At 64.9% G+C, this 52,950-nt stretch carries 49 protein-coding genes; 31 read left to right on the top strand and 18 right to left on the bottom strand.

The window, feature by feature from the left end; all coding sequences use genetic code 11:
- Positions 1–38 precede the first annotated feature (38 nt).
- A complete protein-coding gene (locus HMPREF3114_RS09215) occupies positions 39–1,166 on the bottom strand; it encodes a PilT/PilU family type 4a pilus ATPase (protein WP_049416904.1) in 1,128 nt (375 codons plus the stop codon).
- A gap of 121 nt (positions 1,167–1,287) precedes the next feature.
- Between HMPREF3114_RS09215 and HMPREF3114_RS09210 the strand changes: the two genes are divergently transcribed.
- The 23 genes from HMPREF3114_RS09210 (at position 1,288) to HMPREF3114_RS09100 (ending at position 25,581) form a co-directional block, all read left to right on the top strand.
- Entirely contained in the window at positions 1,288–1,653 is a 366-nt protein-coding gene (locus HMPREF3114_RS09210) for a DUF4398 domain-containing protein (RefSeq protein ID WP_053497944.1), read from the top strand.
- The gene (locus HMPREF3114_RS09205; RefSeq protein ID WP_080375071.1) at positions 1,650–2,534 is read left to right on the top strand and encodes an OmpA family protein; all 885 of its coding nucleotides are present in this window, start codon (positions 1,650–1,652) and stop codon (positions 2,532–2,534) included. Before HMPREF3114_RS09210 ends, HMPREF3114_RS09205 begins: the two co-directional genes overlap by 4 nt.
- Positions 2,535–2,858: 324 nt before the next feature.
- Positions 2,859–3,095: an HP1242/YdcH family protein gene (locus tag HMPREF3114_RS09200; RefSeq protein ID WP_005407964.1), complete on the top strand. Its 237-nt coding sequence runs from the start codon at positions 2,859–2,861 to the stop codon at positions 3,093–3,095.
- A 300-nt stretch (positions 3,096–3,395) separates the two neighbouring features.
- Positions 3,396–4,766 carry a pyridoxal-phosphate dependent enzyme gene (locus tag HMPREF3114_RS09195; RefSeq protein WP_053497943.1) on the top strand — a complete coding sequence of 457 codons (1,371 nt, stop codon included), beginning with the start codon at positions 3,396–3,398 and terminating at the stop codon, positions 4,764–4,766.
- Between the two features lie 123 nt (positions 4,767–4,889).
- Positions 4,890–6,071 carry a cystathionine gamma-synthase gene (locus HMPREF3114_RS09190; RefSeq protein ID WP_070489639.1) on the top strand — a complete coding sequence of 394 codons (1,182 nt, stop codon included), beginning with the start codon at positions 4,890–4,892 and terminating at the stop codon, positions 6,069–6,071.
- Between the two features lie 2 nt (positions 6,072–6,073).
- The gene (locus HMPREF3114_RS09185) at positions 6,074–6,868 is read left to right on the top strand and encodes an ABC transporter permease (RefSeq protein ID WP_053497939.1); all 795 of its coding nucleotides are present in this window, start codon (positions 6,074–6,076) and stop codon (positions 6,866–6,868) included.
- On the top strand, positions 6,858–8,216 hold the full coding sequence (locus HMPREF3114_RS09180; protein ID WP_070489636.1) for an ABC transporter ATP-binding protein: 1,359 nt from the start codon (positions 6,858–6,860) through the stop codon (positions 8,214–8,216). Before HMPREF3114_RS09185 ends, HMPREF3114_RS09180 begins: the two co-directional genes overlap by 11 nt.
- Positions 8,213–11,626: a methyltransferase domain-containing protein gene (locus HMPREF3114_RS09175; RefSeq protein ID WP_083297589.1), complete on the top strand. Its 3,414-nt coding sequence runs from the start codon at positions 8,213–8,215 to the stop codon at positions 11,624–11,626. The genes HMPREF3114_RS09180 and HMPREF3114_RS09175 overlap by 4 nt, the downstream gene beginning before the upstream one ends.
- Entirely contained in the window at positions 11,623–12,651 is a 1,029-nt protein-coding gene (locus HMPREF3114_RS09170; protein ID WP_053497933.1) for a GHMP family kinase ATP-binding protein, read from the top strand. The genes HMPREF3114_RS09175 and HMPREF3114_RS09170 overlap by 4 nt, the downstream gene beginning before the upstream one ends.
- The gene (locus HMPREF3114_RS09165) at positions 12,648–13,226 is read left to right on the top strand and encodes a D-sedoheptulose-7-phosphate isomerase (RefSeq protein WP_070489634.1); all 579 of its coding nucleotides are present in this window, start codon (positions 12,648–12,650) and stop codon (positions 13,224–13,226) included. The genes HMPREF3114_RS09170 and HMPREF3114_RS09165 overlap by 4 nt, the downstream gene beginning before the upstream one ends.
- A 1-nt stretch (position 13,227) precedes the next feature.
- Positions 13,228–13,920 carry a sugar phosphate nucleotidyltransferase gene (locus tag HMPREF3114_RS09160; RefSeq protein WP_053497929.1) on the top strand — a complete coding sequence of 231 codons (693 nt, stop codon included), beginning with the start codon at positions 13,228–13,230 and terminating at the stop codon, positions 13,918–13,920.
- A gap of 17 nt (positions 13,921–13,937) precedes the next feature.
- Positions 13,938–14,513 carry a D-glycero-alpha-D-manno-heptose-1,7-bisphosphate 7-phosphatase gene (locus tag HMPREF3114_RS09155; RefSeq protein ID WP_176746376.1) on the top strand — a complete coding sequence of 192 codons (576 nt, stop codon included), beginning with the start codon at positions 13,938–13,940 and terminating at the stop codon, positions 14,511–14,513.
- Positions 14,514–14,678: 165 nt separating this feature from the next.
- Positions 14,679–15,476 carry a methyltransferase domain-containing protein gene (locus HMPREF3114_RS09150; RefSeq protein WP_176746375.1) on the top strand — a complete coding sequence of 266 codons (798 nt, stop codon included), beginning with the start codon at positions 14,679–14,681 and terminating at the stop codon, positions 15,474–15,476.
- Positions 15,477–15,703: 227 nt separating this feature from the next.
- Complete coding sequence (locus HMPREF3114_RS09145) at positions 15,704–17,596, top strand: hypothetical protein (RefSeq protein ID WP_053497923.1); 1,893 nt, start codon at positions 15,704–15,706, stop codon at positions 17,594–17,596.
- Positions 17,597–17,686: 90 nt separating this feature from the next.
- Complete coding sequence (locus tag HMPREF3114_RS09140; RefSeq protein WP_080375070.1) at positions 17,687–18,103, top strand: GtrA family protein; 417 nt, start codon at positions 17,687–17,689, stop codon at positions 18,101–18,103.
- 4 nt (positions 18,104–18,107) lie between these two features.
- Entirely contained in the window at positions 18,108–19,238 is a 1,131-nt protein-coding gene (locus tag HMPREF3114_RS09135) for a DegT/DnrJ/EryC1/StrS family aminotransferase (protein ID WP_070489632.1), read from the top strand.
- Positions 19,235–20,191: a glycosyltransferase family 2 protein gene (locus HMPREF3114_RS09130; RefSeq protein WP_053497917.1), complete on the top strand. Its 957-nt coding sequence runs from the start codon at positions 19,235–19,237 to the stop codon at positions 20,189–20,191. Before HMPREF3114_RS09135 ends, HMPREF3114_RS09130 begins: the two co-directional genes overlap by 4 nt.
- A gap of 5 nt (positions 20,192–20,196) precedes the next feature.
- The gene (locus HMPREF3114_RS09125; protein WP_043398768.1) at positions 20,197–20,439 is read left to right on the top strand and encodes an acyl carrier protein; all 243 of its coding nucleotides are present in this window, start codon (positions 20,197–20,199) and stop codon (positions 20,437–20,439) included.
- A 1-nt stretch (position 20,440) separates the two neighbouring features.
- Positions 20,441–21,193 carry an SDR family NAD(P)-dependent oxidoreductase gene (locus HMPREF3114_RS09120; RefSeq protein WP_053497915.1) on the top strand — a complete coding sequence of 251 codons (753 nt, stop codon included), beginning with the start codon at positions 20,441–20,443 and terminating at the stop codon, positions 21,191–21,193.
- On the top strand, positions 21,193–22,584 hold the full coding sequence (locus HMPREF3114_RS09115; RefSeq protein ID WP_053497913.1) for an AMP-binding protein: 1,392 nt from the start codon (positions 21,193–21,195) through the stop codon (positions 22,582–22,584). The genes HMPREF3114_RS09120 and HMPREF3114_RS09115 overlap by 1 nt, the downstream gene beginning before the upstream one ends.
- Complete coding sequence (locus tag HMPREF3114_RS09110) at positions 22,529–23,665, top strand: LuxE/PaaK family acyltransferase (protein WP_080375069.1); 1,137 nt, start codon at positions 22,529–22,531, stop codon at positions 23,663–23,665. Before HMPREF3114_RS09115 ends, HMPREF3114_RS09110 begins: the two co-directional genes overlap by 56 nt.
- A gap of 9 nt (positions 23,666–23,674) precedes the next feature.
- Positions 23,675–24,883, top strand: coding sequence for an acyl-CoA reductase (locus tag HMPREF3114_RS09105; RefSeq protein WP_070489630.1), 1,209 nt, complete (start codon positions 23,675–23,677; stop codon positions 24,881–24,883).
- 32 nt (positions 24,884–24,915) lie between these two features.
- Positions 24,916–25,581: a PglD-related sugar-binding protein gene (locus HMPREF3114_RS09100; protein ID WP_053497909.1), complete on the top strand. Its 666-nt coding sequence runs from the start codon at positions 24,916–24,918 to the stop codon at positions 25,579–25,581.
- A gap of 25 nt (positions 25,582–25,606) precedes the next feature.
- Here the strand turns inward: HMPREF3114_RS09100 and HMPREF3114_RS09095 are convergent, their stop codons facing one another.
- Positions 25,607–26,548, bottom strand: coding sequence for an electron transfer flavoprotein subunit alpha/FixB family protein (locus HMPREF3114_RS09095; RefSeq protein WP_053497907.1), 942 nt, complete (start codon positions 26,546–26,548; stop codon positions 25,607–25,609).
- On the bottom strand, positions 26,548–27,294 hold the full coding sequence (locus HMPREF3114_RS09090) for an electron transfer flavoprotein subunit beta/FixA family protein (RefSeq protein WP_053497905.1): 747 nt from the start codon (positions 27,292–27,294) through the stop codon (positions 26,548–26,550). Before HMPREF3114_RS09090 ends, HMPREF3114_RS09095 begins: the two co-directional genes overlap by 1 nt.
- 263 nt (positions 27,295–27,557) lie before the next feature.
- Between HMPREF3114_RS09090 and rfbB the strand changes: the two genes are divergently transcribed.
- Genes rfbB through rfbD form a run of 4 tightly spaced genes read left to right on the top strand, consistent with a single transcriptional unit; the run spans position 27,558 to position 30,959 of the window.
- A complete protein-coding gene (gene rfbB, locus HMPREF3114_RS09085) occupies positions 27,558–28,613 on the top strand; it encodes a dTDP-glucose 4,6-dehydratase (RefSeq protein ID WP_053497903.1) in 1,056 nt (351 codons plus the stop codon).
- A 14-nt stretch (positions 28,614–28,627) separates the two neighbouring features.
- Complete coding sequence (gene rfbA / locus HMPREF3114_RS09080; protein ID WP_053497901.1) at positions 28,628–29,515, top strand: glucose-1-phosphate thymidylyltransferase RfbA; 888 nt, start codon at positions 28,628–28,630, stop codon at positions 29,513–29,515.
- On the top strand, positions 29,512–30,069 hold the full coding sequence (gene rfbC, locus HMPREF3114_RS09075) for a dTDP-4-dehydrorhamnose 3,5-epimerase (protein WP_053497899.1): 558 nt from the start codon (positions 29,512–29,514) through the stop codon (positions 30,067–30,069). Before rfbA ends, rfbC begins: the two co-directional genes overlap by 4 nt.
- Entirely contained in the window at positions 30,066–30,959 is an 894-nt protein-coding gene (gene rfbD / locus HMPREF3114_RS09070; protein WP_053497897.1) for a dTDP-4-dehydrorhamnose reductase, read from the top strand. Before rfbC ends, rfbD begins: the two co-directional genes overlap by 4 nt.
- Before the next feature lie 103 nt (positions 30,960–31,062).
- On the opposite strand, the gene HMPREF3114_RS09065 is transcribed toward rfbD, so the two are convergent.
- The 9 genes from HMPREF3114_RS09065 to HMPREF3114_RS09025 all read right to left on the bottom strand — a co-directional run bounded on the left by HMPREF3114_RS09065 (position 31,063) and on the right by HMPREF3114_RS09025 (position 43,426).
- Complete coding sequence (locus HMPREF3114_RS09065) at positions 31,063–32,466, bottom strand: mannose-1-phosphate guanylyltransferase/mannose-6-phosphate isomerase (protein WP_070489628.1); 1,404 nt, start codon at positions 32,464–32,466, stop codon at positions 31,063–31,065.
- Between the two features lie 11 nt (positions 32,467–32,477).
- Positions 32,478–33,824 carry a phosphohexomutase domain-containing protein gene (locus HMPREF3114_RS09060; protein WP_053497893.1) on the bottom strand — a complete coding sequence of 449 codons (1,347 nt, stop codon included), beginning with the start codon at positions 33,822–33,824 and terminating at the stop codon, positions 32,478–32,480.
- Positions 33,825–33,911: 87 nt separating this feature from the next.
- On the bottom strand, positions 33,912–34,304 hold the full coding sequence (locus tag HMPREF3114_RS09055) for a GtrA family protein (RefSeq protein ID WP_053497892.1): 393 nt from the start codon (positions 34,302–34,304) through the stop codon (positions 33,912–33,914).
- On the bottom strand, positions 34,301–35,587 hold the full coding sequence (locus HMPREF3114_RS09050; RefSeq protein WP_053497890.1) for an NAD(P)/FAD-dependent oxidoreductase: 1,287 nt from the start codon (positions 35,585–35,587) through the stop codon (positions 34,301–34,303). The genes HMPREF3114_RS09055 and HMPREF3114_RS09050 overlap by 4 nt, the downstream gene beginning before the upstream one ends.
- A 2-nt stretch (positions 35,588–35,589) precedes the next feature.
- Positions 35,590–36,537 (bottom strand): NAD-dependent epimerase/dehydratase family protein, encoded by a 948-nt coding sequence (locus HMPREF3114_RS09045; RefSeq protein WP_176746377.1) that lies wholly within the window; start codon positions 36,535–36,537, stop codon positions 35,590–35,592.
- Between the two features lie 8 nt (positions 36,538–36,545).
- Positions 36,546–37,283, bottom strand: coding sequence for an SDR family oxidoreductase (locus tag HMPREF3114_RS09040; RefSeq protein WP_053497888.1), 738 nt, complete (start codon positions 37,281–37,283; stop codon positions 36,546–36,548).
- Between the two features lie 2 nt (positions 37,284–37,285).
- Positions 37,286–38,590, bottom strand: a complete 1,305-nt coding sequence (locus HMPREF3114_RS09035) for an FAD-binding oxidoreductase (protein WP_053497887.1) — start codon at positions 38,588–38,590, stop codon at positions 37,286–37,288.
- Positions 38,590–40,032 (bottom strand): UbiA family prenyltransferase, encoded by a 1,443-nt coding sequence (locus HMPREF3114_RS09030; RefSeq protein ID WP_080375068.1) that lies wholly within the window; start codon positions 40,030–40,032, stop codon positions 38,590–38,592. The genes HMPREF3114_RS09035 and HMPREF3114_RS09030 overlap by 1 nt, the downstream gene beginning before the upstream one ends.
- Before the next feature lie 79 nt (positions 40,033–40,111).
- Entirely contained in the window at positions 40,112–43,426 is a 3,315-nt protein-coding gene (locus HMPREF3114_RS09025) for a DEAD/DEAH box helicase (RefSeq protein ID WP_070489626.1), read from the bottom strand.
- Positions 43,427–43,570: 144 nt separating this feature from the next.
- Here HMPREF3114_RS09025 and HMPREF3114_RS09020 point away from each other — a divergent pair, with 144 nt between their 5' ends.
- From HMPREF3114_RS09020 to HMPREF3114_RS09010, 3 genes are read left to right on the top strand one after another with little or no spacing between them, the layout of a single operon-like run.
- Complete coding sequence (locus tag HMPREF3114_RS09020; RefSeq protein ID WP_053497881.1) at positions 43,571–44,302, top strand: CoA transferase subunit A; 732 nt, start codon at positions 43,571–43,573, stop codon at positions 44,300–44,302.
- A 1-nt stretch (position 44,303) separates the two neighbouring features.
- Positions 44,304–44,936 (top strand): CoA transferase subunit B, encoded by a 633-nt coding sequence (locus tag HMPREF3114_RS09015; protein ID WP_053497879.1) that lies wholly within the window; start codon positions 44,304–44,306, stop codon positions 44,934–44,936.
- 46 nt (positions 44,937–44,982) lie between these two features.
- Positions 44,983–45,570, top strand: coding sequence for an alpha-ketoglutarate-dependent dioxygenase AlkB family protein (locus HMPREF3114_RS09010; protein ID WP_053497877.1), 588 nt, complete (start codon positions 44,983–44,985; stop codon positions 45,568–45,570).
- Between the two features lie 4 nt (positions 45,571–45,574).
- Here the strand turns inward: HMPREF3114_RS09010 and HMPREF3114_RS09005 are convergent, their stop codons facing one another.
- The 4 genes from HMPREF3114_RS09005 to HMPREF3114_RS08990 are packed head-to-tail and all read right to left on the bottom strand — an operon-like array spanning position 45,575 to position 49,093.
- Positions 45,575–46,216 (bottom strand): ABC-type transport auxiliary lipoprotein family protein, encoded by a 642-nt coding sequence (locus HMPREF3114_RS09005; protein ID WP_049440685.1) that lies wholly within the window; start codon positions 46,214–46,216, stop codon positions 45,575–45,577.
- On the bottom strand, positions 46,213–47,139 hold the full coding sequence (locus tag HMPREF3114_RS09000; RefSeq protein ID WP_005415199.1) for an MlaD family protein: 927 nt from the start codon (positions 47,137–47,139) through the stop codon (positions 46,213–46,215). The genes HMPREF3114_RS09005 and HMPREF3114_RS09000 overlap by 4 nt, the downstream gene beginning before the upstream one ends.
- Positions 47,140–47,142: 3 nt before the next feature.
- The gene (locus tag HMPREF3114_RS08995; protein ID WP_049440683.1) at positions 47,143–47,970 is read right to left on the bottom strand and encodes an ABC transporter ATP-binding protein; all 828 of its coding nucleotides are present in this window, start codon (positions 47,968–47,970) and stop codon (positions 47,143–47,145) included.
- A 1-nt stretch (position 47,971) separates the two neighbouring features.
- Positions 47,972–49,093 carry an MlaE family ABC transporter permease gene (locus HMPREF3114_RS08990; protein WP_065179137.1) on the bottom strand — a complete coding sequence of 374 codons (1,122 nt, stop codon included), beginning with the start codon at positions 49,091–49,093 and terminating at the stop codon, positions 47,972–47,974.
- Between the two features lie 92 nt (positions 49,094–49,185).
- Here HMPREF3114_RS08990 and HMPREF3114_RS08985 point away from each other — a divergent pair, with 92 nt between their 5' ends.
- Positions 49,186–50,445 (top strand): threonine/serine exporter family protein, encoded by a 1,260-nt coding sequence (locus HMPREF3114_RS08985; RefSeq protein ID WP_046428410.1) that lies wholly within the window; start codon positions 49,186–49,188, stop codon positions 50,443–50,445.
- Positions 50,446–50,554: 109 nt separating this feature from the next.
- Here the strand turns inward: HMPREF3114_RS08985 and HMPREF3114_RS08980 are convergent, their stop codons facing one another.
- Together HMPREF3114_RS08980 and HMPREF3114_RS08975 are read right to left on the bottom strand one after the other, a co-directional pair.
- On the bottom strand, positions 50,555–50,938 hold the full coding sequence (locus HMPREF3114_RS08980) for an H-NS histone family protein (RefSeq protein ID WP_005415203.1): 384 nt from the start codon (positions 50,936–50,938) through the stop codon (positions 50,555–50,557).
- A 220-nt stretch (positions 50,939–51,158) separates the two neighbouring features.
- Positions 51,159–52,862 (bottom strand): proline--tRNA ligase, encoded by a 1,704-nt coding sequence (locus tag HMPREF3114_RS08975; RefSeq protein ID WP_005415204.1) that lies wholly within the window; start codon positions 52,860–52,862, stop codon positions 51,159–51,161.
- Between the last annotated feature and the right edge of the window lie 88 nt (positions 52,863–52,950).

Genomic DNA, 52,950 nt, shown 5'->3' with positions numbered 1-52,950 from the left:
CAAACGACTTAATCCCCTCCGTCCCCTTTTTCGTGGGATCAGAAGCCGTGGGTGATGCTGGGTGCGCCTGCCGAGAAATCGGCGTACGGGTCGTGCTCGCCGCTACTGCCTTCGGACAGGCGGAACTTCAGGGCCAGGCCATCGCGCGAGTCGGCCGCGCGCAGCGCTTCCTCCTGCTCGATGGTACCGGCCTTGGCCAGCCGGAACAGGCACTGGTCGAAGCTCTCCATGCCTTCTTCCAGCGAGGCTTCCATCGCCGCCTTGATCTCGTGCACCTGGCCGCGGCGCAGCAGGTCGCGGATCATCGGCGTGTTGATCAGTACCTCGGTGGCTGGCAGGCGACGGCCCTCCTTGTTCTTCACCAGGCGCTGGCTGATCACCGCACGCAGGTTCAGCGCCAGGTTCATCAGCACGTTCTTGTGCGCGCTTTCCGGGAAGAAGTTGAGGATGCGCTCGATGGTCTGGTCGGCGTTGTTGGAGTGCAGGGTGGCCAGGCACAGGTGGCCGGTCTCGGCGAAGGCGATCGCCGCCTCCATCGTTTCCGCATCCAGGATCTCGCCGATCAGGATCACGTCCGGCGCTTCACGCATCGCGTTCTTCAGCGCGTTGTGGAAGGCGTGGGTGTCCAGGCCGACCTCGCGCTGGTTGACGATCGACATCTTGTGCTTGTGCAGGTACTCGATCGGATCCTCGATGGTGAGGATGTGACCGGTGGTGGTGCTGTTGCGGTGGTCGATCATCGACGCCAGCGAGGTGGACTTGCCGGAACCGGTGGACCCCACCACCAGCACCAGCCCGCGCGGGGTCATGATGACGTCCTTCAGCACCTGCGGCAGGTTCAGCTCCTCGATGCTCGGGATGCGGCTGCGGATGGCGCGGATGACCATGCCGACCTCGCCCCGCTGCTTGAACACGTTGACGCGGAAGCGCCCGGCATCGGGCAGGGCGATGGCCATGTTGAGCTCCAGCTCGCGCTCGAACTGCGGCACCTGGCCCTCGTCCATCAGCGAGTAGGCGATCTTCTTGACCATGCCCGGCGGCAGGCCGGTGTTGCCCAGCGGATAGAGCTTCCCTTCGATCTTGATGTAGACCGGTGCCCCGGTGGTCAGAAACATGTCCGAAGCGTTCTTTTCGGTCATCAGCTTCAGGAAGTAGCCGATATCCATTGCGAATTTTCCCCAACGAAACGGCCGACGCCCGTTGCCAGCACGGTGTCGGCTTGACGACAATGGCCGTGAACCGACAACCGGTACGGCCTCCCCAATGAAACGACTTAGCTTCGCACGAATGCGCCATGGCCTGTATGTGATGGCGTTTGCATTCGCACTGTCTGCCCCCGCCTGGGCGCAGGACGCTGCCCTGGAACTGGCGCAGGCCCGGCAGGCGGTCGACAAGGCCACCCAGGCCGATGCCGACCAGTACGCCCCGGACCTGATCGGGCTGGCCCGGCAGGGGCTGGAGCAGGCCCAGCGCGCCGCCGGCGACCGCCGCGAGCGCAAGAACGCCCCGGCGATAGCCCTGCGCGCCGCCGCCGATGCCGACCTGGCCCGCGTCCGCAGTGAGGAAGCCACCGTCACCGCGCAGCTGCAGCTGCGCCGCAACGAGGTCAACCAGCTGCAGCGCCAGCTGTCGACCGGGGAGGACCGCCGGTGAAGCCGATGACCGCCGCAACCCTGGCCGCGCTGCTGGCGCTGCCGACCTTGGCCACGGCCGCCGACAACCCGATGGTGGCGCAGCTGAGCCAGCGCCTGATGGCCATCCAGGCCAACCCCGATACCGCTGAGCTGGGCGCCTTCGAGCGCATGCAGGCGCAGCAGGCCATCGCCACCCTGGACAAGGCCAAGCGTCGCGACCAGGAGCTGGCCACGTACCTGGCCGAGCGCCGGGTGGAGATTGCCGAGACCGCCGTGCGCACCGCGCTGGCCGCGCGCGAGGTCGACCGCCTGGAGCGTACCCGCAGCGACCTGCTGATCGAGGCCAGCCGCCGCGATGCCGCCCGCGCCCGCCAGGAAGCCGAGCAGCTGCGCATGCAGGCGCAGATGCAGGCCGAGGAGGCCGAACGCCTGCGCCAGGCGGCCGAGGCCGAGACCCTGGCCCGCCAGGACGCCGAGAATGCCCTGACCAGCGTGGCCGGCAAGCAGCAGCAGCGTCTGAGCGCTGCCCAGCAGAACGCTGCCAGGCTGGCCCGGGAGGAAGCCGAGCTGGTGTCCGGGCAGAAGCTGCCCGGTTCGAAGTTCGACGCTCGCGGTGAGGTCTTCACCTTCGGTGGTGACGCGTTCGCCGCAGGCGCCTCCAGCCTGTCGGGGGGCGCCCGCAACCAGGCCAAGGCCCTGGCCGAGTACCTGAACATCGGCAAGAAGGGGCGCCTGCGCATCGAGGCCTACGACAGCGCCAACGGCGTGGGCCAGAAGCGTGCCGAAGCGCTGCGCGACGCCCTGGTCGCGGGTGGTGTCGCCAGCAACCGGATCCAGGTCAGCGGCAAGAAGGCTGCGTCCACCCGGGCGCGCTCGGCCGAGGTCATCATCGCGCCGTAATGCATTGATATTGTTTGTTTTTCGTTGCGATGAGCATTCAGCCTGAACCCCGCCCCGGCGGGGTTCGGTCTTTTTGACGCAGGGGCCTTGTACCCCGCCTTGAGCAGGCGTAGGGTCAATCGTCCGGGACGCAATGCCGCGGACCGGACGATGGGAGGGCCGGGCCGATGCAAGCAGGGCGCGAACCGCAGCAGATCGACGTGCGCAGGCCAGTGCCGCAGGTCGTTGCAGGCGTCCAGGTGGCCATCGGCCGGCACTCCTCCATGAACAACGCCCCGTGCCTTGCGGCCGGGGCGTTCGTGTATCTGTCGAAGGAGGTCCATCATGTTTGAAGATCAGCCCCAGAGCGAGATCGACGCACGTCGCGCGCGTGATCCGGAGTTCAGGGCACTCCATGACCAGCACCGCAAGTTGAACAAGAAGTGCATGGACGCGGAGCTGGGTGTACTCCCGATCGATGATGTCACCCTGGGTCGCATGAAGCGCGAGAAGCTGCTGGCCAAGCAACGACTTCTGCGAATGTACGAAACACCGCTCCCAACGACGTCCCCCACGCTTTGACGCACCCCGTCACGCCCGGAACGGCGTGACCCGGCCATCGATGGCCCGGCCGGGCGCTCCTGCCCCGGCATCGCGGCACCGCCGATGAGGCGGCCGCGCCAAGGCACCACAGGCGGTGGTGCCTTGGCCTGCAGGCACAACTCACCGATGCGGGCGGTACCGGTCTCCTCGTCGACCCGGGGCCGTCCGCATCCCTCTACGGGACGGCGGGCGGCATGCCCGCGCCGACCTGACATTCAGCGCCATCCGTCGGATAATCATCGGTCCGGCCCTGCGTGGCGCGAATCGAAAGTCCTCCGAATGCCCATCCATTCTTCCGTCCTCGAACTCATCGGCCAGACCCCGATCGTCAAGGCCCAGCGCCTGGACACCGGCGTCTGCGAGCTTTACCTGAAGCTCGAGAGCGCCAACCCGGGCGGTTCGATCAAGGATCGCATCGGCCTGTCGATGATCGAGGCAGCGGAGCAGCGGGGTGACCTGAAGCCGGGGGCGACCCTGGTCGAGGGTACCGCTGGCAATACCGGCCTGGGCCTGGCACTGGTGGCCCAGCAGAAGGGCTACAAGCTGATCCTGGTCGTTCCCGACAAGATGAGCCGCGAAAAGATCTTCAACCTGAAGGCGATGGGCGCCGAAGTGCGCCTGACCCGTTCGGACGTCGCCAAGGGCCACCCGGAGTACTACCAGGACCTGGCCAAGACCATCGCCGAGCAGACCCCGGGCGCCTACTTCATCAACCAGTTCGGCAACCCGGACAACCCGGCCGCGCATGAGTTCGGCACCGGCCCGGAGATCCTCGAGCAGATGGGCGGTGACCTTGACGCCATCGTGTTCGGCTGCGGCAGCTCCGGCACCATGACCGGCCTGTCGCGTGCGTTCGCCAGGCTGTCGCCCAAGACCGAGCTGGTGCTGGCCGATCCGGTCGGCTCGATCCTGGCCGAGTACATCAACGACGGCGTGCTCAACGACAAGTCGGGCAGCTGGCTGGTGGAGGGCATCGGCGAGGACTTCCTGCCCTCGATCTCCGACTTCAGCCGCGTCAAGAAGGCCTATGCCATCAGCGACGCCGAGAGCTTCCACACCGCGCGCGAGCTGCTGGGCAAGGAAGGCATCCTCGGCGGTTCGTCCACCGGCACCCTGCTGGCCGCGGCACTGAAGTATTGCAAGGAGCAGACCACGCCGAAGAAGGTGCTGGTGCTGGTCTGCGATACCGGCAACAAGTACCTGTCGAAGATGTACAACGACTACTGGATGCTGGACAACGGCTTCCTGGAGCGCCCGCAGCACGGTGACCTGCGCGACCTGATCCTGCGTCCGTACGGCCAGCGCGACACGGTGGTGATCGGTCCGAACGACCTGTTGACCACCGCCTACCAGCGCATGAAGCTGTATGACGTGTCGCAGCTGCCGGTGATGGACGGTGAGCAGCTGGTCGGCATCGTCGATGAAAGCGACGTGCTGCTGCATGTCTATGGTGACGAAGCGCGCTTCCGCGACACCGTGTCCACCGCGATGGTCAGCAAGCTGGACCGGCTGGACGTGAAGTCGCCGATCGAGGCCCTGCTGCCGGTGTTCGACCGCGGGCAGGTGGCGATCGTGATGGACGGTGACGCCTTCCTCGGCCTGATCACCCGCATCGACCTGCTGAACTATCTGCGCCGTCGCGTGCAGTAAACCGCTGATCGCTGCCGTTCACCGCTGAATTCCGGTTTATTCGCGTCAAAGCTCGTTAAGGCTGCGCTGATAGACTCCCGATCCTTTGACGGCGCCGCACGTCGGCGCCATTCAGGAAACGACATGTCCAACTCCTCTTCGCCCGACCGCGCGCTGGCCCTGGCCACGCTGGCCATCCACGGCGGCCAGTCGCCCGATCCCAGCACCGGCGCGGTGATGCCGCCGATCTACGCCACCTCGACCTATGCCCAGTCCAGCCCGGGCGAGCATCAGGGCTTTGAGTACTCGCGTACCCACAACCCGACGCGCTTTGCCTATGAGCGCTGCGTGGCCTCGCTGGAAGGCGGCACCCGTGGCTTCGCCTTCGCCTCGGGCATGGCGGCCAGCTCGACGGTGGTCGAGCTGCTGGACGCCGGCAGCCACGTGGTGGCGATGGACGACATCTACGGCGGCAGCTTCCGCCTGTTCGAGCGCGTGCGCCGCCGTACCGCCGGGCTGGACTTCAGCTTCGTCGACCTGACCGATCTGGCGGCCTTTGAAGCCTCGATCACGCCGAAGACGAAGATGGTCTGGATTGAAACCCCGACCAACCCGATGCTGAAGATCGTGGACATCGCCGCGGTCGCTGCCATCGCCAAGCGCCATGGCCTGATCGTGGTGGTGGACAACACCTTCGCCTCGCCGATGCTGCAGCGCCCGCTGGAACTGGGCGCGGACCTGGTCCTGCATTCGGCCACCAAGTACCTCAACGGCCATTCGGACATGGTCGGTGGCATGGTCGTGGTCGGTGACAACGCCGAACTGGCCGAACAGATGGCGTTCCTGCAGAACTCGGTGGGTGGCGTGCAGGGCCCGTTCGACAGCTTCCTGGCCCTGCGTGGCCTGAAGACCCTGCCGCTGCGCATGAAGGCACACTGCGCCAACGCGCTGGCGCTGGCCCAATGGCTGGAAAAGCATCCGGCGGTGGAGAAGGTGATCTACCCGGGCCTGGCCTCGCACCCGCAGCATGAACTGGCCGGCAAGCAGATGGCCGGCTACGGCGGCATCGTCTCGATCGTGCTCAAGGGCGGGTTCGAGGCGGCCAAGCGCTTCTGCGAGAAGACCGAACTGTTCACCCTGGCCGAGTCGCTGGGCGGTGTGGAAAGCCTGGTCAACCATCCGGCGGTGATGACGCATGCCTCGATCCCGGTGGCGCGTCGGGAGCAGCTGGGGATCAGTGATGCACTGGTGCGGCTGAGCGTGGGTGTTGAGGAGCTGGGGGATCTGCAGGTGGATCTGGAAAGGGCGTTGGGCGGGAACCGCTGAGCATGAGCATTCTCTCGGTCTTCGGGAAGCATCGTTCGCTTACCTTCGAACTGACCCAGCGTGAAGTCCTTGGGCGTTATCGCGGTGCCAGCTTCGGGCTGCTGTGGTCGCTGATCAGCCCGTTCCTGATGCTGCTGGTCTACACCATGGCCTTCGGTTTCATCATGAAGGGACGCTGGCCCGGATCGACCGGGTCCACCACCGATTTCGCGTTGATCCTGTTCGCAGGCCTTACCGTGCATGGCTTCTTCGCGGAATGCTTCACCCGTGCGCCACAGTTGATTGTGAGCAACACCAGCTACGTCAAGCGCGTGGTGTTCCCGCTGGATATCCTGGTGTGGAGCATGACGCTGTCGGCGCTGTTCCATCTGCTGATGAACATGGTCGTACTGCTGCTGCTGTACCTGTGCGTCAAAGGCAGCATCCATCCCACCGCGGTGCTGTTGCCGGTTGTGGTGTTGCCGCTGGTGATCCTGACGGTCGGCATTGGTTGGATTACCTCGGCACTGGGTGTGTACCTGCGCGATATCGGGCAGATCGCCGGCGTCATCGCAGCTGCCATGCTGTTCCTGTCCTCGGCGATTATTCCGGTTGAGTCGGTGCCGGCCAGCTACCGCATCGTGTTCGAGCTCAATCCGCTGACCTTCATCATCAACCAGGTGCGCGAAGTGGTGATCTGGGGCCGCCTGCCAGATTGGGCTGGGCTGGGTCTGTACACCCTCATCGCCTGTGTGGTGGCCGTCATTGGCCATCGCCTGTTCAACAAGCTGCGCGTGGGGTTTGCCGATGTCCTCTGAAGTCGCCGTGGCCGAGACCGTCATCGAGGTCAAAGGGGTTGGCAAGTCGTACCACATGTACGAACGTCCTTCGCACCGCTTGTGGCAGGCGCTGGCGGGCAAGCGCAAGTCTTTCTACAAGGATTTCTGGGCGCTGCGCGACGTGAGCTTCTCGATCCGTCGTGGCCAGACAGTGGGCATCGTCGGCCGCAACGGCTCGGGCAAATCGACCCTCCTGCAGATGATCGCCGGCACCCTCAATCCCACCGAGGGCAACATCACCGTGAAGGGGCGCGTGGCCGCGCTGCTCGAACTGGGCAGTGGCTTCAACCCCGAGTTCACCGGCCGCGAGAACGTCTACCTCAACGCGACGATCCTGGGCCTATCGCGTGCCCAGATCGATCAGCGATTGGAGAGCATCCTCGCCTTCGCCGACATCGGTGAGTTCATCGATCAGCCGGTACGCAGCTATTCCAGCGGCATGTCGGTGCGCCTGGCTTTTGCGGTGATCGCCCATGTCGACGCCGACATCCTGATCATCGACGAGGCGCTGGCGGTTGGCGATGCGTTCTTCTCGCAGAAGTGCATGCGCTTCCTGCGCGAGTTCCAGAAGAACGGGACGCTGTTGTTCGTCAGCCATGACGCCGCCGCTGTGACCAATCTGTGCGAGAACGCCGTGTGGTTGCAGAACGGCCGTATGCGCCTGTCCGGCACCTCGCAGGAGGTGGTCGAGGCGTACATGACCGAGCAGCATGTGGTCGGGCGGCGTGAGGTGGGTGATGCTGAGATCGTCGTGGAAAAGAAGCAGCGCAAGCTTGTTTCCGATGCGCCGGACTTCCGCCACGATGCCCTGCTGGAAGCCGGTGTTGTCAATCGGATCGCGCTCTTCGAGTTCGACCCGAACAACGTGGGCCAGGAGTTCGGTGCACGTGGTGCACGCATCATCGATGTGAGCATGACCGACGAGCAGGGGCGGCGGGTCGGCGTTCTGGAGGGCGGTGAACTGGTAAGGCTGGAGATCCGCGTGGAGTTGCTGCAGCCGCTGGAGAACCTCATCGTCGGGTTCTATGTGAAGGATCGGCTGGGCCAGCGTCTGTTCGGTGACAACAGCTACTTCGCTTGCCGGGAGACACCCGTTTCCGGGCAGGCCGGAAGCATCGTCCGGGGCACCTTCGTGTTCCGCATGCCGATCATGCCATCAGGCTCCTACATGATTGATGCTGCAGTCGCTTCCGGTGATCAGCATGACCATACGCAGCAGCACTGGATCCACGACGCGCTGGAGTTCCGCGCGATGGACGAAACGATGCGCTTCGGCCTCGTCGGCCTGCCGATGCTGGCCATCGAAGTTTCCAAGGAGTCTCAATGATCGAGTTCACCGGTGAGCGCTTCGTGCCGACCGAACAGGGTGTAATCAGGCAGGAACATCTTCACCGTTATGCCTGGTGCCTGCCGTTGGTGGAAGGCAAGGATGTGCTGGATGTCGCCAGCGGCGAAGGATACGGCAGCGCGATGCTGGCCTCCCGGGCGCGCTCGGTATGTGGTGTGGATATCTCGCATGAGGCCGTGGATCACGCTGCCGGGCGTTATTCGGCGCAGACCAACCTGAAGTACCTGCAGGGCTCCGCTGCTGCCATTCCATTGGCCGACGACAGTGTGGATGTGGTTGTTTCCTTCGAGACCATCGAGCACCTGATGGAGCAGGAGGAGATGATGGCCGAGATCCGTCGTGTGCTGCGGCCCGATGGTGTTCTGGTCATGTCCTCGCCCAACAAGGAGGTTTACTCCGATCGGGCCGGCTATCACAACGATTTCCACGTAAAGGAGCTCTACCAGGCAGAGTTCCAGGCGTTGGTCGGGCGTTACTTCCCGGCTTCGCGGCTGTGTGGGCACCGCATGGCGGTGTGCTCGACTATCACTCCAATATCAGAGGCGGAACGCACGGACAGCTACCAGGCGCTGACCGATACCGGCTCGGGTGTCGAAGCCCGCGTGGCCAGCGTTCCAGATGCGGTCTACTTTGTTGTCGTCGCTGCGGCTGACGCGTCATTGTTGCCGGATACACCTGCTTCTGTGCTCTATGCCGAAAGCGAGGATCTGTATGCCCAGCAGCATGACATCGCACGCTGGGCCCAGGGACTGGACAACGAACGGGAAGACACTATTCGTTGGGCACGTTCGCTGGAAGCGGAGCTTGAGAAATCCCGTGCCGATTACCACCGCCTGGAAGTCGAGTTCGAGGATCGTACGCGCTGGGCGCTGGAGCTGGACCAGGTTGTCCAGGCCGGTGGCGGCCTTACCGGCGCCGCTGAGCTGCGTGCGAGGAATGATGCGCTGCAGGCGCAGCTGGAACAGGTGCGGGGCGAGAAGGCGGACGTCGAAGCTGATCTGCAACGGCATCAGGCAGCATCGCAGCACGAAGCGGCCGAGCTGCGCCGACTGCTGCAGACGGCCCACGAAACCGTTGCCAGCCGTTCGGAAGTCAGCCGCGAACTGCAGCGGCGCTCTGGTCTCGCGTTCCGGCCCGGTGCGGAAGGCACCTCCGAGCTGGAAGTGAAGCGCGTCATCCACGAATACGACGAGCAGTTGGAGAGCCTGAACGATGCCTTCGCGAAGGTGCTCGCCTCCAAGTCCTGGCGCATCACGCGCCCGATGCGCTTCGCTTCGCGCCTGCTGCGTGGCGATGTGCCGGCCATTATTGCGTCGCTGCGTGCCAGCGGCCTGGCCCGCCATCCATTGCTGGCGCCGCTGGCACGCCCGGTGCGTAACTGGCTCCTGCGCCGTGACAATGCCCGTGTTGAACCGCTTTCGGGCCTGGCGTTGCAGTCGGTGGTGGAAGATTCAGGCGAAGTATTGAAGACCCTGTCCTTCCCGATACATGAATCGCCGGAAGTCAGCATCGTCATTCCCACCTACGGCAACCTGCCGCACACCCTGGCCTGCCTGCGCTCGATCGCCGCCCACCCGCCGGCGGTGAGCTATGAGGTGCTGGTGCTGGAAGATGCCTCCGGCGATGCGGAAATCGAGAAGCTGGTCCCGGTTCCGGGCCTGCGCTTCCACCACAACCCGCAGAACCTCGGCTTCCTGCTGTCCTGCAACCAGGCGCTGGAACTGGCCCGTGGCCGTTACACCTATTTCCTCAACAACGACACCGAAGTACGTCCGGGCTGGATGGACGAGATGCTGGACGTCTTCCAGCGCATGCCCGACTGCGGCATGGTCGGTTCCAAGCTGGTCTACCCCGACGGCCGCCTGCAGGAAGCGGGCGGCATCATCTGGCGTGACGGCTCGGCCTGGAACTACGGCCGCCTGGATAACCCGGCCGACAGTCAATACAACTACCTGCGCCCGGTGGACTACTGCAGCGGCGCGAGCCTGCTCATTCCCAGCGCGCTGCTGCGTGAGCTGGGCGGCTTCGATCCCGAGTTCGTACCGGCCTACTGCGAGGATTCGGACCTGGCGTTCCGCGTGCGCAAGGCGGGCTACCAGCTCTACTACTGCCCGACCTCGGAAGTCGTGCATTACGAAGGCATCTCCCACGGCACCGATACCGGCAGCGGTATCAAGGCCTATCAGGTCGCGAACCAGAAGAAACTGCGCGAACGCTGGCAGGATGAGCTGGCCCTGCATGAGCCCAACGGCGAGCATGTGGTGCTGGCCCGCGACCGTGCCTGGCAGAAGGAAACGGTGCTGATCGTCGACCACTACGTACCGCAGCCCGACCGTGATGCCGGTTCGCGGACCATGATCGCCTTTATCGATGCGCTGCTGGCACGTGGCTGCGTGGTCAAGTTCTGGGCCGACAACCTGTACTTCGATCCGATCTACACTCCGCCACTGCAGGCCCGTGGCGTGGAAGTGATGTATGGCGGCCAGTGGGTGGGCGGCTTTGCGCGCTATCTGGACGAAAATCCGCACGTGCGCACGGTGATGCTGTCGCGCCCTCATATCGCTGAGCATTACCTCGATGCCCTGTGCAAGCACCCGGGTGTCCGCAGCGTCTACTACGGCCACGACCTGCACTTCCGTCGCATGGAGATGGAAGCCACCCGCAATGGCGGCAGCGATGGCGAGGCACGTTCGATGGAACTGCTGGAGCGGCGCATCTGGAAGGCCGTCGACCGCGTCCTCTACCCGTCGGCCGAAGAGGCGCAGGACGTGCGCGCGCTGGAGCCGGACGTCGATGCACGCGCGATCCTGCCGTACGCTTTCGACCACTTCAACGATGAAGCCGTGCCCGCGCAGCGTGCCGGCATCCTGTTCGTCGCTGGCTTCGCCCACGGCCCCAATGTCGATGCCGCGCGATGGCTGGTCGAGTCGGTGATGCCGCAGGTCTGGGCGCGGCACCCCGGCGTGAAGCTGTCACTGGTTGGCTCCAACCCGACCGATGCTGTACGCGCCCTGGCGGGCGAACATGTCGAGGTGACCGGTTTCGTCAGCGACGAGGAGCTGGCCCGGCGCTACGGTGTCGCGCGCGTGGCCATTGTGCCGCTGCGCTTTGGTGCCGGCGTCAAGGGCAAGGTTGTCGAAGCCATGCAGCAGGGTCTGCCGCTGGTCACTACCGGTATTGGTGCCCAGGGCCTGGTCGGTCTGGAGGCAGTGGTCACCGTGGCCGACGAGGCCGATGGTCTTGCCGCAGGGCTGTTGTCGTTACTGGAAGATGATGCGCTGTGGCTGCAGCGGTCGCGTGCAGCGGCGAGCTACTGTCGCAGCCAGTTCTCGCGCGATGCACTGGGTCGTGCACTGGAATCGGCATTCGCATTGGAGAAGAAAGCATGATCGTTCGTTCGCGCGCACCCCTGCGGCTGGGCCTGGCCGGTGGTGGCACCGATGTGTCGCCGTTCTGCGACCAGTTCGGTGGCTTCGTCATGAACGTGACCATCGACAAGTTCGCCTATGCGACCCTCGATGACTCGCCCGATGGCCTGGTCGGATTCCATGCTCAGGATGCGGGCGCCTGCGAGCGCGTCGATCCGCAGGCCGTGGAGGCCGGCCCCGGCCCACTGCAGTTGATGAAGGGTGTCTACCTGAGGGTCTGCAACGACTTCCTGCAGGGCGACCGTCCAGCCATCCGTATCCGCGCGCATTCCGATGCGCCGCCGGGCTCGGGCCTGGGCTCGTCCTCGACGATGGTCGTCGCCCTGGTCACTGCCTTCGCCGAGTACTTCGCGTTGCCGCTGGGCGAGTACGAGATTGCGCAGCTGGCCTACCGCATCGAGCGCGTCGACCTGCAGCTGTCCGGTGGCAAGCAGGACCAGTACGCAGCGGCCTTCGGTGGTTTCAATTTCATGGAGTTCTACGACGCCGATCGGGTGATCGTGAATCCGCTGCGCATCAAGGACTGGATCTGGTCCGAACTCGAAGCGGGCCTGGTGTTGTACTTCACCGGCGTGTCGCGTGCTTCGGCCAAGATCATTGATGAGCAGTCCCGCAACATCAAGGAAGGCAAGGCCAGTTCGCTCGATGCGATGCATCGGTTGAAGGTCGAAGCCAGCCAGATGAAGGAAGCGCTGCTGCGCGGTGATTTCGAGCGGCTGGCGCAGGTGATGCAGTCCGGCTGGGAAGCGAAGAAGCTCAGTGCCAGCAGTATTTCCAACCCGATGATCGATGAGATCGAGGCGTTGGCAATGCGCCACGGCGCGCGCGCGACCAAGGTATCGGGCGCGGGTGGCGGCGGTTTCATGATGTTCCTCTGCGACCCGGCACACCGGGTCGACCTGGTGCGCGCGCTTGCTGGCGCCGGCGGCACCGTTTTTGATACACACTTCACCCACCAAGGTGCAACGGCATGGAAAATCGGATGAACGACTTCATCAAGGCCGAGTTCGGCAAGATTCTCGAGAACTTCCAGCGCATGTCGGCGGATGCCGCGTTGGCGTCGCAGATCGAGCAGGCAGTGGCACTGTGCGTGGTCGCGCTGAAGGCCGGTCGCAAGATCCTGTTCGCCGGCAACGGTGGCAGCGCCGCCGATGCGCAGCACTGGGCGGGTGAGCTGGTCAGCCGCTTCTACTACGATCGCCCAGGCCTGCCGGCGATCGCGCTGACCACCGACACCTCGATCCTGACCGCCATCGGCAACGACTACGGTTACGACTACACCTTTGCCCGCCAGATCGAAGCACTTGGCCAGGAAGGCGATGTGTTCGTGGCAATCTCCACCTCGGGCCGTTCGAAGAACATCATGCGCGCACTGGAGGCCTGCGAAGCCAAGGGTGTACGCGTCATCGGATTCACTGGCGAGCACGGCGGCGACATGAAGGATCGCTGCGACATCTGTTTCCGCGTGCCTTCCAACGAGACGCCGCGCATCCAGGAGGGGCATGAGTTCATCGGTCATCTGCTGTGTGCGCTGATCGAAAGCGAAATGTTCCCGCGCTGACATGGCTGCCGACGAGATCCTGATCCTGGCCGGCGGCTTCGGCACCCGGCTGCGCAGTGAAGTGCCCGACCTGCCCAAGCCGTTGGCCCCTGTGGCCGGGCGCCCGTTCCTGGCCTACCTGCTGGACCGCTACGCGGCCGCCGGCATGCGTCGTGCGATCCTGGCGACCGGCTATCTCGGTGATGTGGTGGAGCAGACCATCGGCGCCCGTTGGGCGGGTATGGACGTGGTGTACTCTCGCGAGGAGACCCCGCTTGGCACCGGCGGCGCGATCGCCGCCGCGGCACGGCTGGCGCAAGGTGATGGGCTGCACGTCTGCAACGGCGACACTTACCTCGAGTACGCGCCGGGTGCGCTGGAAGCGGCTGCACAGGGCTTGCCGATGTCGATCGCGCTTGCGCGGGTGGACGATGTCTCGCGTTATGGCACGGTGGATGTCGAGCAGGGCAGGGTGCTGCGCTTCCATGAGAAACGCCCGGGTGGTGCCGGCCTGATCAATGCCGGCAGCTACTTCCTCAGCGCGCATGCGCTGGCCAGCCTGCCCGGCGAAGCTGCTTTCTCGTTCGAGAAGCAGGTGCTGGAGCCGGCTGTAGCCGCTGGGCAGGTTGGTGCGCTGGTGGAGACTGCCGCGTTCATCGACATCGGCGTGCCGGAGGATTTCCATCGCGCACAGACGCTGTTTGGAGCAGCCTGATGACGGTGCTGCCAAACGTGCCGGGCTTCGTTGCCGGGCCGATCGCACGGCGGCCTGGCACGCCAGTGCTGTTCCTCGATCGGGACGGTGTGATCAACGTCAACCACGGCTATGTGCATACCGCGGAGCGCACCGAGTGGGTCGCCGGTATCCTGCCGCTGTTGGCCTATGCTGCGCGTTTGGGCTACCAGGTTGTGGTGGTGACCAACCAGGCCGGCATCGCACGTGGCTTCTACAGCGTCAATGACTTCACCGACTACACGCACTGGCAGCACGAGCAGTTGCTGCAGGCCGGCGCGCCGCTGCTGGGCACGTGGTTCTGCCCGCATCATCCGCAGGCCGGCCAGGGTGAATTCAAGATTGAATGCCTGTGCCGAAAGCCCCAACCGGGCATGTTGCTGAAGGCGATCGAGGAGTTTTCGATTGACCCGGCGCAGGCGGTATTCGTTGGCGACAAGATCTCGGATATGCAGGCGGGGGCGGCTGCTGGCATAGGAAAGCTGCTCCTGATCGCAGGCGACATCGGCAAGGGTGCTGCGCCGCAGCAGGCCATCATGGTGCCTGATCTCGCTGCGGTGCAGCGTCAACTGTAGCCGGTTATCCACAAAGTCCGCTGGATGCCGTAGCAGTCCTGTGCTGCTAGGATGCCTTCTCCATCCTTCCGGGAGAGGGCTGTGGCGCGCTTCAGATCTGTGTCGTCGACGGGTAACTGTCTGCTGTGCAATGAGCCGGCCACTGCCTTCAGGGTGGTTGATGGCGTGCAGTATCTTGAATGTGGCATCTGCGATTTCATATTCGCCGACCCGGCGCTGATAGCATCGATCGATGCTGGCGAATCTCCCCGGGAATACGACGAGGACTACTGGCGCTCCGAATTGCAGTCGGCACGTGACCGGTCTTTCGGGTCGTCGTTGGCAAGGTTGGGGGAGGCGTTGCTCTACTGCTCCATTCCCGTCCAGCGCTTCATCGATATCGGCACGGGACCGGGTTTTCTGCTCGATGCGGTGCAGCGCTACCTGCCGAAGAGTTCGCATTGCTTCTACGGCGTAGAGAAGTTTCCACCCGAGCCGGCGTACCGCTCTAGCCACGCGAATTACAGGTGCGGCGATCTGGCCGACATTGGGATGACGTTCGAATGTGGTATCTGCGTGGAAGTCGTTGAACATCTGACCCCGTCGATGGCGAGGTCGTTGGCGAGCTCCCTACGCAAGGTCGCGGCTCCGGGTGGGCTGTTTCTGTTCAATACCGGATTGACTGAGTATGTACGGACCGAGGATCCAGGCTACCTTGATCCGTTCCACAGGGGGCATATCACCTGCTGGTCGGAAAGCGCTGCGCGCCGACTGTTCGAGCCTCTGGGTTTCCGCGTGCTCCCGCTGCAGGGCAAGAGCTGGGCTTTCGTAGTCGAAGTCCTTTCCGACGACCCACGCCAGCAGGTTCCGCTGGCTGATCGCATCTGGTCGGCGCCGCAGGCCAACGTCGATCTTTTGACTGATGAGGACATGGGGACGGTCATGCACATCCTGGCCCGGGAGAGCGCTCGGGCTTACATCTAGTCCGTCCGGCCCCTTCTGCGGTGCTACCTCGAGGTCAGCCCCGGAGCGCGCGACCCACAGTGTGTCGCACTGTTACTATCTCGGTCCGGCTGCTGATGGCATCGCGGCGGAATGGCCATGTACGTGCCTGCTGTTACCCACGGATCCTGCCGGATCGTGGGCCGCGTGGTCGCGGCGTACAGGAAGCGAGGCCTTGCGGCGGTTTGAATCAATGGAGCAGTGTGTCGATGTTTAACAAGATCCTGGCTGTAAAGACGGTGGTGCGCCTGGTGGACCTGGCGGCCATCGCAGCGATGACGTTCGCGCTGTCCATCTACTTCTATCATCCCTATTACTTCGGCGACGAGATGTTCTCCTTCAACTTCGGAGAGCACAGCGGCAACACCCTGATGGGGGTTTTCACCGGGCTGAACAGCTACAAGCCACGCATCGTCATGAACTTCATCTGGGCGGTCATCGTCTCCCAGGATCTTCCGCGCTGGATGACCATGCTGGTCAATTGTGCGGCGTTGGCAGGATGTGCCGCGCTGGTCTACGGGATCGCGCGGGTGCATTTCAATGCTCGCCGAAGCGCTGCCCTGTTGGCTGCGGCGATGATGGTGGCGTGTCGTTTCAACATCATGCTGTACTTCGACTACGTTTCGGGAACGGTCGAGGCGCTCAGTCTCCTGTTCCTGCTGGCCGGTGTTGCCGTGTCCATGCCCGGTCTGGTGTTCCTGCAGCGCCAGCGCGCTTCCTGCCTGGCACTGGCGCTGCTGCTCTTCATCCTGGCGGTGTTCACCCATGAGCGCTACGCATTGGCACTGCTGGGCTTGTCCGGCGTGGCGGTGCTGCGCTGGTGGCCCATGCGTAGGTCCGTCGGCGCCCGGCCTCTGGTATTCGCCCTGGTCACTGCTGTTGCTCCGCTCGGCCTGTACATCGTTGCCGTGAAAGTGCTGTCCAACCAGCCGGTGGCGATGGGTACCTCTGGACAGACTGTCAGCGTATCGTTGGACACGGCGAAAGTGGCGGCCACCTACCTGGTCAACCTTTTCCTGGGTGGCAATCACGGCCCACAGTACTTCGTTGGCATGTTCAACCATGCGGCGCCCCGCTACATGTATCTCTTTGTGCCGCTGGCCTCAGTCTCCCTGTTGGCCTGGTGCCTGCCGTGGCTGCGCCCGCAGTGGCGTTCGACGACCTACTTCATGCCGATGCTGGCCTTCCTGGCCGCGATTGTCGGCCTGGTTGCGATTGCGAGCCTGCCCGGTTCAGCGCGGCAGGAGGCCCGCTGGATGTACCCGGCCATGGCGTTCCTGCTGCTGTTTGTCTTTGCCGGCTATCGGCACCGGGCACAGATCGTCATCCTGTCGGTACTGGCTGTCACCCAGTTGTTCTACCTGTTCTTCGGCAGTATGTGGTCGATTGCCAGCATCACCGGCGCGCGTCTGGCCGTATCCATCAGCGATTCGCTGAGTACCCTGCGCCAGGATGGAGACGGTGTGGTCGTAGCTGGGCCCGAGCCGGACATCAGCTGGGTGCTCGGTGAAGATGGCAAGGTCTATTGCCGCCTTAACCTGCCGAAGGGGCATTGCCTCTATCCGCGTGCCGAATTCAGCAAGGGTAATGTCAAGGAATTCAGCTATGGCCTTGTGGTGGGTGAGCCCAATCTGCGCGGTCGTCCGGGATTCAGCGTGATATCCGCTGAACAGGCCAAGCGTCTGATGGATCCTGCGGCGTTGCCAGCTCCTACCCATCAGCTGGGTGAGGGCAAGGAGTGGCCGGAATGGATGGGTATTCCGGATGAACGGGTAAGCAGCGAGGGATTGGAGCTCCGCGGACTGTCGGAAGTGACCCGTCGGCAGGCTGCTGAGGAACTTGATCGCCACATTGTCCTGTACACCGCCCAGTCTGCCGATGGGCAGCCCGGCAGGATGCGCCTGCAGATCAATTGGCATGGCGCGGACGGCGGGTTCATTTCGACCCAGATCGAAGTGGTGGATGTGGGACTGGTGCCCCGGTCCTATCCCCTGCTGGCCGTTGCCCCCAGCGGCGCGACCCATGCCTATGTCTATGCGACGCTGCCCGACGACCACTCGGGTAGGGTGCTGCTGCGCAACATCGGAGTGGCCAATCCTTGATCAGCTCCCTAAGGGGGCTATGTTAAGATTACAAAGCCAATGCCCTGCGCCTTGGGGGCGCGACAACCGATCCGAGGCTTGGGAGCATAGGTGGTGTGGAAAGTGGAGCAGGAGAAGATTGTTCGCCTCCTCAAATCCGAGAAGTTGCGATTCTTGATCGTGGGCGCGGGCAATACCGTGATCGGCTATGCCTGCTTCCTTCTGACGTTCGCACTCATGGATCCCTGGGCAGGCCCGGTCGCCATTCTTGTCGCCGCCTATCTGGTCGCACTTCCCATAGCCTTCGTCAATCAGCGGGTGTTCGTGTTCCGTTCACGGGCGCCCTGGGTACGCGAGTTCGGCCGGTTCCTGCTGGCCAACTCCACGATATTCGCAATCAATGTGGTAGCACTGCCGATCTGCATAAGGCTCTCTGAAGGTGACCCGCGCGTCGTCCAGGGAGTGTTCGTGATGGTTTCGACTGTCGCGAGCTATTTTGCTCACAAGTATTTCTCTTTTTCCCGGTGACCCGATGCGTCGTATTCCGTTGTTGATTCCGAGGATGCCGTCTGCGGACAAGGTGTATCCGTATCTCCGAAAGATTGACCAGAATCGGATTTACACCAATTACGGCCCTTTGAACGCCGAGTTCGAGCAGCGCCTGGCGACCGAACTCGGCCAGGGGCTTGAACCGGCCCATCTGACGACGGTCTCCAACTGCACCGTCGGCCTCGAGCTGGCCATCCAGGCACTTGCCTTGCGTGCAGGCGCGCGGGTCCTGTTGCCCTCGCTCACCTTCGTCGCCACGGTCACTGCGATTGTCAGGGTGGGGGCGACCCCGCTGTTCAGCGACATCGACCCTTCCGGCTGGTGCCTGACTCCGGCCATTGCCGAGGAGGCGCTGGCGCGGGGTGAGATCTTCGACCTGGTGATGCCGGTCAGTACATTCGGCAAGCAGCACGATGTCACCGCCTGGGATGACTTCAGCGCAAAGACCGGTATCCCGGTGCTGATCGACGCGGCAGGTGCCTTCGGGAACCAGCCGATCGGCCGCACGACGGACGTTGTGTTCAGCTTCCACGCGACGAAATCCATCGGCAGCGGTGAGGGCGGATTGATCGTGTCGTTCAATGCCGAGCGCATCCGGCGCATCCGTCAGTTGGCCAACTTCGGCATCGACGCCGCCCGTGGCGAGCTGATCGGACTGGGGACCAACGGCAAGCTCAGTGAGTATCACGCTGCAGTCGGGTTGGCGGCACTGGACGAGTGGCCCGACATTGTCGAGCAGCGGCGCGAGCTGCATGCCCGCTACCTGCGCAAGCTGCAGCAGGCCTGCCCGAGCGTGGGGCTGCAAGAAAAGGATCCCGATGGTATCTATCCGCTGCTTCCGGTGCTCCTGCCTGACGGTGTCGACGCGCTGGCCATCGGTGACGCATTGCGCGAGCAGGGTATCGATACCCGGCGGTGGTACTGCCCGCCGTTGCACGCGCATGGCGTGCTGGCCCATTTCGACCGCTCGGACTCGCTGGGTGTTACCGCTGCCATCGGCGACCGCATCCTCGGTCTGCCGTTCTTCGCCGGTATCACTGACGAGGAGATCGGCACCGTGGTCGATTCGCTCGCACGGGCGATTTCCACCGAGACCGCCGGAGTCGTCCAGTGAGCACGATCAGCTACGTCATTCCGGTCTATCACAATGAAGGTTCAATCGAGCTGACCTGGGCTGCGATCCGCGACCTGTTCGCCACCAGCCTGCCCGAACACGACTACGAGATCGTGTTCGTGAATGATGGCTCCAAGGATGGCTCCCATGCAGAGATGCTGCGTGTCAGTGCGCAGGATCCGCGCGTGCGATCGATCTCCTTCACCCGCAACTTCGGCCAGCTGTCGGCTACGTTGGCCGGCTTCGACGCCGCCAGCGGCGACGCGGTCATCAACATGTCCGCAGACATGCAGGATCCGGTCGAGTTGACCGCCGAGATGATCCGCAAGTGGGAACAGGGCAATGAAGTGGTCATCGCGCATCGTGCGGACCGTGAGGACAACTTCACTTCCTCGATGTTTTCCCGCATTGTCTACGGCATCCTGCGCATGTCCAACCCGAACATGCCGGCGGGCGGGTTCGATTTCACCCTGATGAGCCGCCGTGCGCTGACGCTCTTCATGAGCATGAAGGGGCGCCATCGTTTCTTCCAGGGTGACGTGCTCTGGGCCGGCTTCCCGACCGCCTACATTCCGTACGTGCGGCGCAAGCGCGAGATCGGCAAGTCGCAGTACAACTTCAGCAAGAAGCTGAAACTGGCCTTCGATTTCATCATCGACGGTTCCTATCTTCCGATCCGTCTCATGTCCTTGTCCGGCACCGTGCTGGCCATGCTGGGGCTTTGCTATGCCGTCGTGATCGCGGTTTCGCGCCTGTTCGACCTGACGCCGTTCTCGGGCTGGGCGCCGATCATGGTGGCGATCCTGGTGGTGGGCGGCATGATCATGTTGATGCTGGGTGTCATCGGCGAATACCTGTGGCGGATTCTCGACGAGATCCGTGCCAAGCCGATGTACATCGTCCGAGAAGATACAGCTGAAAAGGCTGCCATTTCCAAGAATGAGGTGGAGTAACACTGATGAGTAATAACGACGAGCGACTGGTATCGGTCTATTCGGCCGCCCTGAACATCGACGCTTCCCGCGTGGTCGATGGCCTGCTTTACAACAGCATTCCGGAATGGGATTCGATTGCCCACATGCTGCTGGTTTCGCAGCTTGAGAATGAGTTCGATGTCATGTTCGACACTGATGACATCATCGATATGAGCTCGGTCGCCAAGGCCAAGGAAATCCTGGCGAAGCACGGCGTCGAGTTCTGATATGGCCGGTTTGCTGGAAGGAAAGGTTGCCCTTATCACGGGGGCGTCCCGCGGCATCGGAGAGGCAACGGTTCGTGCCTACCTGCAGCAGGGCGCACACGTTGTGGCGACTGCCAGGGACACCGCCGCTCTGCAGCCGCTGCTCGACAGCGTGCGCACGAGCATGCCTGAGGCACGGCTGGAGGCGGTTCCGCTTGACGTGACCGATCCGGTTTCCGTGCGTGATGCTTTCCAGTCCGTGTTCAAGCAGCACCGGCGGCTGGACGTGCTCGTTTCGAACGCGGGCGTCCTGCAGGATGCCCTTATCGGCATGGTCACGCCCGAGCAGATCCAGCAGGTATTCTCGGTCAACACCTATGGCGTCCTGTACTGTGCTCAGTATGCGAGCCGACTGATGGCACGCAACGGTGGTGGCTCGATCATCAATCTTGCATCCATCATCGGCGTGAACGGCAACGTTGGCCAGGCGGTCTACGGTGGCAGCAAAGCGGCCGTGGTCGGCATCACCCTGTCGCTCTCCAAGGAGCTCGCGCCGAACAACATCCGCGTCAATGCGATCGCGCCAGGATTCATCGACACGGACATGGCGCGCTCCATCGGTTCGGAGAAATATGCCGAACGCGTTGCGTCCATCGCCATGGACCGGGTGGGTGCGCCGGCAGAAGTGGCCAACGTGGCAGTCTTCCTCGGATCGGATCTGGCGTCCTACGTGACCGGTCAGGTGATCGGGGTCGACGGCGGGATGCTGATCTGATGTTCGCCCGTGTACTGGAGCAGCACGGCGACCAGATTGCCGTGATCCTTCCCGGCGGAGAGTCACTGGCATACCGCGAACTGGCCGCGCGCGCGGACGCTGCGTGGGCTGCTGTCGATCCGGCCTGGGGCGTCATCGCCCTCGAATGCGCCAATACGCTGGACAACCTGCTGGCCTATCTGGGCGCGCTGCGTGCAGGGCAGCCCGTACTGCTGCTGGATGCCTCGTTGAACGACACACTGCGCGAGCAGGTCATTGATCATTACAGCATCAGCCACGTGCGCCGTCCTGATGGCCAGTGGCATGCAACTGGCAGGCGCGCGGCCGCCGTTTCTGCTGAACTGGCAGTCCTGCTGCCGACATCGGGTAGCACGGGATCGTCAAAGCTGGTGCGTCTTTCTGCAGGAAACCTACAGGCCAACGCCCAGTCGATCCAGGATTACCTGGGGATCGACAGCGCGCAGCGGGCAATCACCTCGTTGCCCATGCATTACTCCTACGGTCTGTCGGTGATCAACAGTCACCTGCTGGCCGGTGCGACGTTGCTGCTGACTGCCGAATCCGTGGTTTCCAGGTCATTCTGGGACTTTTTCCGGCAGCACGAAGCGACGAGTCTCTCCGGTGTTCCGACCCACTACGAGATGCTGAAGCAGTTCCGCTTCGAGCGCATGTCGCTGCCTTCACTGCAGACCCTGACGCAGGCGGGAGGCCGCTTGGCCGAGTCGACCATCGAGTGGTTCCACAACTTGGCCGAGCAGCGCGGCCAGCGCTTCTTCGTGATGTACGGTCAGACCGAGGCCACAGCCCGGATTGCCTATGTCCCCCATGACGTGTTGGCCAGCAAGATCGGGTCGGTTGGTGTTGCCATTCCAGGCGGAATGCTATCGTTGGTGGACGAGCAGGGGCGGGTCATCGAGCGGGCCGGCGAGGTGGGTGAGCTGCGCTATCGCGGCGCGAACGTGATGCTGGGGTACGCCGAGGGTCCTGGCGATCTGGCGTTGGGCGACATCCAGCAGGGTGTGCTAAGTACGGGTGACCTGGCGCGTTTTGACGACGACGGGTACTACTACGTGGTTGGCCGCTTGAAGCGGATGATCAAGGTATTCGGCAACCGCTTCGGCCTGGACGAGATGGAGTCCACGCTACGAGCCGATGGCTGGGATGTGGTCATGACCGGACGCGACGACCTTGTTGTCGCGATCCTTGTCCGGCCCGAGGATGATGCCTGCGAGCGTCTGAGGCAGGACATCGCAGCGCGCTACAAGCTGAATCCAATCGCGGTGAGGGTGCTGCCGGTCGACGCCATTCCGCTGTCCTCGTCGGGCAAGATTCTGTATGCAGATCTCCTTCAACAGGCTGAGGCAGGCCAAGGGGCAGCCCGTGCAACGTGATTACTTCGACCTGCCTGTCTATGGCATCGGGGCTGCCGAGAAGGAAGTCCTGCTCAAGCAGCTGCTGAGCAGCTTGACCGTGCATCATGCCGAGCACTGCGCGCCCTATGCGCGCGTCCTGCAGGCCCACGGGCATGCGCCTGGCTCGGAACAAAGCGTCGACCAGGTTCCTTTCCTGCCCGTACGCCTGTTCAAGGAGTTCGAGCTCAGCTCGACACCGGCCGATCAGCGCTTCAAGGTCCTCACCTCGTCGGGCACGACGTCGCAGACCGTCTCCAGAATCATCCTTGATCGCGATACGGCGGCTGCGCAGACGCGTGCGTTGGTGCTGATCATGCAACAGTTCCTCGGCAAGGCCCGCTTGCCGATGCTGATCATCGATCATCCCGGTGTGGTGAAGGACCGCGCCAATTTTTCCGCGCGTGGCGCTGGCATTCTTGGCCTGTCCAACTTTGGGCGTGACCATACCTATGCGTTGAACGACGATATGTCGATCAATCTCGAGGCAGTGAATGCGTTCCTGGAGCGGCATGCTGGCCAGCGCGTGTTCCTGTTCGGCTTCACCTTCATGGTCTGGAAGTACTTTGTCCAGGCGTTGAAGGGGCGCAGTGATGTGCCGCGGTTCAGTGATGCCGTACTCATCCACAGTGGTGGCTGGAAAAAACTGCAGGATGAGGCGGTAAGCAATGAAGAGTTCAAGCGGTCACTGGCCGAGGGTTTCAATATCGGCGCTGTGCACAATTTCTACGGCATGGTCGAACAGGTTGGTTCGATCTTCGTCGAGTGCGAGCACGGCCGGCTGCACTGTCCTGCCTTTGCTGATGTGAGGATCCGTGCACCGAGCACGTGGGAGCCACTGCCGGCGAACATGCCGGGCATTATCCAGGTGCTGTCGGTGTTGCCTACCAGTTATCCGGGCCATAGCCTGCTGACCGAGGACATCGGCGAGTGGACCGGCGTGGACGATTGTCCGTGTGGCCGCTTGGGCCGCACGTTCCGCGTGCATGGCCGGGTGGCGCGCGCGGAACTGCGTGGTTGCAGCGATACCCATGCTGCCGATGCAGCAACCGCCCCCCTTTGATGCACGCCCATGAGTAATTACGAGTCCCTTATCGCAACGGCCCCTGACCTGGACGTCCTAGCCGAGGCCCCCCCCCTTGCCGCGTTCGCCGAGCCCTCGGTGGCATTCGTCGATGCTCTGTCCGCAGAGCTGTTCCGCATGCCCGAGGCACGGAGTTATCCCGAGCTGAGCGCGCTGGCATTCTGGATGCGGCGCTCGAGCATCGTGCGGCTGAAGGAAGCTCATGGTCGCCGTCACGACGGCCATCTGTCAGTGGCACGCGGAACGGTTCTGCATTTCGCGCCTTCCAACGTGGACACGATCTTTGTCTACTCGTGGTTCATTTCGCTCTTGTGTGGCAACCGCAACATCGTCAGGTTGTCGACGAAGGCATCAGTGCAGACCGACCTGCTGGTTGCTGCAATCGGCCGGGTGAGCGCGCGTCCCGAGCATGCCGAGATTGCCAGGCGCAGCCTGGTAGTGCGCTACGCAGCTGACGCCCGCACCACTGCATTGTTGTCCGCTCACTGCGATACCCGTGTTATCTGGGGCGGCGATGCGACAGTTGCAGCGATCCGTCAGGTGCCCTTGCCACCGACTGCGACCGAGATTGCATTTGCAAACAAGTTCTCGCTCGGTCTCTTCGATGCGGCCGGCTGGATATTCGCCTCGCCCGAGCAGAAGGCGCGCTGGATCGATGGGTTCTTCAACGATGCCTACTGGTTCGATCAGATGGCCTGTTCGTCGCCGCGGCTGATTCTCTGGATCGGAAGCCCGGAGCAGGTGGATCAGGCACGGGACGGCTTCTGGCCCGCACTGGAACAGAAGGTGCGAGAAAAGGGTGTTTCCTTCGGCGACGTCGACTATGTGAACAAGCGAATCGCGCAGGATGTGCTTTCCATCGAGGCCGATGTCAGCATTCCGGCGGCAAGCGGCAACGATGTTGCGCGCCTTTGGCTTGAGGTTCCGGCATTGCATGCCGATGCACACTGCGGTGCGGGGCTCTTCTTCGAGTCTCGTATTGCGCATCTGGATGCGCTTCGTCCACTGCTTTCCCGCAAGGTTCAAACGGTTTCCTACCTCGGTATGCCATCGGATCAGCTGCGGTCCTTCGTGCAGCAGATGCCGTTGGCCGGTGTTGACCGCTTTGTTCCGGTGGGAAGTGCGCTTGATTTCAGCAGTGTCTGGGACGGTTTCGATCTGATGACCGTGTTCACGCGCGAAATCACGGTTGCCTGATCGAAGTTGTACGTTCAAAACGGAGAAGACGGATGCCATTGATTAATGATCGTGCCATCGATTCGGTGGTGATTGCCGGGGCCGGTGGCTTCGGCATGGAAGTCTTCGATTACCTCAGCGCAGACGCCCGCGGTGGCGGGCCGACGATCTCCGGATTCATCGATGACGGTGCAGATAATCCGATTCCTGCCCAGCTTGGTTCGACCCACCTTGGGGCAATCGGCGACTATCGGCCCGTAGAACGCGAGGCTGTGGTCGTTGCGGTTGGCTCGGTGAAGGGACGTCGACTCATCCTGTCACGTCTCTGGGAGATGGGGGTGTACGCTCCCCCGTTCGTGTCGGCCAACACGGTGATCTCTCCGAATGCGCAGTTCGGCGATGGTGTACTGGTGTGTCCCTTCAGCGTGATCAACCGCAATGCGGTGCTGGGCCGGGGAGCGGCGGTGAACGTGCACTGCAGTGTGGGCCACGGTGCCCATGTCGGGGAGTTCAGCATCCTTTCTCCCTACGCTGCGCTCAATGGCGATGCGTCGATCGGCGACGATTGCTTCCTGGGCACCCGCGCGACGATCTATCCCAGGACCCGTTTGGGAGTCGGGTGCATTGTCGACAGCCATACAGGTGTGCGCGCAAGTGCAGGTGATCGCCAGATGGTCTCCGCGCGCGGAACCTACCAGGTGATCGCGCTCCGGACCTGACGATCCGGAGCACGATCGGAGCGGATCAAGCCAGCGCAGCTTCCAGCTCCGGCAGGATCGCAAACAGATCCCCCACCAGACCAATATCGGCAATCTCAAAGATCGGCGAATCCGGATCCTTGTTGATCGCCACGATCGTGCCTGCATCCTTGATGCCGGTCAGGTGCTGGATGGCACCGCTGATACCCACGGCCACGTACAGTTCCGGCGCGATGATCTTGCCGGTCTGGCCGACCTGCAGGTCGCTGGGCACGTAGCCGGCATCGACCGCAGCGCGCGAGGCACCGACGGCGGCACCGAGCTTGTCAGCCAGCTGGAAGATGACCTTGAAGTTCTCTTCCGAACCGACACCACGGCCGCCGGAGACCACGCGCTTGGCGCTCTGCAGGTCAGGGCGGTCGCTGGCACCCGCGGCGAGGCCGACGAAGCGGGTGTGGGTCGGCAGGGCAGCATCGACGCTGGCCGCTTCGACGACGGCGCTACCGCCCTGGGCGGCTTCCGGCCACGACGCGGCACGCACGGTGGCGACCACGATCTGGTCGGCCGGGACTTCCACGGTGATGATCGCGTTGCCGGCGTAGATCGGGCGCTTGAAGGTATGGCTGCCTTCAACGGTCATCAGGTCGGAGACCTGGTTGACGCCCAGCAGCGCGGCCACGCACGGCATCAGGTCCTTGCCGAAGGTGGTCGACGGGCCGAACACGTGAGTGTAACCCTTGGCCAGCTGCGCGATCTGCGGCGCCAGCACTTGGGCGATGGCCTGCGCGTTGGCGGCGTTGGCCACGGTCAGGACCTTGGCGACGCCACTGATCTTCGCGGCCTCGGCGGCAACGGCGGCCGGGTCGGCGGCCAGCACCAGCACGTCGATGCTGGCACCGCTGATGGCGGCAGCAGCGCTGACGGTTTTGGCGGTGGCGGCGTTGAGCTTGCCGTCGTGGTGTTCGGCGATGACGAGAATCTTGCTCATTACAGCAGCCCCTTCTGCTTGAGTGCGGCCACCAGTTCGGCCGCGTCCTTGACCATCACACCCTTGCTGCGCTTGGACGGTGCAGCGTATTGGGTGGTCTTGAAGGTATCGGCGGCTTCAACGCCGAGGTCGGCCAGCTGCAGGGTCTCCAGCGGCTTGGCCTTGGCCTTCATGATGTCCGGCAGCTTGATGAAGCGCGGCTCGTTCAGGCGCAGGTCGGTGGTGACCACCGCCGGCAGATCGACTTCCAGCGTTTCCAGGCCGGCGTCGACTTCGCGGGTCACCGTGGCCTTGCCGTCGGCAATGTCCAGCTTGCTGGCGAAGGTCGCCTGCGGGCGGCCCCACAGCATGGCCAGCATCTGGCCGGTCTGGTTGGCGTCGTCGTCGATGGCCTGCTTGCCCAGGATCACCAGGTCCGGCTGTTCCTTCTCGATCAGCTTGAGCAGGGTCCGTGCGGCGGTCAGCGGCTGGATGGCCTGGTCGGTGACCACATGGATGGCGCGGTTGGCGCCCATGGCCAGGCCGTTGCGCAGGTGCGCCTGGGCATCGGCCGGAGCAATGGTGGCGACCACGACTTCGCTGGCGATGCCCTTGTCGCGCAGGCGCAGGGCTTCTTCCAGGGCGATTTCGTCGAAGGGGTTGGGGGACAGCTTGACGCCGTCGGTGACCACGCCGGAACCGTCCGGCTTGACCTGAATGCGGACGTTGTAGTCCACCACGCGCTTGTACGCGACGAGGATTTTCATCTGGTACGGGGTCCTTCAATAACGGAGAGAAAGTCCGGTCCTCGCACAGCAACCGGTTCGGGGGTGGGATCCCGATTCTAGCTGGCTTGGGACGACCATGCGAATGCGTATGGTTATGCTGCGCTGCGGCATGGCTCGCGTGAATCCAGTGCGTCGTTCACGTCACGCAGGCAGTCGTGAAGACGAACCACATGTATCCTGTGCTGCTGTGCTGGGGTGCTTCATGGCACCCCTTGGATGAATTTCGATCAGGAGAACAGGTAGTGCCCACATGGCTTGTCACCGGCGGTGCCGGATTCATTGGCGGTAACTTTGTTCTCGAAGCGGTCGCCCGTGGCATCAAGGTCGTCAATCTCGACGCCCTGACCTATGCCGGCAATCTGAAGACCCTGTCCAGCCTGGACGGCAACCCGAACCACGTGTTCGTGCAGGGTGACATCGGCGACAGCGCCCTGGTCACCCGCCTGCTGGCCGAACACCAGCCCGACGCCGTACTGAATTTCGCCGCTGAGAGCCACGTGGACCGTTCCATCGACGGCCCGGGCGCTTTCATCCAGACCAACGTGGTGGGCACCCTGGGCCTGCTGGAAGCGGTCCGTGACTACTGGAAGGCGCTGCCGGCCGAACAGGGAGCGGCCTTCCGCTTCCTGCACGTGTCCACCGACGAGGTTTACGGCACCTTGGGCGAGACCGGCAAGTTCAGCGAAACCACCCCGTATGCCCCGAATTCGCCGTACTCGGCGTCGAAGGCCGCTTCGGACCACCTGGTGCGTGCGTTCCACCACACCTACGGGCTGCCGGTGCTGACCACCAACTGCTCCAACAACTACGGCCCGTATCACTTCCCGGAGAAGCTGATCCCGCTGGTGATCGCCAAGGCGCTGGCCGGCGAGCCGCTGCCGGTGTACGGCGATGGCAAGCAGGTGCGCGACTGGCTGTTCGTTTCCGACCACTGTGAGGCGATCCGCACCGTGCTGGCCAAGGGCAAGGTCGGCGAGACCTACAACGTCGGCGGCAATTCGGAAAAGCAGAACATCGAAGTGGTGCAGGCGATCTGCGCCCTGCTGGACCAGCGCCGCCCGCGCGCGGATGGCCAGCCGCGCAGCAGCCAGATCACCTATGTCACCGACCGCCCCGGCCATGATCGCCGCTATGCGATCGATGCGTCCAAGCTGAAGAACGATCTGGGCTGGGAACCGGCCTACACCTTCGAGCAGGGCATCGCCTTTACCGTCGACTGGTACCTGGACAACCAGGACTGGGTCAACGGCGTGCTGGACGGCAGCTACCGTCTGCAGCGCATCGGCACTGCGGCCTGAACCCTGGAGACGACATGACGCAGCGTAAAGGCATCATCCTCGCCGGCGGCTCCGGCACCCGGCTGTATCCGATCACCAAGGGCGTCAGCAAGCAGCTGCTGCCGGTGTACGACAAGCCGATGATCTACTATCCGCTCAGCGTGCTGATGCTGGCGGGCATCCGCGAAGTTCTGATCATCAACACCCCGCACGAGCAGGCGCTGTTCCAGCAGCTGCTGGGCGACGGCTCGCAGTGGGGTATGGACATCCAGTACGCGGTGCAGCCGAGTCCGGACGGCCTGGCCCAGGCCTACCTGATCGGCCGCGACTTCGTCGCCGGCAAGCCGAGCTGCTTGGTGCTGGGCGACAACATCTTCCACGGCCACGGCCTGCGCGAAGTGCTCAAGCGCGCCGACGAACGCGTGGATGGCTCGACCGTGTTCGGCTACTGGGTCAATGATCCGGAACGTTACGGCGTGGCCGAGTTCGACCAGAGCGGCAAGGTGATCGACCTGGTCGAGAAACCGGAAAAGCCGCGCTCCAATTATGCGGTGACCGGTCTGTACTTCTATGACGGCAACGCCAGCGATTACGCAGCCGAACTGAAGCCGTCGCCGCGTGGCGAACTGGAGATCACTGATCTCAACAAGCGCTACCTGGCCGAAGGCAACCTGCACCTGGAGGCGCTCGGCCGTGGCTATGCGTGGCTGGATACCGGTACCCACCAGTCGCTGCTGGAAGCATCCAACTTCATCGAGACCATCCAGACCCGCCAGGGCCTGCAGGTCTGCTGTCCCGAGGAAATCGCGTTCGGCAAGGGCTGGATCAACGCCGAGCAGCTCGAAGCACTGGCTGCGCCGCTGATCAAGAATGGCTATGGCCAGTACCTGCATACGCTCGCGCAGCGCGGAGTCGTTCCGTGAAGGTGATCGAGACTTCACTGCCGGGGTGCCGGGTGATCGAACCGGCGGTATTCGGTGACGAGCGCGGGTTCTTCTTCGAGACCTGGAATGCCGAGCGCTTTGCCGCACTGGGTTTGCCTGATCGCTTCGTGCAGAGCAATGTCTCAACGTCGGCCAAGGGCGTGCTGCGTGGCCTGCATTTCCAGTGGCCGCGGCCGCAGGGCAAGCTGGTCAGCGTGCTGGAAGGCGAGGTCTACGACGTCGCCGTCGACATCCGCCGCGGCTCGCCTACCTTCGGTCGTTGGGAGGCGGTGGTACTGAGTGCTGAAAACAGGAAGCAGTTCTGGATTCCGGAAGGCTTCGCCCATGGATTCGCTGTGCTGTCCGAGCGCGCACTGTTCAGCTACCTGTGCACGGATGTCTACGTAAAGGAAGCCGACGCCGGCATCCGCTGGAACGATGCCGACATCGCAATTGACTGGCCGATCAGTGCACCGACCTTGTCGGCGAAAGACGAGAACGCGCCATTCCTGAAGGACATTGCTGAAGACCGCCTGCCGGTCTACGTGCCATGACCGTGCTGGTGTTCGGTGGCAACGGCCAGGTCGGCCAGGAGCTGCTGCGCGCGCTGGTGCCGCTGGGCAAGGTGGTCGCGACTACCCGCAGCGGCCAGCTGCCGGACGGCAGTGCATGCGAAACGGCCGACTTCGGCCAGCCCGACAGCCTGCCGGCACTGCTGGATCGCGTGCAGCCGTCGCTGGTGGTCAATGCGGCCGCCTACACCGCCGTTGACCGCGCAGAGCAGGACGCTGATGCGGCCTTCGCTGCCAACGCGCAGGCGCCGGGCGCAATCGCGCGCTGGTGCGCGGCCCACGGCGTGCCGTTCGTACACTATTCGACCGACTACGTGTTCGATGGCCAGGGCAGCGCGCCCTATCGCGAGGACGAGCCGACCGCACCGCTGGGCGTGTATGGCACCAGCAAGCGCGATGGCGAGGACGCGGTGCGTGCGGCCGGTGGCCGCCATCTGATTTTCCGCACGGCGTGGGTGTATGCCTCGCACGGCGCGAATTTCCTGCGCACCATGCTGCGCGTCGGGGCCGAGCGCGATGCGTTGCGGGTGGTGGCCGACCAGGTCGGCACGCCGACGCCTGCCGCGCTGATCGCCGATGTCAGCCTGCAGGCGTTGCAGCATCCCGGGCAGCTGTCCGGGACCTGGCACCTGACCGCCAGCGGCCAGACCAGCTGGCATGGTTTTGCCGAGGCGATCTTCGCCGAAGCGTTGGCTACCGGCGTGTTGGCCAAGGTGCCGACGGTCGAGGCGATTCCCAGCTCCGAGTATCCGACCCCGGCCAAGCGTCCAGCCTGGTCGGTGCTGGACAACCGCAAGCTGCAGCAGGATTTCGGCATCGTGCTGCCAACCTGGCAGGACGGCCTGAAGCGGGTGATGGCGGAGCTGGCCTGATGGCCGTAGCGCCGGGCCATGCCCGGCGATGCCGCGCGGCCGGGCCGATCAGGAACGGGTCAGAGCCCGCTGCGCAGCAACGGGATCCGACCCCGGGCAAACCTCAACTGCGCCCGTAGGTATCCTCGAAGCGCACGATGTCATCCTCGCCGAGGTAGCTGCCGGACTGCACTTCGATCAGTTCCAGCGGCAGCTTGCCCGGGTTGCGCAGGCGGTGGGTCACGCCCAGCGGAATGTAGGTGCTCTGGTTCTCGCTGAGCAGGATCACTTCATCGCCACGGGTCACCTCGGCGGTGCCGCTGACCACGATCCAGTGCTCGGCGCGATGGTGGTGCATCTGCAGGCTGAGCGTGCCACCGGGCTTGACCGTGATGCGCTTGACCTGGAAGCGCTCGCCGTTGTCGATCGAATCGTAGGCGCCCCACGGGCGATAGACCTTGCGATGCCAGGTGGCCTCGCTGCGGCCCTTGGCCTTCAGCTGTGCCACCACGGTCTTGACCTCCTGCATGCGGTCGGCTTTGCCGACCAGTACGGCATCGTCGGTCTCGACCACGATCACGTCATCGAGGCCGACCATGGCCACCAGGCGCTGGCCGTAGGCATAGGTATTGCGGCAGTCGATGGCGATCACGTCGCCCTGGTGGGCATTGCCGTCGCCGTCCTGCTGCGAGACATCGCGCAGCGCAGTCCACGAACCGACATCGTTCCAGCCCGCATCCAGTGGAATCACCACCGCATCGGCGGTCTTCTCCATCACCGCGTAGTCGATCGAATCGGACGGAACGGCAGTGAAGGCGTCCTTGTCCAGGCGGGTGAAGTCGGCGTCGCGGCGGGCCTGCTGCCAGGCCTGGCGGCTGCCAGCCAGCATCGCGGGCTGGAAGCGTTCCAGCTCCTGCAGGTAGCGCGAGGCCTTGAACAGGAACATGCCACTGTTCCAATAATACTGGCCGCTGCTGACGTAGCCGGTCGCGGTGTCCAGGTCGGGCTTCTCGACGAAGCGCTCGACCGCACGCAGGCCCTGGCCATCGGCGGCCTTGATGTAGCCGTAGCCGGTTTCCGGTCCGGTCGGCACGATGCCGAAGGTGACCAGCTTGCCGGCCTCGGCAGCGCCGGCCGCCGCCTGCACGGCGCTGCGAAATGCGGTCTCGTTGGTGATCACGTGGTCGGACGGCAGCACCAGCAGCAGGGCGTCGGCACCGTCGCGGGTGGCTTCCAGCGCGGCCACTGCGATCGCAGGGGCCGTGTTGCGACCGATCGGCTCCAGGATGATCGCGGCCGGCTCGGCCCCAACCTGCTGCAGCTGCTCGGCGGCGACGAAGCGATGCTCTTCGTTGGCGATCACCAGCGGTCCGCGCGCGGCGATCGGCGCCACGCGCTTCCAGGTGGCCTGCAGCATCGTCAGTTCGCCCGCCAAGGGCAGGAACTGCTTCGGATACGCCTCGCGCGAAAGCGGCCACAGGCGGGTACCGGATCCACCGGACAGGATGACGGGCTGGATGCTGCTCATGCGTTCCTCGGTTACTGCTGGATCAGGCGGGAGATGTCGTCGGTGCGCGCCTGCATCAGCGCGGCATCGCCCCGGGCTTCAACATTCAGGCGCAGCAGCGGCTCGGTGTTGGAGCTGCGCAGGTTGAAGCGCCAGTCGCCGAAGTCGGCACTGATGCCATCGGTGTGGTCCAGCGTGGGCGACTGCGCCGCGAAATGCTCCATCACGCGCGTGACGGCGGCCTTGGCATCGGCCACCTTGAAGTTGATCTCGCCACTGCACGGATAGGCAGCCATGCGGTCTTCGACCCAGTCGGCCAGCGAGCGCCCGCTTTCGGAAACCAGCTGGGCGATCAACAGCCACGGGATCATGCCCGAGTCGGCATAGGCGAACTCGCGGAAATAGTGGTGGGCGCTCATCTCGCCGCCGTACACCGCGTCTTCGGCGCGCATCTTTTCCTTGATGAAGGCGTGGCCGCTCTTGCACTGCACCGGTACGCCGCCGGCCTGTTCGACCATGTCCACGGTGTTCCAGACCAGGCGCGGGTCGTGCACGACCTTGCCGCCGGGGTTGCGCGCCAGGATTGCCTTGGCCAGCAGGCCGACCAGATAGTAGCCCTCGATGAAGCGGCCGGTGTGGTCGAAGAAGAAGCAACGGTCGAAGTCACCATCCCAGGCAATGCCGAAATCGGCGCCGTGTTCGCGCACCGCGTCGGCAGTGGCGGCGCGGTTCTCCGGCAGCAGCGGGTTGGGAATGCCGTTGGGGAAGCTGCCGTCCGGTTCGTGGCAGATGCGGATGAATTCGAACGGCAGGTGCGGTGCCAGCAGGTCGACGATGGCACCGGCGCCGCCGTTGCCGGCGTTGACCACCAGCTTCAGAGGGCGCAGCTTGCCAGCATCGACATAGCTCAGCAGATGCTGGATATACGCGCTCTTGTCGTGCCGCGCGCTCTGCGCGGCACGCGGCGGTTGCGCCTCGGACGTGTCGGCGGCGACCGCATCGGAAATCGCGAACAGGCCGGTATCGGAGCTGATCGGCCGCGCGTTCTCCTTGACCAGCTTCATGCCGTTGTAGTCCATCGGGTTGTGGCTGGCGGTGACCATCACGCCGCCGGCCGCGCCCAGATGGTCGGTCTGGAAATAGACTTCTTCCGTGCCGCACAGTCCGATGTCGATCACCTCGCGCCCGGTACCGCGCAGGCCTGCGGCCAATGCATCCTGCAGCGCGGGGCTGGTCAGGCGCACATCATGACCCAGTACCACCGGGCCCGGCGCAAGCTGCGCCGCCAGCGCCACGCCGATGCGGCGGGCCAGATCTTCGTTCAGTTCTTCCGGCACGCGGCCGCGGATGTCATAGGCCTTGAAGGCGGGCAGGGGCATTGATCGGATCCTGGATGAGGTCAGCGCCGTAGTTTACGGCCACGGATGTGTGGGAACCGTTTTCCGGAAACGACGCCCCGGGAGCAGTCATCGGAACGACAGGTACTTGTGGCCGAAGTAGCTGGACACCACCGGCACCGCCACACCTACCACGTGGGCGATTTCCAGGCGCAGCAGGTCCACGCCCAGCCATGGCAGCAGGTGGTAGGCCAGGACGGTGGAAACCAGCCAGGTCTGGGCCACCGCGAACAGGTTGACCAGCACGAAGTAGAACGCCGAGTGGTGCAGGGGGCGGGTACTGCCGGAAAACACCAACCAGCGGGTCAGCACGAAGGCGGTAACCATGCCGGTGATGTAGGCGGCGATGATCGCCGGGGTGAACGGCATCCAGTGGCTGTACAGCATGCGCGACAGGATGTTGGCCAGCGCAGCGATGCCGCCGGCCAGCAGGAACAGCAGAAACGGGCGGGACAGGGTCACGCCACCGCCTCGCGGGCCATGGCGCGTCCGAAGCCGATGCTCTCGGAGATGCCACGGTCTTCGGGGTAGTAGTGCGAGGTATCGGCCACCCACAGTCCTTCCACCGGCAGCCGGCGCGGCGGCAGCCGGTCCAGGAAGCCCGGCTCGCAGATCGGCTGCGCGTGGCGGTAGCGGCTGACCCGCACGTCGATGAAGTCATCCGCGCCCAACTGCGGATTGATCATGCACAGGTAGCGGCGGACCTTGTCGGCGAACACGTCGTCGCTGTCGCCATAACGCTCGTGCTCGCCGGGCATGTAGAACGGCACGTAGACGATATGGGCATCCATCGGGCGCAGGTTGGTGTACTCGACGATGCCGGGGATGTCCATGTCCGGGTCGTTGGTATTGACCCAGAAGTTGGCCGAGACCGGCCTGCGCAGCTTGGCGATCACGCAGACCACCGCAATGTTGTTCAAGGCGCGGAACTTCGCCAGGATGGACGCCGGCAGGTCCGGCGCCAGGCGTGGCACGAACGGCAGCGGAACCGTGGAAATGACCTTGTCGAAGGCCAGGTGCTCGCCGCCGACCTGGACGCCGCGCACGCGGCCTTCCTCGATCACGATGCGTTGCACCGGGCTGGACAGCCGCACCTCGCCACCATGGCGCTGGATGTCCGCATGCAGGGCATCGAGCAGGGTGGATGAACCGCCTTCCAGATACCCGAGCTTTTCGCGCATCAGGCTGTAACGGGAGCGCCCGATGCGCCGGATCCGGCTCCAGATCCAGGCCGCGGACAGGTTGCCGGCATAGTCGTAGAACTTGTAGTCGAACAACCGGCGCCACAGCGTTTCGTAGGCTTCGGCGCCAACCCAGCGGCGGATCCAGGAGGAGGCTTCAACGTGGTCCAGCGGGCGCCAGTCGTTGCGACGCGTGCACAGGAAAGCATGCAGGCCGTAACGGATCTTCGCCATCATCCCCAGGCCCCTGAAGCGCAGCAGGGCAATCGGATTGCCCCATGGCTGCAGGCGCTTGCCGAACCAGTAGCCCATGCGGGTCTCGGTCCAGCGCATGCGTTCGCCCAGCCCCAGCTCGTCGAGCACAGTCAGGAAATCGTGATCGGAGGTGCAATGGAAATGGTAGTAGCGTTCGATCGGCATGCCGCCGAAGTCGAAGCTCGCGGTCATTCCGCCAACGCGGTCATCGGCTTCGAATACCACGGGCTGATGGCCGTCGCGGGCCAGCTGGTAGGCCACGGCAAGGCCCATCGGGCCGGCGCCGAGAACGGCGATACGCTCGCTCATGATCAGAACTCCAGGGCGATGTCGCCGTACTCGGGGTCGTTGAAGGTGGCGTCGATGGCCTGCGCGAAGGGCGTCGGCCGTACATTGAAGATCGAAGGCCAGTCGATGACTTCGAACTCATCATGGGCCACCAGCGCCTGCAGCTGCGCCGCGGTGAACGGTGGGTCGCGGTCGAACAGCGCCCAGGTCCTCAGCAGCAGGTGGAACAGGCGGTAGGGGATGTGCAGCAGCAGGGTGCGGGCACGCGTGCTGCGCTTGATCTGGCGGATGATGTCGATGTAATCGACCTTCTCCAGGCCGGTGATGTTGTAGCGCTGATCAGCAATGCGCGAGCGCAGGCAGCTGGCGATGATGGTGGCGAAATCGCCGGCATATAGTGGCTGGCGCATGTAGCGACCATCGCCGGGAATCGGGAATACCGGAACCCTGCGCATGAAGCGCGACAGCCATCCCAGGTGCTTGCGGTCGAACCAGCCGAACATCAGGGTCGGGCGCAGGATGACCGATGGAATGCCGCGCGCGGCGACCCGTTGCTCCTGCTCACGCTTGGTGCGGGTGTAGTCGTCATCGGCCACCGAACAGACCACCGAGGAGCTGACGTGCACCGTGTAGGGGACGGCGTGGCGCTCGATGGCATCCAGGATGAGGTCGGTGGCCGTAATGTTGTTGCGCACGAATGGCAGAGGATCGGTGCCGCCGATCTGCGCCTGCAGCATCACCACGGCGTCGGCACCGGCGAAATGGCGCTCCCAGGCGCCCGGCTCTGCCAGGTCGGCGTGTTCGGTCACCACGTCTGGATGCATGCGTCCCAGCACCTCGAGATTGGCGGCGTGCTTGTCGATCACCACCAGCCGGCGGTAGCCCTGGCGCCTGAGGATGGCGACCAGGTTCTGGCCGACCAGGCCGGCACCACCGGGAATGATGATCTTCTGCTCCAGCTCGGAGCCCATTGCAGCGCTCACAGCGAGATCCTGTTGAAGAGGGTCTGCGGTAGCAGGCGGATCACCGTCATGATCAATCGCCAGAAGCCCGGGGCATACAGCACCGGGGTGCCGCGGCCGATGCCGGCGACGATGCGGCGCGCGACCTGGTCCGGCGTTGCCCACAATGGGCCCTTGCGCAGGTGGGCCGTCATCGGCGTGTCGACGAACCCCGGACGGATGTCGACCACCGCCACGCCCTGCTTCGCCAGGCGTTGGCGCAGGCCACTAAGGTAGGTGCTGACCGCAGCCTTGGCGGCGCCGTAGACGTAGTTGCTCTGGCGGCCGCGGTCACCGGCCACCGAAGTGATCACCGCCAGCGCACCGCTGCCAGCGTCAGCCAGGCGATTGGCAACAGGCTCCAGCAGGGCCAGGGTGGAGGTGCCATTGGTGGCGAACTCGGTCATGCAGGTCTCCACCGAGGCTTCGCAGGCTGCCTGGTCGGGCAGCGTGCCATGTGCAACCAGCACCACATCCACCCGTCCCAGCGCCTGCCAGGCCTGCGCCAGCAGCTCGGCGTGAGCGGCCAGATCGTTGATGTCCATCGAATAAGTGTGCGTGGCGCGTGCACCACGCACGCGCAGGTCGTCGGCGATGGCGGCCAGCCTGTCGGCGCGGCGCCCAACCAGGAACAGCCTCGCGCCGCGTGCGGCATAGCGCCGGGCAACGGCTTCGGCAATCGCGGACGTGGCGCCGACGATGAGGACGTTCTGCATGCTTACTCCGTGACCCGGCGCCAGAAGCCGGACGAGAAACGTGGATCGATGAATCGGCTGAAGTCCTGCCAGCGCGGGTACGCCTGCTGGAACGAGGCGGCAGTCATCCGCGCATCCTTGGCCGGGTACTGGGCACCGCCGGCGGCATCGACGATCTGGTCCAGGCGCCGCAGCAGGGCCCACAGTGCCTCGCCGGTATTGGGGAAGTCCAGGGCCAGGGTGGTACCCGGGCGCGGAAAGGACAACATGCCAAGGGGCGGCCGCGTGCCGAACTGCTTGAGCACCGCCAGGAACGAACCCTGGCCACTGCGGGCGATTTCCTGCAGCAGGGCGGGAACTCCATCCGCGGCCGCGTGCGGTGGCAGCACGCACTGGTACTGCACGAAGCCAGCCGGACCATACATCCGGTTCCACTGGCTGATGCCATCAAGCGGATAGAAAAAGGGCAACAGGTGTGAGACGTGGCGCCGGCGTTGCGCCGGCTGGCGCCAGTAATAGAGCGTATTGAACGGGCGCAGAGTGAGCCGGTTGACCAGTGATATCGGTGGTATCAGCGGCATCGACCACTGCCGCCGGGGCGTGGCTGGACGTTCGTCGGCCGGCTGCGCGGCATGGTTGGCACGGGTGAAATGCCCACGGCCGAGGGCGCGGCCACGCGCCAGGCAGTCGATCCAGGCCACGCTGTACTCGTGGCTTTCGCTGCTGTCCTGCGACAGCGCGAAGAAGTCGGCCAGGCCGGAGAACCGGATGTTCTCCACCTCCAGGCTGCTGCCCGGCACGCGGCGCAGCTGCAGCTCGGCATGCGTGATCAGCCCGGTCAGGCCGAGCCCACCCAGGGTGGCTTCAAACCAGCCGTCGTCATCGCCAGGACGGCACGCGCGGCGTTCGCCGTCGCTGCGCAGCAGCTCGAAGGACAGCACGTGGTGACCGAAACTGCCGGCCAGATGATGATTCTTGCCATGCACATCATTGCCGATCGCACCGCCCACGGTGACGTGACGCGTGCCTGGGGTAACCGGCAGGAACCAGCCCTGCGGCAGAACGAGCGCGATGATCTCACCCAGGGTGACGCCAGCTTCGCAGTGCAGCCGTCCGCTGGCCGGGTCAAAGGCGATGAAGCGGTCCAGACCGCGGCAGTCGAGCAGGGTGGCCCCCGGATTCTGGCAGCTGTCGCCATAGCTGCGTCCGTTACCATGCGGCAACGCAGTGCCCTCGAAGGTTGGCAGCGTGGCGAGCCGATCATGCACCCTGACCAGCGACTGTGGCGCGCGCGGATACCGCCCCCAGGAATGCGCGCCGACCCGCATCAGATCGCCACCAGGGCAAACCCGGCGCACAGCACGGCCACCACCTGGCTGGCCCGGTCCGTAGCAGCGAACACGATCGGGTCATCGTGCATGTTGCCGCGATGGGCGATCACCCAGGCGCGGCTGACCCAGTACAGCAGGATCGGGCAGATGAACCACAGTAGCTTCGGGTTGCGGTACAGCTCCACACTGTCAGGGCTGTTGATGTACAACGCCATCACCAGCACGGCGCAGTAGCCGGCGGCAGCGCCCAGCGACTGCAGCAGCGGCAGGTCTTCCACGCCGTAGCCACGGCCGTTGGCGCGGGTCTTGCCACGTGCCAGCACCGCGTGCAGTTCGGTATAGCGCTTGAGCAGGGCCAGCGAGAGGAAAATGAACATGCTGAAGGCCAGCAGCCAGAACGACAGTTCTGCCCCGATGGCCACCGTGCCGCCGATGATGCGCAGGGTGTAGAGGCTGGCCAGCAGCACCACGTCGAGCATGACGATGCGCTTCAGGCGCAGCGAATAGGCGACGGTCAGCACGTAGTAGCCTGCCAGCACTGCGGCGAATGCCGGGCCGCAGGCAAGTGCTACGGCCAGCCCGCACAGCGTCAGCAGCGGGCCCGCAACCAGGCCGTGCAGCAGCGGCAAGCGGCCGGCAGCAAAAGGGCGATGGCGCTTGCGCGGATGGCGGCGATCTGCATCAAGGTCGAGCAGGTCGTTGAGTACATAGACGCCGGAGGCGCACAGGCTGAAGGCCGCAAAGGCCAGCAGCGCATCGGCCACTGCCGGTGCTTCCAGGAAGCGGTGGGCGGTCAACAGCGGAACGAACACCAGCAGGTTCTTCAGCCACTGGTGCGGACGCAGTGCCTTCAACCACGCCTGCGGCCTGGACGGTGCAGGCCAGTGCCCCAGTACCTGCGTGCGTTGCGCTGCGGCGCCCGCCAGTGCGCTGCCGTTGTTGACCACCCAGGCGCCTGCGGCACGGGCCCAGACCGCCAGGTCGACCGTGCCATTGCCGGCGTAGTCGAAACCGCGCTCGCCAAACGCATCCACCAAGGCCTGTGCCTTGCGTGTGCCGGACAGGTTGTGCTGGCCATCGCTGGCGATGATCTGTTCAAACAGCCCCAGATGTGCGGCGATCGGCGCAACCAGCAGCTGGTCCGAGGCGGTGCACAGCACCCGAGGGCGCTGCGGCGTGTCGCGCAACAGTTGCAGTACCTTTGGGTTGTACGGCAGGTGGCATGGATCGATGGTGGCGCGTGCAGCGATCTGCCGCTTCAGTGCGGCCTTGCCCTGCAGCAGCCAGAACGGCAGCAGGAACAGGTACAGCGGATTCCGCGCCAACAGCACCAGCAGCGATTCATACAGAAGGTCCGTGTCCAGCAGCGTGCCATCCAGGTCCACGCACAGGGCGCGTGGACGGGCGACGCTTTCATCAGGGGCGCGTTGACAAGGCATCGGGCAATCAGGCGGTTCAGTCATCCAGCATGATTGTAGCCGGGCGCAGCGAGATCATCGCGGTGATCGGCTCACCCCGCTAGTCTCGTCTTCGCTCCCGCCTGACCTTCGGCGTCACCCCCGGCAGCGGTGCCAGCAGCGCTTCCAGATCCTCGTCGTTGAAGCGCGGGCCGCTATTCCCGCTTCCTTCCAGAATGGTCCCGGCCAGCGCTGCCTTGCGCTGCTGCAGCTCGGCGATGCGCTCTTCAATGCTGCCCGCCGCAATCAGCCGGTAGACGAACACCGGCTGTTGCTGGCCGATGCGATGGGCGCGATCGGTGGCCTGCCGTTCGGCGGCCGGGTTCCACCAGGGATCGAAATGAATGACCGTGTCGGCAGCGGTCAGGTTCAGGCCGACACCGCCCGCCTTCAGGCTGATCAGGAAGATTGGCACTTCGCCCTGCATGAAGCGTTGCACCGGCGTGGCCCGGTCCTGGGTATCTCCGGTCAACGTCACATAGGGCAGCCCGAGCTCGTCCAGCGCCTGCGCAATCAGGGCGAGCATGCTGGTGAACTGCGAGAACAACAGGATCCGGCGGCCTTCTTCCACCATCTCCGGCAACATGTCGCGCAGCAGGTCCAGCTTGGCTGAGGGCGCGCTCCGTTTGCCGGTTTGGCCGGGCAGCAGGCGTGGATCGCAGCAGACCTGGCGTAGCTTGAGCAGCGCATCCAACACCACGATCTGGCTGCGGGCCAGGCCATGACTGGCTACGGCTTCGCGAACCTTGGCCTCCATCGAGGCGCGAACCGTTTCGTAGAGATCGCGCTGCACGCCTTCCAGCGCTACGCTGCGGGTGATCTCGGTCTTCGGCGGTAGCTCCGAAGCAACCTGGTCCTTGCGACGGCGCAGCATGAACGGGCGCAGGCGCTGGGCCAGCAGGTGCGCGCGCTGCGGGTCGCTGCCGCGTTCGATGGGATGGCGCCAGTGCTGGTTGAACTGCTTTTCGCTGCCCAACAGGCCGGGCAGCAGGAAGTCGAACTGCGTCCACAGCTCGCCCAGGTGGTTTTCCAGCGGCGTGCCGGTCAGGCACAGGCGATGGCGCGCATGCAGGGCGCGCAGGGCAATGGCTGCCTTCGATTTGGCGTTCTTGACCTGCTGTGCCTCGTCCAGGATCAGCAGGTGATAGTGGTGTGCCAGCAGCGCTTCTTCGTCGCGCCACACCAGCGGGTAGGTGGTCAGCACCAGATCATGCTCGCTGATGCGCTCGAAACCGGCGGCGCGGTCGGCGCCGTGCAGCACCAGCACGCGCAGGTCAGGGACGAAGCGGGCCGCTTCACTGCTCCAGTTGTGAAGCAGCGAAGTAGGCACCACCACCAGCGCCGGCTGCTGCAGCCGGCCCTGTTCCTTTTCCAGCAGGATGTGGGCCAGCGTCTGCAGGGTCTTGCCCAGGCCCATGTCATCGGCAAGCACGCCGCCAAGGTCCTGCTGCCGCAGGTACTGCAGCCAGGCCAGGCCCCGCAGCTGGTACGGGCGCAGGGAGGCGGCCAGGCCGGCCGGGGGAGCGACCTCCTCCAGCGCCGGGGTCTGCAGCAGGCGTTGCACCAGCGCACGGGTGTCCTGGTGGCCCTTGAACTGCAAGCGCGCGTCCTCCTGCAGTGCGCGCAGGCGGCCTCGATCACGTGCCGACACCCGCAGCGGCGCATCGCGCTGGGTGAACAGGTCGGCCAGCAAGGCGATGACCGGCTTAAGGCGTGCGGCGCGGATCGCCAGATGGATGTTGTCGTCGGCCGACAGCATCACGTGCTCGTCGTCGCCAATGGTGTCGATCTGGCCACGCAGCCAGCGCGGATCGGTCTGCAGCACCGTGTGCAGCAGCGGGGCCAGCGGCACGGTGCGGCCGTCGACCTGGATATCCAGGCCGAGATCGAACCAGCCGTCTTCCGTCTGGCTGGGCTGGATGTCCAGATCGATGTCATCGACCAAGGTGATGCGGTGGCGGAAGTCGTCATCCACCTCCACTTTCCAACCCAGCGCTTCCAGCTGCGGCACGTCCTGCAGCATGAGTCGAGTCCAGGCCTGGCTGCGCAGAACGAACTGCGGTCCTGCGCCCTCCAGCGATGCCCTGGGCGTGGTGTCGCGATGAAGGTGGAAGCCGCGCAACTCGCGCTCGCGACGCGCTTCTTCGGCCGGATCGCGCGGCAGCAGCGCCAGATCGCCGTTGACATCGTGAACGAACACGTTGGGGTCATCCAGGAAGCGCACGTGTTCGTCATACTCGAAGGCAACGGTCGCAAAGTCCGCCCACTGCGAGGGCCCGCGACGGCTCATCCATGCCGGGCGGTACTCGAAACTGTGCAGGCGCAGTACCGGTGTCATCGCGCTGATCTGCAGCGTACGCATCGCGTCAACCGAGCCGGGGCGCGGCAGCGCCGGGTCCATCTGTTGCAGCATCTGCGCCACCACCGGCGCTTCGCTGGGCAGCAGGGGAGGCAGGGAGAGAAAGAAATCCGCATCCTGAATGCTCACATCCAGCAGCAGTTGACCCACCTCCCCCGTGACGGGGTCGAGGTAGCCGGCGGCATTGCCCAGGACCAGGCCCTCGGCATCACCGTCCAGCTGCAGTGAAGGAAACGACAGCAGCGTGCCATCCACCTCGTCAACCTCCCAGTACAGCGTGCCTTGGCGCGGTGCGCCGGTTCGTGCGGGCACGCGATCCCGCCCGCGGACGACCCAGCCGTGGCCGCTGGCAACGATCAGTGCCAGCGTGGCGTTGATGTCGATACGTGGCTCTGGGGTAGTGGCACGGCGCTCCGCCCAGAGCTGGGTGATGATCGACATGTCCAAGGGCGTCAGATAGCTGGGCGGGGTGAGCAGCATCTCGGCGGTGATTTCGGTCCACTTGCCGAACTCGATGCCGCCGTCGGGGCGATGCTTCACCTTGCGCATCAGCACGGACGGGCGATGGCTGATCGTGGACAGCTCGAAGATCACGCCGCTCCGGACCGGCTTGGCAGGCTGGCTGCGCACGGCCTGCCAGCGCGACAGTTCCGCCAGCAGCTGCGGGCGCGCGGGCTGCTCTAGTCCGCCCTCGGTCCCGGTCCACGCCGCGACCTGCCCATCATCTTCGATCGCGCCATCCAGCATGTAGACCACCAGGGCGGCGGCCATGTGTTTGCAGTTCTGGCCGACCGGGCAGGAGCAGTCACCCAGCAAGCGGCTGCGGGGCGTGCGCGTGCTTGCCGTGAGGTCGATCTCCACGCGGTAAGGCCGCGCGGCAGTGCCCTGCACCTCGGCAGTGAGCAGATCGCCGTGGCGTTGCACCAGGCTCACGCCACCCATGCACTGCTCGCTGCGGCCCAGCGTGCCTTTATCGAACCAGCGGGCCAGGTCCTCATCGGTGTAGGGCGGAGACATGGGTTCCAGTGCCGGTGGCGGGCAGCAATCAATCGTCCATTCTATCCAGAGCTCCGCTGCGGCCGGGTCAATGCTGCGGCGCATCCCAGCCCACCGGCGGGGTCCGGCTAGAATGCTCAGATTCTTCCCCGTAGGGCTGTAGAAATGGAACACGCAACTTCCACCGGAAAGCGCAGCAAGCGCTTCGCCAGTGCGGCGGAGGCCCTGCAGGGGGTGGTCGCCGATGGGCAGACCCTGGCCGTGGGCGGCTTTGGCCTGTGCGGCATTCCCGAGGCGCTGATCGCTGCGCTGCGCGACAGCGGCGTCAAGGGCCTGACCGTGATCTCCAACAACGCCGGCGTCGATGGCTTCGGCCTGGGCCAGCTGCTGGAAACGCGGCAGATCAAGAAGATGATTTCGTCCTACGTGGGCGAGAACAAGGAATTCGAGCGGCAGTTCCTGGCCGGCGAGCTGGAGCTGGAATTCAACCCGCAGGGCACCCTGGCCGAGCGCCTGCGTGCCGGCGGCGCGGGCATCCCCGCGTTCTTCACTGCCACCGGCTACGGCACGGTGGTGGCCGAGGGCAAGGAAACCCGCGCGTTCGATGGCAAGCACTACGTGATGGAGACCGCGTTGCGCGCCGACGTGGCGCTGGTCAAGGCCTGGAAGGCCGACGAGGCCGGCAACCTGGTGTTCCGCAAGACCGCACGCAACTTCAACCCTGCCTGTGCGATGGCCGGCAAGGTCTGCATCGTGGAGGTTGAAGAGGTAGTGCCGGTCGGCGCCATCGACCCGGATCAGGTGCACCTGCCGGGCATCTACGTGCACCGCATCGTGCACAACCCGCATCCCGAGAAGCGTATCGAACAGCGCACCATCCGCGCGGAGGGCAACTGAAATGGCGTGGACCCGCGATGAAATGGCGGCCCGTGCCGCCCGGGAACTGACCGATGGTGCCTACGTGAACCTGGGCATCGGCCTGCCGACCCTGGTCGCCAACCACATTCCCGAAGGCGTGGATGTATGGCTGCAGTCGGAAAACGGCCTGCTCGGCATCGGCCCGTTCCCGACCGACGCTGAAGTCGACGCCGACCTGATCAATGCCGGCAAGCAGACCGTCACCGCACGTGCGGGCGCCAGCTACTTCGGCAGCCACGACAGCTTTGCGATGATCCGTGGTGGTCACGTCAACCTGGCCATCCTCGGCGCCATGCAGGTCACCGACAAGGGCGACCTGGCCAACTGGATGGTGCCCGGCAAGATGGTCAAGGGCATGGGCGGCGCGATGGATCTGGTGGCCGGCGTGCAGCGCGTGGTGGTGTTGATGGAGCACACCGCCAAGAACGGTGAGCACAAGATCCTGGCCGAATGCACGCTGCCGTTGACGGGTGTTGGCGTGGTCGACCGCATCATCACCGACCTGGCGGTGTTCGACGTGACTGACAAGGGCCTGCTGCTGGTGGAGGCCGCGCCGGGTGTCAGTGATGACGAGCTGGAGGAAAAGACCGGCGTCGCGTTCCAGCGCGGCTGAAGGTGCAAGGGCGGCCTAGGGCCGCCCTGTTTCTCAAAGGGGTGCCATGCTGTTTCCCCATGACCTGCCCGACGCCGACGTCCAGCACCTGCCGGGCTGGCTGGCTGCGGCCGACGCCGACCAGCTCCTGTCCTCACTGCAGGCCGACGTGCGGTGGGAGGTCCACCGCATCCGGATGTTCGGCAACTGGGTGGATTCGCCGCGGCTGAGCTGCTGGATCGGCGACCCGCAGGCGCGCTACCGCTACTCCGGTGCCGAGTTCGTGCCGCATCCGTGGCCGCCTGTGTTGCAGGCCGTGCGCGAGCGCCTGCGGGCCGAAGGCTACGGCCGCTTCAACAGCGTGCTGCTGAACCGCTATCGCGGCGGCGGCGACTACATGGGCTGGCACAGCGATGACGAGCCGGAGCTGGGGCCGGCCCCGGTGATCGCGTCGCTGAGCCTGGGTGCGGCGCGCCGTTTCCTGCTGCGCCGACGCGACGATCCGGCGCGCAAGGCTGAATTGCTGCTCGGCCATGGCGATCTGCTGGTAATGGCGGGGCAGACGCAGAGGTTCTACCAGCACGCGCTTCCGAAGATGGCACGGGTGCAGGGTGAACGGATCAACCTGACGTTCCGCTGGATCGCGCCGCGCTGATCGATCAGCGCGCGACGTTAGGTTGGTCGGCCTGCCCGCTCACCAGCGTCCAGCCAACCACATCCTGTGCCAGCTGCTGCAGGCCGCGCTCGAACGCCGCGGTCACCGCCGGCACGTCGGTGCTGCCGACCGGCTGCGCCTGGCGGAAGGTACGGTCGGCCACCACGCGCTGGTCGGCGACATGGATCAGCTTGGCGTTGACCTCGATCACCACGGTCGGCGTGGCCTGGCCCTGGTAATCCGATTCGAAGCGGCGCACGTCGGTGGACAGCTTGTAGTCGGCGCGGATGCCGGCAGTGCTGCGGGCCACGCCGCGGATGCGGCCGGAATCCTCGAAGCCACGCAGCAGGGTGTCCTCGATCATGTCGGTGGCCGGCTGCGCCCAGCTGGCCCCCTTGTAGATCTCAAGCTGGGAGGGTGTCGGCCGCACATTGATGCGCGGGCTGTCGACCATGCGCGCGGCGCTGGGCTTGGCCAGCACCAGCTGCCAGCTGGCCTGCGGCCACGCCGGGTCAGCCTTGACCTGCACGGACGGCGAGTACAGCGTCACCGCGGTTTTCTCGCTGCTGCCGAGGATGGAGCAGCCGCCCAGCAGGGTGACCATCGAAGCGGCCAGCAGCAGGCGCGGAAGGGTGGTCGGGCTCATTTGGGTTCGAACTCCTTCGGTGCGTCGCGGCCCAGCAGGTAGCGCGCGGGGTTGTTCTCGAGGCGGTCGCTGACCCGGCGCAGGTCGCGGATCAGGCCGCGCAGTTCGGTCAGCGTCGGGCCCAGCTGGCCAAGGCCATCGTTGGCAAAGCTGTTGATCGCGGCGCGGTTCTCGCCAAGGATCGAATCGGCGTTGCCGGCGGCCGAATCGAGCTTGGCCAGGGTCGTGTCGAGCTTGTCGATGATGCCGGGCAGCTGCTGCACCAGGTTCCTGTCCAGGCGCTCGATGGTGCCGTTGGTGGTCTTCAGCGTGGTGTCCAGGCTGCGGGCGGCATCGCGCGCGCTGAGCAGCAGCGCCTGCGTACCCTGGTCACGGTCGGCCAGGCCACCACTGATCGTCTCCAGGTTGGCCAGCGTCGCGTTGATCGAGGCCACGTTGCGGTCGCTGAGGATCTGGTCCATGCGCTCGACGATGCGGTTGGCCACGTCGGTGATGTTCTGCAGCGCCGAGGGCGTGGTCGGGATGATCGGTGCCGGGTCCTTGTTGACCGTGGTCAGCGCCGGCGACTGCGGCGTGCCGCCGCTGAGCTGGATGATCGACGGGCCGGTCAGGCTGGTGATCGCCAGCTTGGCGCGGGTATCGGTCTTGACCGGCGTGTTGGAGTTCAGGCGGATGCGCGCGACCACCTGGCGCGGGTCGTCGGGCACCAGGTTCAGTTCGGTGATCGAGCCCACCGCGATGCCGTTGTACTGCACCGGGCTGCCCACCGACAGGCCGGTCACCGCTTCGCGGAACACCACGCGGTATTCCTGCCACGTGCGGTCGGAGGAGTACTTGGCGGCCCACAGGCCGAAGGCCAGCAGGGCCAGGCCGGTGATCAGGGTGAACGCGCCGATCAGCACGTAGTTGGCTTTGGTTTCCATGGCTCAGGCACTCTCGATCTGTTCGCCACGCGCGGCGCGCGCGCGGGGTCCGTGGAAGTATTCCTGGATCCACGGATGATCCAGTTTCTCGATGTCGGGCAAGGCGGCGTTGGCCACCACCCTGCGGTCGGCGATCACCGCTACCCGGTCGCAGATCGCATACAGCGTGTCCAGGTCGTGGGTGATCAGGAACACGGTCAGCCCCAGCGCTTCCTGCAGCGTCTTGATCAGGCGGTCGAACGCGGCCGCGCCGATCGGGTCGAGCCCGGCGGTGGGTTCGTCCAGGAACAGCAACGGCGGATCCAGCGCCAGCGCCCGGGCCAGGCCGGCGCGCTTGCGCATGCCGCCGGACAGCTGCGAAGGCAGCTTGTTGATCGCGTCGGCGGGCAGGCCGGCCAGTTTCACTTTCAGCAGCGCCAGTTCGTAGTGCCAGCGCTCGGGCAGTTCGCGGTGGTGTTCCTTCAATGGAACCTGGACGTTCTCACCCACGGTCAGCGACGAGAACAGGGCACCGTCCTGGAACAGCACGCCGGTATTGCGTTCGATGTGCAGGCGGCTCTCGGCGTCGTCGGCACGCGCATCGCGGCCGAGGACTTCGATCTGCCCAGCATCCGGCACACGCAGGCCGAGGATCGAGCGCATCAGCACCGACTTGCCGGTGCCGGAGCCGCCGACCACGCCCAGGATTTCGCCGCGGCGTACGTCCAGATCCAGGTCTTCGTGCACGGTCTGGCTGCCGAACCGGTTGACCAGGCCACGCACGCGGATGGCCAGTTCGTGGCCCTGGTCGTCGCGCATGTCGATGGATTCGGGGAGGGCGGATGTGCTCATGTCACCAGTCCATGTGCATGAACCACAACGCCGCGAAGGCGTCGATGATGATCACCAGCGAGATCGTCTGCACCACGCTGGAGGTGGTGCGCTCGCCGACCGACTGCGCGGTGCCCTCGACCTTCAGGCCCTCCAGGCAGCCGATCAGGCCGATCACCAGGGCGAATACCGGCGCCTTCGACAGGCCCACCAGCAGGTGCCGCACTTCCATCGTCTCGTGCATGCGCGCGATGTACATCTGCGGCGGGATGTCGAGGTCGAACGCACCGACGGTGATGCCGCCGGCCAGGCCGGCGATCATCGCGATGAAGGTCAGCAAGGGCAGGGTGACCAGCAGCGCCAGCAAGCGTGGCAGCACCAGCAGGTCGACCGGGTCCAGGCCCAGCGTACGCATCGCATCGATCTCCTCGCGTGCCTTCATCGCACCGATCTGCGCGGTGAAGGCGCTGGCGGTACGGCCGGCCAGCACGATCGCGGTCAGCAGCACGGCGAACTCGCGCAGGAAAGCGATGTTGACCAGCTCGACCACGTAGATCTCGGCGCCGAAGTCGCGCAGGATGGTCGAGCCGAGGAACGCGATCACCGCACCCACCAGGTAGGACAACAGCGCCACCAGCGGCACCGCATCCAGCCCGACCTGCTCCATCTGATGCACGGTGGCGGTCAGCCGGAAGCGGCGGGGTTCCTTGACCAGCCGCGCCGCCTTGACCAGGTTCTCGCCGAGGAAACTGCACAGGGCCTTGATGTTGTGGCCGGTGGCGTGGACGCTGACACCCAGCCGCTCCAGCGCGGCCAGCACGCCGAAATCGCGCTTGGCCTTGGGCCGGTCATCGGCCACTTCCTCGATGGTGCACACCAGCGCCTGGTGGTCCGGCCGGAACTGCAGCGCGTCTTCGTGGAGATCGGCGCGATGGGCCACGCGCAGCACCTGCAGCACGCCGGCCGAATCGAGCTGCTCGATGCCGGTGGCATCGATGCCGGTCAGCGCGTCGGGAACGCCGCGCAGGACTTCGGCCGCGGCCAGCGCGGTCTTCAAGGTCCAGGTGCCGGACAGGCGGATCAGGCCCGGGTCGTGGGCATCCTGTTCGAGCTGGGGGGCGAGGTTCGGGGTGACGTGGGCCATTCGGGTCGCAGCATAACCGTTCTGTATCGGGCTTCGCGTCGAACTTGGATGAATTTCTCCGGTGGGCCCCAGCGTAGGTAATACTACGGCGCATGTCCGCAGATGCTCACACGATCCCCACGCCCCAGGCCACCTACGCACAGCGCGTGGCCTTCGTTTCCGAGATCGCCGGACGCCTGCACAGCTATGGCACCACGGCCCAGCGCCTGGAAACGGCGGTGGTTGCACTGGCCCGCCAGCTCGATCTGGATTGTGAACCGTGGTCGAATCCCACCGGCATCATCCTCAGCTTCAGCGATCCGGCCCAGGCGATCGGCTCCAGCGACATCACCCGCGTGATCCGCCTGGCACCGGGTGAGAACGACCTGCACAAGCTCAGCGTTGCCGACCACATCGCCGAAGAAGTGTCCAACGGGCGGATGAGCATCGCCCAGGGCCACACTGCGCTGCGCCAGCTGGACAAGGATCCGGGCCGGCGCGGCAAGCTGCGCACCATCCTGTCGTTCACCCTCGGCGCGGCGGGCGTGGCAGGCATGTGGAAGCTGCCGTGGCTGGACATCGCCACCGCCGGTGTCATCGGCCTGATGATCGGCCTGCTCGGCATGGTCACCGATCGCCGCCCGGCCACCCGCGAAGCCGCCGAGGCACTGGCCGCGCTGCTGGCCGGCATGGTCGCCACCCTGGTCGCGTCGTTCATTGGTGCGCTCAACCTCAATACGGTGATCATCGCCTCGCTGGTGGTGCTGCTGCCCGGCATGTCGCTGACCAATGCGGTCAATGAGCTGGCCAGCCAGCACTGGGTATCGGGTACCGCGCGCTTTGCCGGCGCGCTGACCACCATCATGAAGCTCAGCGTCGGCGCGATGATCGCGGTGACCCTGGCCGATGTGCTCGGCCTGGATCCGGTGATCCGGGCCGCGCGTCCGCAGGGGCCGTGGGTGGAGTGGGGCTCGCTGCTGACCGCCGCATTTGCCTTCGCGATGCTGTTCAAGGCCAATCGCCGCGATTATCCGTGGGTGATTGCCGCCTCGGTGGCCGGTTATGCGATCTCCAAGTTCGGCGGCCACGCCTGGGGCGCACCGGCCGGTATCTTCCTGTCGGCAATGCTGCTGACCGCCGGTGGCAACCTGTTCGGTCGCCTGGTCGGGCGTCCGGGCGCGATCATCCGGCTGCCGGGCATCATCATGATGGTGCCCGGCAGCACCAGCCTGCGTGGCGTGCTGACCCTGGTCCAGCAGCAGGACGTGGGCGCCGGCCAGAGCGTGTTCCTCACCGTTCTGAACGTGGTGATGGCGCTGGTGGCGGGCCTGCTGTTCGGCAACCTGCTGATGCCGGCGCGCAAGACACTGTAGAGCCGAGCCCATGTTCGGCTTTGCATATGGATAGCCGAGCGTGGGCTCGGCTCAACATACAGGAAACGCCGGCTTTCGCCGGCGTTTTTCATTGCTCCCCGATTCGGCCTCAGGCCTTCTTGATCAGGAAATCTTCCGGCTTCTTGTTGCCCTTGGCGGTCAGTTCAGCCATCCAGCGCGGCTGCTTGCCACGGCCGGTCCAGGTTTCCTTGGGGTTGGCCGGGTTGCGGTACTTCGGGGCAACCTTGCCCAGCTTGCGGCCGGCGGTCTTCGACGGTGCCTTGGCGACCTTGGCCACCTTGCGCGCGCGCGGGGCCGGGGCGTCGCCGAACAGTTCCTCGATGGTGTAGCCCTCGGTCTTGGCCAGCTTGGTCAGCTGGGCGCGCACCTTGGTGATCGGCCGGCGCTTGGCGACGATGGTCTGCTGCTTCTTGGCGGTACGGATCAGGGCGCCCAGCTCGCGTGCTGACAGGCCGGTCAGGTCAATGCTCATTTACGGTTACTCCGGAAACTAATGTGTGGACGGGACAAGCCAGTCCATGGCGTCGGCGGACAGAATAGAGATGAATTAATCACAGCACAAATGCAGGCAGGACATGCCGTGGCGGCATACCAGCGCCGTGGCGGCGATTTTGACCGGATTATGTCCGCTGCAATATCGGCGAAGGCCGCGGGCAGAAAAAAAGACCGGGGCAGGCCCCGGTCTTTCCACGTCAGCCCTGCAGTCGCTGCAGCAGGGTGGCCTTGTCCAGGCTCTCCGCCTCGCTGGCGCGGCGCGCGCGGTACTCGTAGGTACCGGCGGCCAGGCCGCGTTCGCTGACCACCACGCGGTGCGGGATGCCGATCAGTTCCATGTCGGCGAACATCGCGCCCGGGCGCAGGCCGCGATCGTCGAGCGCGGCGTCCAGGCCGGCGTCGCGCAGCTCCTGCAGCAGGTTGGCTGCAGCGTCGGCCACGGCGGCATCGCCCTTCGGGTTGATCACGCACACCACGACCTGCCACGGCGCCATCGCGTCCGGCCAGATGATGCCGGCATCGTCATGGTTCTGTTCGATCGCGGCAGCCACCACGCGCGAGATACCGATGCCGTAGCAACCCATCGCCATCACCGCCGCCTTGCCGTTTTCATCCAGCACGGTGGCATCCAGCGCTTCGGCGTACTTGCGGCCGAGCTGGAACACGTGGCCGACTTCGATGCCACGGGCGATCTTCAGTTCACCGCCGTCCACGGCACGATCGCCGGCACGCACGTTGCGGATGTCGGCCACTTCTGGTTCCGGCAGGTCGCGGCCCCAGTTGACGCCGGCCAGGTGGAAACCGGCCTCGTTGGCGCCGACGACGAAGTCGGCCATTGCCGCCACCTCGCGATCGGCGACCACGCGGATGGCCTTGGCCGGCGCGACCGGGCCGAGGAAGCCTGGCACGCTGCCCAGGTGCTCGGCGATTTCCGCCTCGCTGGCGAAGCGTTGCTCGTCCAGCCCGGCCACCTTGGCCAGCTTGATCTCATTGACCTCATGGTCGCCACGCACCAGCACCAGCACGAACTGCTGTGCCTCGCCTTCGCCGGCGATCAGTGCCACCGACTTCACCGTGCGCTGCAGGTCGATGCCGAGCAGGGCCGCGACGTCCTCGCAGGTCTTCTGGGTGGGGGTATCCACCTTGCGCATTGTTTCGGTGGCGGCCGCACGCGGTGCCGGATCGGCGGCGATCGCCGCCTCCATGTTCGCCGCGTAGTCCGAACCGGTGGAGAACACCAGGGCGTCTTCGCCGGAATCGGCGATCACGTGGAATTCCTGCGAGGCATCGCCGCCGATCGCGCCGGAGTCCGCCTGCACCATGCGGAAGTCCAGGCCGAGGCGGGTGAAGATGCGGCTGTAGGCCGACTTCATGTTCTCGTACTCGCGCACCAGGCACTCATCGTGCAGGTGGAACGAATAGGCGTCCTTCATCAGGAATTCGCGCGCGCGCATCACGCCGAAGCGCGGGCGGATCTCGTCGCGGAACTTGGTCTGCACCTGATAGAAGTTCACCGGCAGCTGCTTGTAGCTGGACAGCTCGCTGCGCGCGAAGTCGCAGGCGGCTTCTTCGGCGGTCGGGCTGTAGCAGAACACCTGGTCCTTGCGGTCCTTGATCTTCAGCAGCTGCGGGCCGAACTTCTGCCAGCGGCCGGTCTGCTCCCACAGTTCCTTCGGCTGGATGGTCGGGATCTGGAATTCCACCGCGCCAGCCCGGTCCATTTCCTCGCGAACGATGCGCTCGACCTTGCGCAGCACGCGCAGGCCCAGCGGCGACCAGGTGTACAGGCCCGATGCCAGCTTGCGGATCATGCCCGCGCGCAGCATCAGCCGGTGGCTGGTCAGCTCGGCGTCGCTGGGGGTTTCCTTGGTGGTGTGCAGGTGGAACTGGGAGAGGCGCATCGTCGGCTTCGGATAACGGCAGAGACGCCTATTCTGCCAGCCCGGCCGGGGGGAGGGGTATCGGCAGGGCTGCGCCCTGCACCCGCCG

This window comes from Stenotrophomonas sp. HMSC10F07 (genome assembly GCF_001807895.1).
Lineage (GTDB): Bacteria > Pseudomonadota > Gammaproteobacteria > Xanthomonadales > Xanthomonadaceae > Stenotrophomonas > Stenotrophomonas sepilia.
The sequence above is the reverse complement of the archived record's forward strand: the minus strand, read 5'-3'. Positions and strand labels throughout refer to the sequence as shown.

Excerpts from the sequence above, each read along its gene's own strand:
- HMPREF3114_RS09160 (WP_053497929.1), top strand. The coding sequence starts at position 13,228 with ATGGCTGCCGACGAGATCCTGATCCTGGCCGGCGGCTTCGGCACCCGG.
- HMPREF3114_RS09035 (WP_053497887.1), bottom strand. The coding sequence starts at position 38,590 with ATGCGGGTCGGCGCGCATTCCTGGGGGCGGTATCCGCGCGCGCCACAG.
- HMPREF3114_RS09025 (WP_070489626.1), bottom strand. The coding sequence starts at position 43,426 with ATGTCTCCGCCCTACACCGATGAGGACCTGGCCCGCTGGTTCGATAAA.
- HMPREF3114_RS09020 (WP_053497881.1), top strand. The coding sequence starts at position 43,571 with ATGGAACACGCAACTTCCACCGGAAAGCGCAGCAAGCGCTTCGCCAGT.
- HMPREF3114_RS09135 (WP_070489632.1), top strand. The coding sequence starts at position 18,108 with ATGCGTCGTATTCCGTTGTTGATTCCGAGGATGCCGTCTGCGGACAAG.
- HMPREF3114_RS09090 (WP_053497905.1), bottom strand. The coding sequence starts at position 27,294 with ATGAAAATCCTCGTCGCGTACAAGCGCGTGGTGGACTACAACGTCCGC.
- HMPREF3114_RS09190 (WP_070489639.1), top strand. The coding sequence starts at position 4,890 with ATGTCCAACTCCTCTTCGCCCGACCGCGCGCTGGCCCTGGCCACGCTG.
- HMPREF3114_RS09060 (WP_053497893.1), bottom strand. The coding sequence starts at position 33,824 with ATGCCCCTGCCCGCCTTCAAGGCCTATGACATCCGCGGCCGCGTGCCG.
- HMPREF3114_RS09180 (WP_070489636.1), top strand. The coding sequence starts at position 6,858 with ATGTCCTCTGAAGTCGCCGTGGCCGAGACCGTCATCGAGGTCAAAGGG.
- rfbD (WP_053497897.1), top strand. The coding sequence starts at position 30,066 with ATGACCGTGCTGGTGTTCGGTGGCAACGGCCAGGTCGGCCAGGAGCTG.
- rfbA (WP_053497901.1), top strand. The coding sequence starts at position 28,628 with ATGACGCAGCGTAAAGGCATCATCCTCGCCGGCGGCTCCGGCACCCGG.
- HMPREF3114_RS09015 (WP_053497879.1), top strand. The coding sequence starts at position 44,304 with ATGGCGTGGACCCGCGATGAAATGGCGGCCCGTGCCGCCCGGGAACTG.
- HMPREF3114_RS09195 (WP_053497943.1), top strand. The coding sequence starts at position 3,396 with ATGCCCATCCATTCTTCCGTCCTCGAACTCATCGGCCAGACCCCGATC.
- HMPREF3114_RS09170 (WP_053497933.1), top strand. The coding sequence starts at position 11,623 with ATGATCGTTCGTTCGCGCGCACCCCTGCGGCTGGGCCTGGCCGGTGGT.
- HMPREF3114_RS09215 (WP_049416904.1), bottom strand. The coding sequence starts at position 1,166 with ATGGATATCGGCTACTTCCTGAAGCTGATGACCGAAAAGAACGCTTCG.
- HMPREF3114_RS09115 (WP_053497913.1), top strand. The coding sequence starts at position 21,193 with ATGTTCGCCCGTGTACTGGAGCAGCACGGCGACCAGATTGCCGTGATC.
- HMPREF3114_RS09005 (WP_049440685.1), bottom strand. The coding sequence starts at position 46,216 with ATGAGCCCGACCACCCTTCCGCGCCTGCTGCTGGCCGCTTCGATGGTC.
- HMPREF3114_RS09050 (WP_053497890.1), bottom strand. The coding sequence starts at position 35,587 with ATGAGCGAGCGTATCGCCGTTCTCGGCGCCGGCCCGATGGGCCTTGCC.
- HMPREF3114_RS09000 (WP_005415199.1), bottom strand. The coding sequence starts at position 47,139 with ATGGAAACCAAAGCCAACTACGTGCTGATCGGCGCGTTCACCCTGATC.
- HMPREF3114_RS09145 (WP_053497923.1), top strand. The coding sequence starts at position 15,704 with ATGTTTAACAAGATCCTGGCTGTAAAGACGGTGGTGCGCCTGGTGGAC.
- HMPREF3114_RS09185 (WP_053497939.1), top strand. The coding sequence starts at position 6,074 with ATGAGCATTCTCTCGGTCTTCGGGAAGCATCGTTCGCTTACCTTCGAA.
- HMPREF3114_RS08980 (WP_005415203.1), bottom strand. The coding sequence starts at position 50,938 with ATGAGCATTGACCTGACCGGCCTGTCAGCACGCGAGCTGGGCGCCCTG.
- HMPREF3114_RS09040 (WP_053497888.1), bottom strand. The coding sequence starts at position 37,283 with ATGCAGAACGTCCTCATCGTCGGCGCCACGTCCGCGATTGCCGAAGCC.
- HMPREF3114_RS09110 (WP_080375069.1), top strand. The coding sequence starts at position 22,529 with ATGCAGATCTCCTTCAACAGGCTGAGGCAGGCCAAGGGGCAGCCCGTG.
- HMPREF3114_RS09165 (WP_070489634.1), top strand. The coding sequence starts at position 12,648 with ATGAACGACTTCATCAAGGCCGAGTTCGGCAAGATTCTCGAGAACTTC.
- HMPREF3114_RS09095 (WP_053497907.1), bottom strand. The coding sequence starts at position 26,548 with ATGAGCAAGATTCTCGTCATCGCCGAACACCACGACGGCAAGCTCAAC.
- HMPREF3114_RS09125 (WP_043398768.1), top strand. The coding sequence starts at position 20,197 with ATGAGTAATAACGACGAGCGACTGGTATCGGTCTATTCGGCCGCCCTG.
- HMPREF3114_RS09010 (WP_053497877.1), top strand. The coding sequence starts at position 44,983 with ATGCTGTTTCCCCATGACCTGCCCGACGCCGACGTCCAGCACCTGCCG.
- HMPREF3114_RS09030 (WP_080375068.1), bottom strand. The coding sequence starts at position 40,032 with ATGCCTTGTCAACGCGCCCCTGATGAAAGCGTCGCCCGTCCACGCGCC.
- HMPREF3114_RS09200 (WP_005407964.1), top strand. The coding sequence starts at position 2,859 with ATGTTTGAAGATCAGCCCCAGAGCGAGATCGACGCACGTCGCGCGCGT.
- HMPREF3114_RS09100 (WP_053497909.1), top strand. The coding sequence starts at position 24,916 with ATGCCATTGATTAATGATCGTGCCATCGATTCGGTGGTGATTGCCGGG.
- HMPREF3114_RS08985 (WP_046428410.1), top strand. The coding sequence starts at position 49,186 with ATGTCCGCAGATGCTCACACGATCCCCACGCCCCAGGCCACCTACGCA.
- HMPREF3114_RS09210 (WP_053497944.1), top strand. The coding sequence starts at position 1,288 with ATGCGCCATGGCCTGTATGTGATGGCGTTTGCATTCGCACTGTCTGCC.
- HMPREF3114_RS09065 (WP_070489628.1), bottom strand. The coding sequence starts at position 32,466 with ATGAGCAGCATCCAGCCCGTCATCCTGTCCGGTGGATCCGGTACCCGC.
- HMPREF3114_RS08975 (WP_005415204.1), bottom strand. The coding sequence starts at position 52,862 with ATGCGCCTCTCCCAGTTCCACCTGCACACCACCAAGGAAACCCCCAGC.
- HMPREF3114_RS08995 (WP_049440683.1), bottom strand. The coding sequence starts at position 47,970 with ATGAGCACATCCGCCCTCCCCGAATCCATCGACATGCGCGACGACCAG.
- HMPREF3114_RS08990 (WP_065179137.1), bottom strand. The coding sequence starts at position 49,093 with ATGGCCCACGTCACCCCGAACCTCGCCCCCCAGCTCGAACAGGATGCC.
- HMPREF3114_RS09045 (WP_176746377.1), bottom strand. The coding sequence starts at position 36,537 with ATGGGCTCCGAGCTGGAGCAGAAGATCATCATTCCCGGTGGTGCCGGC.
- HMPREF3114_RS09175 (WP_083297589.1), top strand. The coding sequence starts at position 8,213 with ATGATCGAGTTCACCGGTGAGCGCTTCGTGCCGACCGAACAGGGTGTA.
- HMPREF3114_RS09120 (WP_053497915.1), top strand. The coding sequence starts at position 20,441 with ATGGCCGGTTTGCTGGAAGGAAAGGTTGCCCTTATCACGGGGGCGTCC.
- HMPREF3114_RS09105 (WP_070489630.1), top strand. The coding sequence starts at position 23,675 with ATGAGTAATTACGAGTCCCTTATCGCAACGGCCCCTGACCTGGACGTC.